The organism is Vibrio sp. THAF190c (genome assembly GCF_009363355.1).
Classification (GTDB): domain Bacteria; phylum Pseudomonadota; class Gammaproteobacteria; order Enterobacterales; family Vibrionaceae; genus Vibrio; species Vibrio fortis_A.
The window spans coordinates 57672-115342 of record NZ_CP045339.1; the positions used below are offsets into that span (position 1 = coordinate 57672).

Below are 57671 nucleotides of genomic sequence, written 5' to 3' on the forward strand. Positions count from 1 at the left end.
CAGACATTTCCGGCCCTAAAGTCTGAGAAGAAAGGACTAGATTGGTTAAGCCTTGGCCCGGAACAACAAAGTTCACAGTATTGAAAGCAAACTTAGGATGATTTTGACTGAACTCACTTACCATCACCGACATGATCCCGCCTAGAGAGTGCCCAACTAAATGGATTTGGTCTTTCTTGACCCATGGAGCGTCGTTCAGTGCGTATCGCAAACCTAAGAAATCAGAAACTGATTGCTGCAAGTTGGAGCGCAACGCCAATGGCGAATCGATATTGATGAAGAAAGACTTGTTTGCGCGTGCACTGATCTCAATGTCATCTTGGTTGTCAGAATCGACGTCGTTAGCGTAGCGCATGCGCTCACCGTGATATGGCATGTCGATAGCAACCACCGCATAACCTTTCTCTGTATAATCTCGAGCCATCAAAGAAGCGGCTGACTTATCCGCGGTTACACCATGAATGAAAACAACCGTTGGTAATTGACTAGCACCATCCCAATTTGCTGGTGTGTAGATATCAGTCGTGATTGTCTGAGTTTCCACAACTTCTGGTAGAGGATCAGATTGTGTCGGAAATCCACCCGAACTGGTTTTCATCCACTCGTACAGTGGTGGACATGACTCAATTGGATCAAATTCGCTAAGCGTACACTCAACTTCGCGAGATTCTGTAAAGGGTAAATAAAACGGAATGTTTAATTTACTCTTATAGAGATCGTACTTCGTTCGATTGTCTTCAATGTTTTGTAATTCGGAAATTAATTCAGTGTTTTGACGAGCATGATTACTTCGCATCGCATCTAGCGTTGAATATGCACTTTGAGTTTTAAACTGAGCAGCATATACAGGGTTGCCTTTCCCTTTATATAAAGAGATAGCTGTTAATATCTGTTCCTGTAGTTCTTGATTCTGGTTTGAATTTAGTGGAGCTAAACCATAAAGAATATCTGTAAAACTGTCGTCAGCTTGAAGCGGTTCACCAAATTCGGTTTTAACAGCATCAGTCACGACAACATAATATAGTTGGTTAGGCTTTAGGCTAGCCTCACACTCTATTTTTATGTTGCTTCCGTCTGCCGATATTTGTGTATTAATTTCTTGACCAGAATCATCCATTAATACCACGTTGCCTTGCAAGCTATTCGCATCTAATGGGAACCGCTTATCAGAATTAATACTCTGTAAAGGAATTAAAATCGGCTCTGCACACAAGCCCCAACCATCTAAAGCAGAATATGAATTTTTGTAGTCTTGATAATACTCTTCGCCATTCAAAGCCAAAAGAGCTTGTCTCTCTCCGCTACCTGTAATCGTGCCATCGTTGTCATAGCCGTAACCATCATTTGGTTTCGGCAACTCTTGAACATTATATGGAACAAAAACAGACACAGGTTCTTGTGTAGTGCTCTCGTCAGATTGACATCCAACTAGCGCCATTGCGATTAACCCACATAGATGTGATTTTTTGAATTCAAACAAAGCATCTCCTCATTTGAGCATCTCCGTGCTCGGTGCCGATACGTCGGTTCATGGTTGAATTTGGAGCTGAGCTCAGCTCTCCTATTTGTGGTCAGCAATAAATGGTGAGTTGAGTCGATAACTAAAGATGGTTGCGTATTTGCACTGCCAACCGATAACAACCAGAACGTCTTCACCATTTAACTTGCGACGCCGAAGAAACTACGTAAGAGCCTTGAACACTCAATCACACCCACTAAATCAGCTTCACATCCAAATGATCCAACATGCCTTCTTTTTAGGCACCTTAAACAACCTCAAACAAGTTCAAAAATGTTTATCAGAGAACATCAATCACACAAAATATTACGTGATATCGGTAACTTGGAGGTTTAGAAGTGTCAAATGAGGTTTGTTTATAAATGTGCTGTCTTTTGTTATATTTCAGTAAAGGCATTTATTAAATGAGATAGAGTATGTCCGCTGAATTCACTATCAACGATGAAATACAAGTTGATCTAAAAGAGTACGAAATTCACCACCCCAAGACTGGGCGAACCTTTACCTTAGGCTCAAATGAGGTTGAGCTACTCAAGTTTTTCTTCAAGAATCCCAACCAAGTGATCACTCGCCAGGCCCTCATTGAGCAAGTTTGGGAATCAAAAGGCATCTATGTAGAAGATGGCAGTCTGATGCAAACCATCTCTCTTTGCCGAAAAGCATTAGAAGATAAAGCGGGGCTGTTGATTGTTACTGAGCGCGGTAAAGGCTATCGATTTTCTGGCCGGGTTGTTGAAGGGAAAGTTGAAGTCAAACTGGATGAAACTCCAGAAGTCGTTCAAGTTGAAGAGCAGGAAGAACAACCTAAAGCAACGCCAATAAAGTTAATTCCAATCACGTTGGTTTTAATCATGAGCACTGTCCTATCCTATTTAGGTTTCACCTACTTCGAAAAAGTCTCTGTTTCTAAACTCGTGACTACATCGCATTACCTGACCTGTAGAATTACGAGTGACCATATAAAATATAAAGAGCTTTATAACGTCACCATGTATGAGTATGAAGATAGAAACATCATTATTGACCATACGGGCAAATCGCTTAGCTTTCCAAACGAATTTACAGGAGTAGAGTGTGAGTAAAAATAACGCGCTAATTGTATTCGTCGCAATTTTAGGTATTGCTCTGGGCTGGCTTGCGACAATATTCACTAGTTCTAAACTAGAAGGTCATTATTTGGCTAACCCAGTTAATGTTATTATGCCGCCTAATGACATCATTTATAACGCCTCTTCAATCAATATTGAATTTAAGCAAAACAACAGCTATGACCTTCTTTATGTCACCGATAAAGAAGTTGGATTTACATCATCAGGCAGTTACAGCATTACTGGTAAGCATATTTCGTTGGACGAAGAGCAACATCAGCAAATTATTCCTAACCGTGAACTCGATTTTTACGAAAAGGTGATGATTAGTGAAGGCTCTGTTTTATCGTCAGACTTCATGCCTTATATTCCAATTGGAAAAGATGAAGTTTTATTGGTGACACCGAACTCTATGCTGCACCTGTGTAAATCGGTCGCATGTAAGGATCTTCCCCACTATGAAAATGAAGTGCCAAAACTCGTAGAACCAGAAGAATAGCGTAGCTAGTTCAAAGTTCAAACAACCAACACTTATCTAGGGGCTATTGCCCCTTTTTTGTTCATTTAACCATCAGAACAAACTGCAACCCCTACAAACAGCATACTTTCACTCCCGCACGTTACAACTCCAACCTATAAGTAACATCTCCAATACAAGGTGATCCGACCGATGTTCTATCTCGCCGCTGATTTCTTTTATTAACATCTAAACAACACAATTTAATCACTATTAATCGCTGAAATTAACATCAAAAAAATTTTTTGTTTTAGATCATGCGAACTTCAACTTGACCTCGTGCCACAGAACAGTTTTCTGTACATTCAATGACATATTCTGAAACAGTTTCTTATATTTTTTAAAACTTAGTGGAGATTTCTATGTTAGAACTCTTAATTGGATTAGTGGTAACCATTGCCGTTGGCTATTTTATTGTTAAAGGCTACAAGGCTGCGGGCGTACTACTTACAGCGGGTATCGCGTTACTTCTTATTACGGGGTTGATTGGTCATACTGTTCTACCTGCAAAAGTTGCGTCTACAGGTAACATGGTTACCGATGCACTTGAATTTGTTAAATACATGCTTCAGTACCGTGGTGGCGGTTTAGGTATGCAAATCATGCTTCTATGTGGTTTCGCATCTTATATGACCCATATTGGCGCAAACAATGTCGTTGTAAAACAGTTCTCTAAGCCACTATCGGTTATCAAATCTCCTTATGCGCTTTTAGTTGCGGCTTACATCGTAGCGTGTCTGATGTCTCTTGCGGTTAGCTCAGCAACAGGCCTTGGCGTACTATTGATGGCTACCCTATTCCCAATGATGACTGCTATGGGTATCTCTCGCCCTGCTGCTGTAGCAGTGTGTGCGTCTCCTGCTGCAATCATTCTTTCTCCTACATCAGGTGACGTTGTCATTGCTGCAGAGAAATCAGGCTTAGCGCTAGACGTGTTTGCGGTTCAAACGGTTCTGCCTGTTTCTATCTGTGCAATCATCGTGATGGCTGCAGCGGCTTTCTTCTGGAATAAGTACCTAGACCAGAAAGAAAACACGCCAATGGAAAAGATTGATGTGTCAGAGATCGAAGCGAACGCTCCAGCTTTCTATGCTGCTCTACCGTTCTTACCAATTATCGGTGTTTTCCTATTCAACGGTCGTACTATTCCTGGCTTACAGCTTGATATCTACACCATTGTTGTAGGGTCTATTTTTGTAGGCGCGCTGGTCGATTACGTAGTTAAGAAATTCGATGGTGAGAAAACACTGGAAGACTTGGACTCTTGTTACCAAGGTATGGCAGAAGCGTTTAAAGGCGTAGTAATGCTCTTGGTTGCGGCTGGTGTGTTCGCGCAAGGCCTGATGTCTATTGGTGCTATCGACAACCTAATTGGACTCGCAGAGGCTGCTGGTGCTGGCGGTATCGCTCTAATGCTTATCCTAACAGGTCTGACAGTAGCAGCTGCAATCGCGACAGGTTCTGGTAATGCACCTTTCTACGCATTCGTTGAACTTGCACCTTCACTGGCTGCGAAGATGGGTCTGAACCCTGCGTTCCTTATCATTCCAATGCTTCAAGCATCTAACCTAGGCCGTACAATTTCTCCAGTATCTGGTGTAGTTGTAGCGACTTCAGGTATGGGTAAAATCAGCCCATTTGAAGTAGTAAAACGTACTTCTGTACCAGTGATTTGTGGTCTGATTACGGTGATCTTCGGTACATTGGTATTGGTACCAATGGCTGCATAATGAATCGCTAACTTAGTTAACACCAATAAAAACGCCAAACTCACTGAGTTTGGCGTTTTTGTTTATTCTCTTGGAGATAAGAAGCGCTTAACGAGAAACGAAATTACTTCATCTCACCGTAGCGCTCTAGGTACAGAACCGTTGCAGCTGTTCTTGACGCAACCTGTAGCTTCTTAAGCAAGCTCTTCATATGTACCTTAACGGTCGATTCAGAGATGAAAAGATGATCAGCGATTTGTTTGTTACGGTAACCTTTCGCGACCTCTTGGAGGATCTGCATTTCGCGTTCAGTCAGTTGGTCAAAAATGTCTTCGCGACTTTCAGCATCGCTAAGGTAACGGGCAACCACGCTGCTGTAAGCTTTATCTCCACTGTGCGCCTTTTTCAAAAGCTCAATCAGCTCATCAGGCTCAGTATCTTTTAGAAGGTAGCCATCAGCGCCAGCTTTTACGATCGCTTCAATGTCTGCTGGGCTATCAGAGACGGTAAGAATCACAATATTTGCGCTAGAGCCGTCAGTACGTAGTGCCTTCAAGGTATCTAACCCTGACATGCCCTTCATGTTCAGATCCAATAGGATCAGATCCGGATCTTCTTCATGAGCCATTGCAACTGCATCTGTGCCATTGCTTGCTTCTCCGACTACTTCAAACTCGTCTTCAAAGCTGAGTAGCTGACTAATACCACGGCGCATCAACGGGTGGTCATCGACCAACATTACTTTACAAATCGTCAAGATTAACTTCCTTCAAACTTTTATACTTTAGAATGACTGTACAGCCCTTACCTTTCGCTGTTTCAATCGTTAGTTCGCCGTTCAGCCTTGCCGCGCGCTCCTGCATTATACTCATGCCATAGTGATTTACCTTAGCGGCACTATGGTCAAAACCATCTCCGTTATCCTTTATCACGACTAATACTTCGCCATTTTCATCGTTACAACATACATCGATTAAATCGGCATTGGCGTGTTTTATTGCATTTACGGTTGCTTCACGGATCAATTGAAGCAGATGAACTTGGCTATGTGCATCAAGTTCAATCGACGACAGATTATTGGTTAGATTAATCGTGCCATCTGTTCTTTCACTGAGTTGCTCAAGCATGGTGCTTAAAGCATCTCCGAAATTTCCCTCTTTGATTGATAACCTAAAGGTCGTCAACAGCTCTCTTAGTTGAGTATAAGCCTCTGCGAGCCCATTCCCCAACTCTAGAGCAATTTGTTCTGATTGTTCTCTGTGTTTATGCTCAGGGAGTTTTCCTATCACTCGCTTTAAGAGAGTAACTTGAATTTTCAAATAAGACAGTGACTGAGCTAGCGAGTCATGAAGCTCACGTGCAATCGTCGCACGCTCTTCCATGATGATCAGCTGCTCTGCTTGTTTCTGTGCGATGTTATAGTATACCGCACGTGAAAGTAGTCGAATAAAGTTATCAATTAACGCTTTTGTTGAATGCCCATGGTGGTAGCAGCAATACAAATAGCCAAGCGTGATTTCACTATCATCCAGCTTCATTTCAAATTTTTCGTATTGCGAATTCTCGTCATATCCTTCATCAAGTACAAAAGAACGACCTGAGGGGTCTAAGATCTCTAGTCTTAGTGACTCAATGTCTTCCAAACTCACTAAATGTTGAAGAATAGCTCTGAAGTTTTCTGGCGAGACTCGCGTTACACGCAGTTCTTGAGACGAGTTATAAAGCGCCTGCAGAGATTGGTTCGCACTCTGGAGTTCTTTGGTTTTTGCATCAACAACGTCTTCTAGGTTTCGATAAAGTGCGCCTAAATCTCGCGTCATCGAGTTGAAGGTCTTAGTTAAGATCCCAAGCTCATTGTTGTTTGTGACTTCCAAGTGGACTTCAAAGTCGCTGTTTTTGATTCTATGGCTCGCCGCGACTAGCGCATGCAGTGGTTTAACAACTTGTTTACGGACAAAATGAACAACAAAAAGAGATATGACTAGAATCCCACCCAGTCCAATACCACCAGCCCACGCCAATTTGATGAGCTTGTTTTCGGAAAATTCTTGGAGCTTAAATACGAAGCCATCGATTTCAGAAACGAAGTTTTCTACGAGTACTAAGTAGTGTTGTCTGTCTGAACTATTCAGTACCTGTTTCAATTCATGCCATCGACCAATGATCAAATAGTAGTCTTCTGTGATATGCGTCGGAACTTCCCAACCTACTAGGTCAGCCATCGATTCGGAGTACAGAGATGCTTCGAACTCTCGTATATGCTCGTCGTAATCGACTGATTGTACTTGAATATCATGAGCCAGACGGTAGCTCTGCATTCGCATTGAGCCGGCAACGTTGACCGCCTCTGCGTCATTCAGGCTCGACGCTAAGGTAAAAATTGCAAACCCCGTTGTCGCTACCGATAAAAGCAAGATAAAAAGCAGCGACTTAGCGATGGTGCTCGTAAGAGATGAAACAGGTTTAATAAGCAAAAGAAATTCCCAATCGTTCGAAGTAGCTTAACGGCGATTATTGTCACATATCGAAATTCATAGCTCCAACCAATATGTGACCGATCGCCGCGTAATTTATTGATCTAAGACAATATACAACCCCAATTAGCCCTTAGGGGGTATTTATGCAAATGTTTCTAAAACTACACTGTATGTGAGGATAAATTACAAGATGTTAATGAACAAACAGTCTACAATTACAACATCTTAGCAACATTTAAGGTGAGCATGTGCTAGATTTATCAAAACGGCGTCTGTTTTCTCGTAAAAAAGTGGATTTAAGCCTAATCCGGTTACCTTGGATTAAAGAGCTAAACAATTTTACTGATGACTGTACTCGCTGTGGAAAGTGCATCGATAAATGTGAAACGAGCATCATTGTGTTGGGCGACGGAGGATTCCCTACTGTCGATTTCTCAATTGATGAATGCACCTTTTGTTACCAATGTGCCGATGTTTGTCCTGAACCTATTTTTAAAAGTGAACAAGAAACACCTTGGCAAGCTAAAGCATCTATCTCAGACAAATGCTTAGCCCAAAACAATGTTGAGTGCCGCAGCTGCGGTGATATGTGTGAGCCAATGGCGATACAGTTTCAACTCAGAGCCGGTGGTGTGGCCCTACCAAAAATCGATTTAGATGAGTGTAGCGGATGTGGTGCTTGCGTAGCAGTTTGCCCGACTTCAGCTATCCTTGTGAGTAATGCATAAATAAAAATAACGAGAGCAGTTTATGTCGCTAAACGAAGTACATATTTCAAGTTTAGTCGTGCATGTGAGCCCAGAGCACCTCTCCGAAATCAAAGCTGAAATCGAAAAATTCGACAATGCTGAGATTTATGGTGATAGCCCTGAAGGCAAGATCATCGTCGTGCTGGAAACAGAAAACCAAGGTTTTGTAACCGACACGATAGAAGCAATTAATAATATACAGAACGTTCTAGGAACCGCTTTGGTTTACCACCAAGTTGAAACAGATCTAGACGAATCAAAATTAGACACTGGAAGCAATAATTCTCAAATCGAGGGTGAAGTATGAAAATGACAAGACGTGCGTTTGTGAAAGCAAACGCGGCTGCATCAGCAGCAGCCGTTGCAGGTGTAACTCTACCAGCAACAGCAGCTAACCTGATCGCCAGCTCAGATGAAACAAAAATCACGTGGGATAAAGCGCCTTGTCGTTTTTGTGGTACGGGTTGTTCAGTACTGGTAGGTACTCAAAATGGTAAAGTGGTAGCGACTCAAGGCGACCCAGAAGCACCAGTAAACAAAGGCCTTAACTGTATCAAAGGCTACTTCCTTTCAAAAATCATGTACGGTAAGGATCGTCTAGATACGCCGCTACTTCGTATGAAAGATGGCAAATTCCACAAAGATGGTGATTTTGCACCAGTATCTTGGGATCAAGCTTTCGACGTAATGGCTGAAAAGTGGAAAGAAGCACTGGCTAAGAAAGGTCCAACATCTGTTGGTATGTTCGGCTCTGGCCAATGGACAGTAATGGAAGGTTACGCTGCTGCAAAAATGATGAAAGCAGGTTTCCGTTCTAACAACATCGATCCAAACGCTCGTCACTGTATGGCTTCTGCTGTAGTTGGCTTCATGCGTACTTTCGGTATCGATGAGCCTATGGGTTGTTACGATGACTTCGAGCACGCAGACTCTTTCGTTCTGTGGGGTTCGAACATGGCAGAGATGCACCCTATCCTATGGACTCGTATTACTGACCGTCGCTTAAGCCACCCACATGTTAAAGTAAACGTACTGTCTACTTACTACCACCGTTCTTTTGAGCTAGCAGACCAAGGTTATATCTTTAACCCACAATCTGACCTTGCGATTGCAAACTTCATCGCTAACTACATCATCGAAAACGATGCAGTTAACTGGGACTTTGTGAACAAGCACACGAACTTCAAGCAAGCGGATACTGATATCGGTTACGGTCTACGTGATGAAGATCCACTACAGCAAGCTGCTGCGAATCCAAACTCTGGCAAAATGACATCTATCTCTTTCGAAGAGTACAAGAAGTCTGTTGCGCCATACACAGTAGAAAAAGCTTCTGAAATTTCAGGTGTTGAACCAGAGAAGCTAATCGAACTAGCGAAGCAATACGCAGATCCAAACACGAAAGTAATGTCTCTATGGACTATGGGTATGAACCAACATACTCGTGGCGTATGGATGAACAGCCTTGTGTACAACATCCACCTATTGGTTGGTAAGATCGCAACTCCTGGTAACAGCCCATTCTCACTAACAGGTCAACCATCTGCATGTGGTACTGCTCGTGAAGTAGGTACATTTGCACACCGTCTACCAGCAGACATGGTGGTAATGAATCCTAAGCACCGTGAGTACGCAGAGAAAATTTGGGACATCCCTACTGGCGTTATCCCACCAAAACCAGGTTACCACGCGGTTCTTCAAGACCGTATGCTTAACGACGGCAAGCTAAACGCTTACTGGGTAATGTGTAATAACAACATGCAAGCTGGTCCAAACATCAACAACGAACGTCTACCGGGCTACCGTAACCCAGAGAACTTCATTGTATGTTCTGACCCATACCCAACAGCAACAGCTCAAGCAGCCGACCTGATTCTTCCTACAGCAATGTGGATCGAAAAAGAAGGTGCTTACGGTAACGCAGAGCGTCGTACACAAGCTTGGTACCAACAAGTTCCTGCAGTTGAAGGCGCGAAGTCGGATCTATGGCAAATCATGGAGTTCACTAAGCGCTTCAAGATGGAAGAGATCTGGACTGAAGAGCAACTGGCTCTAGCTCCGCAATGGCGTGGCAAGTCAATGTACGACATGCTTTTCCAAAACGGCAAAGTGAACAAATACCCTCTATCTGAAGCTCAAGAGCTGAACGATGATGCAAAAGCGGCTGGTTTCTACATCCAGAAAGGTCTTTTCGAAGAGTACGCAGCGTTTGGTCGTGACCACGGACACGATTTAGCACCATACGATGTTTACCACACTGTACGTGGTCTACGTTGGCCTGTTGTTGACGGCAAAGAGACACTTTGGCGTTACAAAGAAGGTTCAGATCCATATGCGAAAGAAGGCTCAGGTTGGGACTTCTACGGTAAGCCAGACGGTAAAGCATTGATCATCTCTGCACCGTACGAAGCGCCACCAGAAGCACCAGATTCTGAGTTCGACATGTGGCTATGTACTGGCCGTGTTCTTGAGCACTGGCACACAGGTACTATGACTCGTCGTGTTCCTGAGCTTTACAAAGCAGTTCCAGATGCAGTGTGTTACATGCACCCTGCTGATGCGAAAGCTCGTGGCGTTCGTCGTGGTGAAGAAGTTCTTATTTCTAACAAGCGCGGTGAAGTACGAGTTCGTGTTGAAACTCGCGGCCGTAACCGTCCACCACAAGGCTTGGTATTCGTACCATTCTTTGATGCGCGCATTCTAATCAACAAGCTGATTCTAGATGCAACTGACCCACTATCGAAGCAAACAGACTTCAAGAAGTGTCCAGTTAAAATCACAAAAGTCGCTTAATTAGTTAAGAATGTCAGGGCTGCAGCCTTTGTGCAGCCCGCTATAAGAATTTAGCCATTCGGCGGAGAATAAATAATGAAAAAATTACTCATCACACTGTTATCTGTTGGTGCAATGATCGCTGGTGTTGCTCAAGCTGAGCTTGAAAACCCAGGTGGTATCGGTGGTGTAGAATCACTACGTGGTGCTAGCGAACTAGAATCAACTCGTCCTGCAGATGATTTTAAAAAGTTCCCTCGTGAACAAGTACTGGAAAGCGACTTCGTTTACCAGCCACCGTTGATCCCACACTCAACTCGTAGCTACGAAGTGTCTCTTAACGCGAACAAATGTCTGTCATGCCACAGCTGGAAAAACGCGAAAGAGATGGGTGCAACTAAGATCAGTGTTACTCACTACATGAACCGTGAAGATGCTGTACTTGCAGACGTATCACCTCGTCGTTACTTCTGTCTTCAGTGCCACGTACCTCAAGCAAATGCAAAACCATTGATTGAGAATGAATACCAGCGCGTAGAATCTCTTCGCTAATCCGTACCTGAGAAGAGGCGAATTTATGAAACTATTAAAAACGTTTTGGAAAAGGCTATCGACGCCAAGTAAAGCGGCAGCAGGTGTACTACTGTTCATGGGCTTTGCAGGTGGTCTACTTTTCTGGGGTGCATTTAACACGGGGATGGAAGCAACCAACACAGAAGAATTCTGTTCTGGCTGTCACGCTCCTATCGTTGAAGAGATCCAAGAGACGATTCACTACTCAAACCGGTCAGGTGTTCGTGCAATCTGTTCAGACTGTCACGTACCACATGAATGGACTGATAAGATCGTTCGTAAAGTTCAAGCATCAAAAGAGCTATACGCACACTTCATTGCTAAGACAATCGACACGCCTGAGAAATTCAAAGAGCGTCGTCATCACTTAGCAGAGCGTGAGTGGGCTCGTTTGAAGAAGAACGACTCTCTCGAGTGTCGTAACTGTCACCAATTTGAGTTCATGGACTTCTCAGAGCAGAGTTCACGAAGTGCTAAACAGCACTCAACAGCACTGGCTTCAGGCGAAAAAACATGTGTAGATTGCCACAAAGGTATCGCACACAAACTGCCTGACATGCACGGTGTTGAAGGCTGGCAATAAGAGGATAAGCAATGAGTACTTTAGAATCAGTAATTTGGCATATCCTTGGTTACAGCGCGATGCCATTCATCATTCTTTCAGGCTTCGCAGTAGTTGCTGCTATCTCTATCTGGATTCTTTCATTCGGTAAAGATAAAGAAGTCGACTAATTAACATCAACTTTTTTGCCTATTTAGTTGATACTAAAAAGCCACTGACTACAGTGGCTTTTTTATTATTTACGTGTGTCAGAAACAGACAATGAAAAGCGAGTTAGTTTTCAGTATCCACGATTGGCAATACTTGTTTCACATAGTCACCCGGCGCAGTTCCAATCACAGGGTTTAACTCAGACCCTCGGTTAAACGGCGCTCTTGGCTCATCACTTTCAAATCCACCTAGCCACTTATTCCAGTGAACCCACCAAGACCCTTCGTTGTGTTTCGCATTCGCTAGCCACTCTTGAGCAGAATCATCGAGATTGTCATTCAGCCAGTAGCCATACTTATTCTTGCTTGGGTGATTGACGATTCCCGCAATATGACCAGATTCACCAAGTACGAAGGTTTTGTTGCCACCAGTGTTGAGTGCACCTCGATAAGTGCCCTGCCATAACGCAATATGATCATCTTTGGTCGAGATAAAGTAGCTCGGGATTTTAATCTTATTAAGGTCAATCCAAACCCCACCGATTTTCACGCCCTTTTCCTGAACGAGTTTGTTCTCTAAATAGAGTTCTCTCAACAGAAAGTTATGACACTTAGCAGCAACATTGGTGCTGTCACTATTCCAGTAGAGCAAATCGAACTCCATTGGGCTACTACCCTTCAAATAGTTGTCGATGTAGTAATTCCAGTAGAGGCTGTTCTCTCTGAGCAGGCTGAACGTAACGCTCAATGAACGACCGTCCATGAAGCCTTTCATATCGTTCTGCTTCTCAATGGCACTGATAATGGTGTCGTTGATGTAGGCACCCACCTCGCCCGGCTGAGAGAAATCAAGCAATGTTGTGAAGAAGGTTGCTGTCTTAATTCGTTTCTTCATACGCTTAGCCGCATAGTAGGCGACCGTTGAAGCCAACACAGTACCACCAATGCAGTAGCCCGCCGCGTTGAGTTGCTCTCTACCTGTAATGTCTTCAATGGCAGCGACAGCTTTGACAACGCCTTCAGTCACATAGTCACCAAACTCAACGTCTTTTTGTGCTTCGCTAGGGTTGCGCCAAGACATCATAAACACACTATGTCCTTGCTCTAGCAACCAGCGAACCATTGAGTTCTTTTCTCGAAGATCAAGAATGTAGTATTTGTTGATAAACGGCGGAACAATCAACATTGGCGTCGCATTCACTTGCTCTGTTTTCGGATGATATTGAATCAACTCAAACAGTTCATTTTTGAACACCACGTCCCCTTCCGTATTCGCAACATCTTGCCCTAACCTAAAGGCATTGTTGTTAGTCATACGAATTTTGAGAATATCGGCGCTGGACTCAATATCCGCACGCAATTGTTCTAAGCCATCGACAAGATTTTCACCGTTACGCTCTAAGGTGATCTTCATTAACTCAGGGTTCGTCGCAATGAAGTTTGTTGGCGAGAGTGCATTGATCGCCTGACGCGAGAAGAAAGCAACACGCTCTCTTGTCTTCTCATCAATGCCTTCCATCGATTCAATTGTCTCTAGATAGCTTTTACTGAACAGCAAATAGGACTGCTTAATGAAGTTATAGAAAGGGTCATTCTTCCATGCGTCATCGATAAAGCGCTTATCGTCGCGCTCTTCAGATACGATGCTATTGGTACTACCCATTAAGACGGTATTTTGCCAGATTTGCAGTTGCTGCTCCCACCATTGTGTTTGTAGCTTCAACATATCTGCAGGTTGGTTAATGGCTTGCTCAAAGATCTTGGATGCATCTTCAAAGTTGATCTCTTGCATCGCTTTATTGAGGGGTGATTGTGCGGCTTCCTTGCTTTGTTCAAAGTTCTCCCACCATTGCTGGTTTGTCTGCTGAAGTTTTACAAGGTAGTCCGAAAAGAAGTGTTGGAACATAATCTAACTCCAATGATCGGAAAATCGCCACTGACTTCATACAGAGATAATCCCAAAGACTACACGTATGACCCAGTGGCGACTTAATTTAGGCAGATGTTGTGTTTAGGTTTTCCGTCGTCAACGATTCCACATCTTCTTTAAACTCTTTCGCCGCAGCTTGGAACTTGTTGCTGTCGCTCATCATTTGCTGTGACAGTTGGCTAAGTACAGCAAGTTGTTGGCTATTGAATGCAGCAAGACCGTTTACGTCTTTGATGTCTGTTACTGCTTTCATTTGCGCTAGACCCATATCTGTATAAGTCTTCATCGCGTTCATTTGCAGTTCAGTCATAACTTCTACATTCTTAGCAATCAACTTGTTGAACTTGAAGTAAGGTTCAAATTGCTTTTCTGTTTGGTCTGTCATTGATTTAAAAATATCCGTGTACATACATAACTCCTAAAGATTTCAAAGATTGAATTACAATTCGTATTGTTCGTTTCTAGAGGTTGACCAACAGTGGCGAATCCATTTCCACCCGCCACTGCTGAAGTTACTCGTTGACGTTTTTCAACAAAACAGCCGTACCCATACCACCACCGACACATAGCGAAGCCACGCCAGACTTGGCGTCAGTTGATAGCATTTCATGAACTAAAGAGACAATAATGCGATTGCCCGAAGCGCCAAGTGGATGACCTAATGCAATCGCACCACCATTGACGTTCACCTTATGCTTAAATGCCTCTAGCGGTAGGTCATGCTCTTCAGCTAACTGATACATAACTCCCAGAGCTTGAGCAGCAAACGCTTCATTAAGCTCAAACAACTCAATGTCTTTCAGTTGAGCGTCAGCTTTCGCCAAGGCTTTAGTTACTGCCTCTACTGGCCCTAATCCCATTACTTTCGGGTCCAACCCCGACTGTGCATAGCTTTCGAGCTCCACAAGTGGCGTAAGCCCTAGTCTTTTCACAGCGCTTTCTGAAGCGACAATGACTGCGCTTGCGCCATCGTTAATGCCTGAAGCGTTTCCGGCAGTCACGCTGCCTTCACGATCGAATGCAGGTCTTAACTTCTGTAAACCTTCGAAGGTCGCATCTGACTTAGGGTATTCATCGGTATCGAAAACGACGGTTTGACGACGCTGTTTCACCTCTACCGGAACGATTTGGTTAACAAACTTCCCAGCCTCAATCGCCGCAACCGCTTTTTGCTGACTCTCTAATGCGTAGTTGTCTTGCGCTAAACGAGAAATGTTCAGTTCTTTTGCGATGTTCTCTGCCGTGACACCCATGTGGTACTGATTGAACGCATCCGTTAATCCATCACCAATTAAGAGATCGGTCATCGAGATGTTGCCCATCTTGTGCCCATTGCGTACTGATGAAGGCACAATGAAAGGTATTTGCGACATTACTTCTACCCCTGCCGCAACAACAACGTCTGCATCTTGCGCTTTAATGTGAGCAGCAGCGTCCATCACCGACTTCATTCCGCTACCACAAATCATGTTTACACCGTAAGCAGGGACTTCTTGCGGAACTCCTGCAAACAAAGAAGCTTGTCGAGCAACGCCCATTCCTTGTCCTGCAGAGATCACGTTACCCACGATGACCTCATCAACATTGGAAGGGTCTAGTTGCGCAGCTTCCAAAGCACCTTTTATCGCCACGCCAGCCAGCTCACCAGCAGATGTATCTTTTAAAGCGCCGGTGAAAGAACCAATAGGCGTTCGTTTCGCAGCAACAATGAATATTTTTTCCATGGTTTATTCCTTACGAGTCCTTAGTTCATGTACAAGCCGCCATTTACAGACAATGTTTCGCCTGTAATGTACGCACCCGATTCACCTGCAAGGAAGCCAACCGCATCTGCGATTTCAGTTGGCGTTGCCAAACGTTTCATTGGGATTTGCCCCTTAATGGACTCAAGTACTTCTGATCTCATCTGCTCGACCATAGGCGTGGCGGTATATCCTGGTGCGATAACATTCACGGTTACGCCACTACGCGCTCCCTCTGCCGCTAGAGCTTTAGAGAAGCCAATCATGCCAGCCTTTGCAGCCGAATAATTTGCTTGACCAAATTGACCTTTAAGTCCGTTCACTGACGAAATATTAATGACTCGACAGTTTCCCTTCTCACACATTGGAGCGAAAAGAGGTTGGGTAACGTTGAACAAGCTGTTCAAGTTCGTATCGATAACGTCTCTCCACGCTGCTGCATCCATTTTCTTGAAGACACTGTCTCGTGTAATACCCGCATTGTTTACCAACACATCAATCGTGCCTTCTTCTTTCAATAACTTGCTTAAACGCTGAGCACATTCTTCCGTGTTGGTCACATCAAGCTCGAACAATCTGACTTGCTCTGAAGTGAACTGTTTTTCATTAAACCAATCTATTGCACACTGGTGATTACCAGTAAAGTAAGTCGCAATAACACGATAGCCTTGTTCGACTAACTTAGAAGAAATTGCTGAACCTATCCCACCTTTCGAACCTGTAATTAAAGCAAGTTTTTTCATTGATAACTCCATCCGATACAAGCAAATAACAATACTATTAAGAAAAATGCTTAGCGCGTCTTATTAATTCCATGACTACCGCTTTAATTAAACCCTACATGCTCGAACTAAAAACTTTTATTACAAACTAAACCAATTTCATATTTAATGACCAAAATTTGACCTAGATCCCAACCCCAATGAAATGTTATCAGATTGTAAATTGATGCAAAGTGTTGATTTCAAGCAAGTTTATTGTTGGTAATTTTATCAGCATCAGATGTAAGTATTTGAATCAGTGGATATTGTTATTATTTTTTCACGCATTACAAAATAAGTGCAAAGTCTGATTTTTATCATATTCACTGTAATAATTACTGGTTATCCAACTTTAACCGCATTGATTAATTTCCCAAAAGCAACCTACAGGAAAGTTATTAAACAAGGTAATAACTAAATGTACATAAATAAAAAAGCTCATCACAACTGATGAGCTTTTTGTTATTAACTACTAAACTAACGTCTAATTGACTATATTGATTTCAAATATATTTCATTTAAATTAATATTTTAAAGTGAAAATATTTCACCGGTATCCACATCTAAGTAAATCTTGTTTTCCAGTTTTAAACCGCCACAATAAATGAAGTAGACATTACGATTCGAGTACTTAACTGACTTGACCCAACCACCAAGCTCTTCAAAATCGCCTGGTTCACAGGTGCCATTCTCGATCAAACTGTCAACGGCGAGTCTAAAAGGTTTACGGTAGGTTTTTAAATCGTCAGACTTGACCAAATATGAATCTAGGATCTCTACATGTTCATCGGCAGATATAATGACCTCGTCTTCGCTTAACTTAGACATTTCAATCCACTCTGCCATTTCTGGTGCGCCTTCTCTCAAAACGATGTAGTCGGTAATGCGCCCCCAGCCATTCGACTTTTCAAGGACTTCGATGTGGTCTCCCTTGTAGAGATAATCCTTTATCAAAGCATCGACATTCGGCTCATCGTAAACCGCGATCTTTCGTTCAGAAACGTAATAGTCGGTTTGTTCGGGCAAAGCAGATAAGTCCAGTATTGGTTTGAGCTCTTCTTTCGGTTCCTCTGACATCTGTTCAACAGGAGCCTTTTCCTCTTCTGCGGGAGTCACATCGTCTTTTTTCATTACTAAAAAGTAATAGGCGGCTCCTCCTCCACCAAGAAGACACAATATCACCAACGCTATGATTACTTTTTTCATGACAAATGTTACTCACTCTCCATAGATAAACTCAGTGTACAACAACTCTTTCTGATGCTCATCTATACTCTATTCAATATGTTAGCCATTTCGAGGTGGGTATGAGGAGATTCGCGTATGGGATTGCAGTGATTGCTATATTCATCAACGACCCCGCGTTTTCAAAGTGCACCAAGAAAAACTGGAATGGTCTACTCAATCTTCAAATGCGCACGGAGCACCACTACAACCAATACTCAGCTGAGTTTAATCAGATTCTTTCCACGTATGACTCACAGTTACTATTTTCAAAACGGTATACAACACATCAGTTAGTGGAGTTGTGGGCTAAAGACGACCCTAACTTTACACAAAGGCTCAAACGCCACATGGCCAGTGCATATCAAGCTTCAAGTCTTTTATTAAAACAGGCACATTTATCAAAGATGGAGCTAGTATCAGCAAGAGAATTAACTGAGTCTTGGCAGTCGATGTATGATTCCTGCAAAAAACAAAATCGACCAAAGCAATCACACAACGCACAGTTGCATTTCAATAGCTCCAAATCGCTTACGCTTGATTTTGAAAACCTAGTTGATAAGACCCGAAAACTGGCCGAGAAGTACCATTCTGAAGCTGAGACACTAAACAACACACGTAAACAAGCCGCTCCATATTAAAATCATCTCCTGATGAATATTTAATCAAATCTATAAAGTTTTACACTATCAACAACTTGTAACGTTAGTTCTATCCATTTCAACAACATCGGTTAAAACAACATCGAAACCGAAATTTATCTGCGACACTCATCACAAAAAACATTTACAAACTCTCAAAAATTGCTATGATGGCCATTCATATAACTTAATAACAAGTAATATATTGGCTAGGTAATATGCAAAAATCGATGGCTTTAAACTGCTTGAGTAACACGGAATGGACTGCGGAGATAAGAGCTAAGCTTTTATCAGTAGTAAAACACATGGAAGAGTTCGGTTCAGTAAGTGAGCTAGAGCTATGCAAGATATTTGGCGAGACAATTTGGAATGACGGCGTTGATTACCATTCACATGCTTTCTCATTCAGAATTGACACGAAAACTGGAGATTGTTCAATTTCCAATTTCAAATATCACTAAAATTAGCGACTGATTTTGGATTCGGAGTACATTTATGTGCTCCGTTTTTCGTTTCTGGCCCCACACCTTTTCCACCAGCTCACACCTTTCGCTAACTGGTTTCAAACTTACCCCTTATAAATAGGTAACGGTGTATTGCCTTTAACCTGCCTAATTGCTAAGTGCGTATGGATATCTTTTACGTTTTCTAAACGCTGTAGTTTCCTAGTGAACGACTCGTACGCGTTTAGGTTTTCACTAACCACTTCCAATAAATAGTCATACGCTCCAGACACAACATGGCAACTGATCACCTCTTCCATCTCAACAATGGCATGTTCAAATTCATTGATCGATTTCTCTTGGTGATTGCTTAGGCTCACCTCCACAAACACACTCATTGCAATGCCAACATGACTTCGGGACAGGCTCACTCGATAGCTATCAATAATGCCATTCTGCTCTAGGCGCTTGATTCTTCTGGCACAAGGAGACGGAGACAACCCGACGAGATCCGCTAGCTCTGCAATGGTTAAGCGACCATCTCGCTGCAATAGTTCTAACAAGTGTTTATCGACACGATCCATCGCATTAACCCCCATATTGGTGTAAATCGTCAAATAATTACTAATAATTAACGATATCAGTTAAGTAATCATTAATTCAAAGTAAATATTGCCAATTTTCACCTTTCCACGTGCTTCATAATATGTCTATCAACCAAGGATAGGAAAATACAATGTTGCTCGGGTACACCTCAATTGCCGTCACTTTAATGATTTGGGCTAGTTTCTTTTTATCTTTAAAGGGAGGAGCCAACTCGGTATTAGCTCCCTCAGATATCGCATTGACTCGATTTCTCATCCCGTCACTCGTTCTTTTTCCTCTGGTATACAAAGCTCGCCACGCGATTGCATCAGTACCAAAAATCTACTTAATAGGTATGTTCATCGGTTGCGGACTGCCCTACTTACTGGTTACGAGTTCAGCGATGCAGTATGTGCCTGTTGCTCAAGGCAGTGCGCTCGTACCAGGGACGTTGCCACTGTTCGTTACCATGATCGCCGTGTTCTTTTTTAAGCAACCACTCAGCCATCATCGTATTATCGGCTTCGCGCTTGTGATCACTGGCATTGTTATCTTTTTGTTCACTGGCTTATCTATGCATGAAAAACACACCAGTGACTCATTAATTGGCTCTGAGACATTGGGCCAATTGCTATTTCTGTTTGCCAGTTTGATGTGGGCGATATTTACAATTTCAGCGCGAGTTGCGAATCTGAATGCCCTTGTCGTTGCGGGCTTGGTCAGTTTGATGTCGAGTATCCTATTAATAGCTTTAATCGTCGCAGGAGTGCTTCCTAGCTACCTATATCAACAATCGATGCCCCAATGGCCAGTCAACGAATTACTTACGCACAGTGCGATTCAGGGGGTGGGAGCTGGGATTATTGCGGCAGCTACTTACTTATATGCGGTACAGACACTTGGCGCTGAACGCTCTGCCGCTTTTGGTAGTTCAACGCCTGTTATCGCCACTCTATTGGCTATACCAATCTTCCACGAAGTACCAAGTGTAAGCAGTTGGGTCTCGCTAGCATTCATCTGCAGTGGCAGCCTACTCGCAAGTAACATCTTTCTTAAAAAGGATGCGTCACTCGATTACGAGCCACCAAAGCGCCACGCATAAAAGAAGATACAGTGATAATTCACTTTTTATCGTGCTGTTTCTCATTTACACTGGCGCACCTTTTTCTAAAGAGAGATTGTCATGCAACGCGATTACACACTTAACTGCCTGCTCACCATGCCACGTCATGAGCTTGAAGAGTTCAGTCTAAGAATGATCCATCGTCTGGTTCCAGAAGATGCGATGAATGAACTGTTTACTTTTGAGCAAGAAGAGGTGACCAGCGAAGAGCGCATGCAGTCAGCTAAATTTGACGCGATGCTGCGAATGACGGCGATCGCGTTAGGTGAAGTCAATTTGGCATTTTCTGAATCAGAGAACGCTCAGCAGAATATTGATCGTATGACTCGTCTTCTGCTTTGGCACTTCTATTCGATCTCATTCAATTTGGAAGAAGCGATCGCGATTGAGGTTCACTGTGAAAAAGTAGAATCTATTTTGAAAAATGCACCGAAAGATGCATTCGGTTGGGTGAAAGAGCTCACCGAACTTCTTCACTTCTACGCAAAAGTGAACGAGCAGAACGGCGAACAATAACACCTTGTTGGAGTGAGCCTGGCTCCCCTCTCTAAGACCCAAGGACGTTTGCAGAAGGCAGATAAAAACTTTGTTTAAAGGTATTATCTGCCTTTGTTGTTTCTAGAACACTGTGATGAAGCATTAAAATCGATTGTACAATGCGCGTCCCTATACCTAGCGAGCCTTTAGCAGCGAGGCTGTCGACCTCATTTTGAATGGTTACTCTTGTTCGCTTATCTTGCGTACCTTGCTCGACAACAATGCTTAACTCACCATCGTGTGGAGCGTGACGAATTGCATTCTCCATCAAATTAAACATCAATCGCTCGATCAATTTCTGTTCCCCGACGATCGATACAGCACTATCGATTCTCACATTGAGCTTAATATGTTTGGCATCGAGCTGATTCTTAAATGTTTCCTCACACAGTGTCAGTAAACGATTGAAATCAATCGTCCGGTATTCATAGGTCGGCAGCTCTTTCTCTTGTTTCGCCGTGTCTAGCAGCGAGTTAAGTTGCTCGAACAATTTGTTGCTATTTCGATACGCAACATCAATCAGTGGATCAGATTGTGGATTCTGTAGCTGCCACGTTTCTAAGTAACCTAACACGCTAGACAGTGGTGTTTTTAGATCATGACTTAATTGGATCAATGTTTGGCGACGTTGTGAGGATTGATATTCAAGGTGCAGAAACTGCTGCTGTATATGTTTGGCCATCAATTCGTAAGACCTCGCCACAGGCACTAATTCAGGCACCTGCTTGGTGAAATCAGGCTCTAACCTAAAGTCATGCTCAGCTTGCTGCTGCAATTTGTCTGTCACTTCCTCAATCGGGTTAAGCAAGCTTCGTTTTACCAGCATGTAAGCGCCGACCGAAAAACCTAAAATCGATATCAATACCAAAGCTGCGAGTGCAATGTACGAGGAATCGACTTGGGCATCAGCAATCACAGCGTGGCGATTACTACCAATCAACACATATAGATAGCCCACCGTTGAGCCTAACTCTTGAATAGCTGCAACGGAGAACACTTTAGGGTCTGTCGGCGTACGAGGGTCTTCCCCTAAGATTGGATATGCTTCGTTGGCGAGAAAACGTTGGATGGGTTCTAAATCAACATACTCCATCATCTCTGTGCCTTCAGGAGCCGCATGAGTGGTGATCTTGCCTTGAGCATCGAGAAAGTAGATCTCAAAGTCTGGGCCAATCAACATTAAGGTATGGAAAATGCTCTTAAGCGCGACAGGGTTATAGTCAGTCCCGACCATAAGAGGATTGTCATCACGCATATGGCGCGCCAAGTCCTTGTGCAAGCTCTGCTTGGTTCTCTGCTCGATCGTCTGTTTTTGCCAATGATATGTAAAACCAATTGCCACACTCGCCAGCAAAAACCAAATACTAGTGAATGCCATCAATCGAGACTTGAAGCTCATAACTCAACCTCCATCTGCCCTATCCAATTTTCGCTTAAATGAATCAATGCTTAGCATGAAACTTATATCCAACACCCCACACCGTCTGGATATAGTTTTGTTCTCCGTCTTGAGTAACCAACTTACTGCGCAGACGATTTACGGTGCTACACACAGTGTGATGGTATCCGGCATGGTGAGTGTTCCAAACATGGTCTAGAAGCTGATCTTTGCTATACACGCGTCCAGGCTTGGTTGCTAAAAATGACAACAAGGAGAACTCCATAGCCGTCAAAGAGACCTCTCTTCCATCTAACACGACTTGGTGAAGCTCAGTATCAATAACCAGTGGGCCAAAAGACATCGTATGTTCTTGCTGAGAGGTTGGTTGAGCTGGAAGGTCTTCGTGACTGATTCTTCGGAGCACATTGCGTACTCGAGCTTGAAACTCTAGGACACTAAACGGCTTAGTAATATAGTCATCTAATCCGGCTTCTAACCCTGAGACTTTGTCCATCTCACTATCACGAGCGGTCAGCATCAGCATTGGCGTCCAATCTTTCTCTTTTCTCACAGAGCGACAAAACTCCACGCCATCTCCATCGGGTAGACCGCGATCAAGCACGACTAGATCAAAATCGTTTTCGTGATAGGCGGACATCGCCTCTCCAATACTGGCGACTCTGCACACTTCTTGCCCCTGAAAGCGCAAGTGCATGGTCACTAATTCGGCGAGATCGTTATCATCTTCAACTAGTAGTATCTGCGCTGTCATTTTGTTTGCTGTCGATTCCATAATTCAACCATGTTCCAGTAGCGTCCATTTCTATTCGACCGGAACATGGAAAGAATTATTTCATTCAATTGGCTAATATCTACTCTATTCGAGTAATAGACAGACGAGCACCGGGGTTCAAGAAACGATGCGATGCGCTCAACGTCGATGCTGTTAAACCATCATCTTGGCTTATCACACCAGAGTGAAATGAAACTGCATCTGTATCATCGCGAGCAGCATTAAACCCTTCACCGCCACCTGCTGGTCCAGGAATTGTCGCTGCGGTTTCGCTGTTTGCCTCAGTACCTGAATCCCACACATCCATATTCATGGTAAAGGTCTCACCGACAGACAAGGTTTTGATATTGATACCAGATTCACCGATAAACGCGTCATTGGTATTCACTAGCATAGAGGCTAATGAGAGATACTTAGCTTGTTTATAGTTAAGGGTCAATGTGACGGTGTCACCCTCCCCCGGTAGAATCAAGCCATTACCTGACACACCTTGGTAAACATTACTATCACTGTTCATCAGATCAATTAGCTGAGAGTTACTTCCGCCTTCCGCTAAATATTCGAGTTCAGTTGACGCGCTTGACCCAATAGCAAACAGCTCAAAGTTACCATTGTGGCTTAATACAGCTAGCGGCGACATTGGTTGACTTGGCGTCAAATTCGTTACTGTCACGTTGTAGCGATAATAGTGATCATTGTCATCGCTTGGACAACCTGCGAGCACCCCCACAGAAGCAGCAATGGCTAAAATACGTAATTTCATAACTGCCCCCTATTTCACTTCAATTGTGATCGTCGCAACCGGGTTTAACCAACGATGGCTGCTGTTATCGAGATCACTTATCCCACCAGTCGCGTTGTCATCACCAATGTTACCTGGATGAATATGGACTTTATTGTTTGACACCGCAGTCTCTACACCCGTACCGCCACTACCGAATGTAATGAATGGAGGGTTTGGCATGCTTCCGGCAAGTTCATCATTCGCTTCTGTACCAGCATCATAGCCATTGAGTGAAACTTTGTAAGTACCAGCTTGCTCTGGAATTTTCCAACTATCTAAACCAACAAAGCCATCGTTGGTTGGTAGGAGCATTGCACTTAAAGATAGATACTTCAGATCACCAGTATCAATAGTTAGTGACGTTGTTACTCCCGGGTTTAGGATACCGCTAGCTGGGTTTTCCGATACAACACCACCAGCGTTGGTAATAACACTCGACAGGCCTGAAATATCGCCACCTTCAGCCATAGCTTCCAATTCAGCACTGGCCGTTTCACCAGTTCTAAACATGAATAAACTTGAGTCATGAGCAGCGACTAGAATCGGTGTGAAGTAGATACCTTTCGTCGCATTGGTAATAGAGATATCCAACTCAGCCGCGTTAAGTGTTGAAACCGACATAGACAATGCCAGCGCAGAAAATGTGAGTCCGAAAACTTTTTGCTTGTTCATAATGATTCCATCCTAGTTTCACTCATTGAGCGAGTTATGCCTTTATCAAAAATGGTCGTCGACCAAGGTGTTGATAAATAGGATGGCAATGAGATCTATCAGCGACTTCATTCAATTCTCATAAAAGTCTCACAAGTTTCTTGGTTTTCTCTCACTAAGGATTTAACGTCTGAACAAAAATCCAAAAAAAGGCCCAGTGGGTGAACACTGGGCCTTGATTGTTCTGATTTGCTGAGGGCGTGTTGATCTTTCGAGCTGGTTTTTGCAGCGAGTTGCTGGGTATTTATACAAGGCAGAGGCTTTGATGTGTAGCTAGCCTACATGAGAAGCCGATAACGCAGTAGAAATGACCAGCAAACGCTGCCCGAAGGGTTCGGCTAAAAGCGTTTTACTCTTTGTTGAGGGAGATTTGCTTAGAATGACTAGGCTACTTCTCCCTCGCCGCGATTATAACGCTTTTATCTCGAACAAAATTCAACCACGAAAGGTCAACACGCCCTTGACATTCTACTGAATGTTTAAAGCAGTATGAGGTTATAGGTAGTTCGCATCTACTAGTTCGCTCACTTCAACTTTGCTCACCTCTGCACGAGCTTCAAGCCATTGTGCTACTTGCAACTGCTCTGCTTCTGTTACTGAACGGTAGCGCTCCGTTGCGCACACAAAACCTTCAAACAGCTCAAGGCCACCGCCACCAAAGCACAAACCGATACCATCGATAAAATCAATGAACTCATCGATGAATACATCGTACTGGTCAAAATCAGTAATCGATGTTGTGCAGCTCACTTCAAAACCCAAAATGGCGAATTCACCTAGGTATAGCTTTTTACGTAGACGACGGTTCTTGTTTTCGATTTTATCTAATTTCATAGCGTTCTCTCTTAATTGTGTCGCCCATTTCTCATGGGGATATAAGCATTTATACACAGTTGCCCATCAATTCCAAAGAGATTTATAAGGCATTGAGCCCAAAAGCGTAAGAATCGTGCTACAGCAACAAAACCTTAATATAATTTATAAAAATATGTCACTTACTTCCATCAGGATTAGCCTCGTATTGAAACTATTACTCTAATAACCATCTCAACCTCAATAGGAAGTAAGTTCATGAGCAAGGAAACATTCGATAGCCGTCGCTTTAATAATAGTGATAACAAACCCTTTGAAGAAGTGCTAGAAGCGAACCTATCTCGTCGCAGCATTCTTAAAGGTGGTTTAGGTATCAGTGCAATGACGGCATTTGGTGCTTTCGGCTTAGCAGGTCATAGTGCACCGGCTGCAGCGGCATCTCACGCATCATCAGCAAAGAGCAGCGCACAGCTTGCTTTTGAATCTATAAAAGGGTCTCTGACCGACAGTGTCGTTGTACCTAAAGGTTACGTTGCACAGGTGCTTGTACCATGGGGAACACCATTAAACGCGCAAGGTAATGCATGGCGTGAAGATGGTAAAAACACTGGCGACGACCAAGCAAACGCACTCGGCATGCACCACGATGGCATGCACTTCTTCCCGCTAGACGGCAACAACAATGATGGCCTACTGGTTATCAACCACGAATACATCGACCAGAAAGCACTGCACCCTAATGGCCCAACATACCAAGATGGCGCTCGCACCAGCATTGATGAAGTGCGTAAAGAGATCAACGCACATGGTGTGAGTGTCGTTCGCGTTAAGCTAGATGGCAATCAGTGGGTTATGGTCGACAACGATCCACTAAACCGCCGCTACACAGGTGCGACAACAATGGATCTTTCTGGTCCTGTTGCTCACACAGAGTTGGTAAAGACCAAATACTCCCCTGACGGCAGCCAAGCTCGAGGAACACTAAATAACTGTGGTAATGGCTACACTCCTTGGGGCACATATCTAACATGTGAGGAAAACTGGCCAGGCTACTTTGTTAACAAAGGCAAGTCGACCACAGCGCAAGAGCGTATCGGTATTGCAACAGATAAAACACGTTACGGCTGGGATACACTAGCTGGCAGTGCTGAAGAGCGACTAGACGAGTTCGCACGCTTTGATGTAACTCCTAATGGCAAGTCAGCAAAAGATGACTATCGTAATGAGGCACATGGGCACGGCTACATTGTTGAAATCGACCCATATACTGCTAATTCACGTGCGAAGAAGCGTACTGCACTAGGTTGTTTCCGTCACGAAGGCTGTACGTTTGGCAAAATGACCGAAGGTCAGCCAGTTGTATTCTACTCTGGTCATGATTCTCGCTTCGAATATCTTTACAAGTTCGTTTCTGACGCGAAGTGGGATCCAAAAGATGCGAAGCCAGAAAACCGGCTAGTTGCTGGCGACAAATACATGGACAAAGGCACACTCTATGTGGCTCGATTCAATGAAGATGGCACTGGCTCTTGGCTTCCACTAACACTAGACAGCATGGCTGCAAAAGGTGGCAAACTGTCTGACACATTCAACTCTCAAGCTGAGCTGATTGTAAATACTGCTGGCGCTGCTGACCTTGTTGGTGCAACTCCGATGGATCGCCCTGAATGGTGTGCAGTTGACCCAATGACTGGCACGGCTTACCTAACGCTAACCAACAACACTAAGCGTAAAGAAGCGAACTCAGCAAACCCACGCATTAACAACAAGTTTGGCCATGTGATCCGTTGGGATGAAGGCAAAACAGCTGATGCGTTCCAATGGGACATTTTTGTGTTCGGTTCACCAGCTGTTTCGGATCCAAAGATCAACCGCTCTGGTCTCAACGATATCAACCAATTCGCTAGCCCAGATGGCTTAGCTTTTGATGGCCGTGGCATTCTTTGGATTCAAACGGATAACGGTGCCGATGAAGTGACTCAGTACACCAACGATCAAATGTTGGCTGTCGTTCCGTCTCAGCTAACAGATGACAATGGTGACCATGCTGTTATCAGTGCGGAAAACCAAAACCAGTTGAAGCGTTTCTTTGTTGGTCCAAATGGCTGTGAAGTAACAGGCTTTACCATTAGCCCTGATTACAAGTCACTGTTTGTGAACATTCAGCACCCGGCAAACTGGCCAATGTCCGATGATGCAACCGCTGAGACAAAAGGCAAGGTTCGCCCAAGAGCTGCAACTGTGGTTATCCGTCGTGAAGATGGTGGTGAAATCGCGGTTTAGATACATGATAAAGGCGAAGATCAGTAACCTTAGTGTTGTCTAGCTAACGAAAACCAAAAGAGCGATAAGGCCAAATACCCTATCGCTCTTTTTATATTCTATTCAATCTAAGGTTTAAGTAAGAGTCCGAGCTTTCACATTACTATTGCTCGTCATCCTCGAGAAGGAGGAACGACTGAGTCGGGGATCTCTACCCGTTCTCGTCAATCAAAATTAACTCACAAACAACCATACACCAACACCCATCATCAAGGTGCCAGCAATACGGTTCATCAAACGAACATTGTCTGCTTGTCCTAATAAGTGCTTCAGACTCTTACCTCCCGTCGCATATAACGTCATACACACAAACTCCGATACCAAGATAATAGAAACTAAGATAGAGAGCTGAGGCACTAACGCCTTAGAGCTATTGATAAACGGTGGCAACAGAGAAATCATGAACGCCCAACCTTTGGGATTCGCGATGGCCGTAACGAAGCCCTGAACCACCAGGTCCCAATCGTTACCAGTTGCTTGGTTTTGATTATCAGTGCTGATCGCCAGTTTACCCTTCGAACGCCACATTTGAACGCCAAGGTAAAACAGATACGCTGCCCCAACGAACTTAAAGCCAGTAAACAACCAAGGGTAATTAAGCATGATCGAAGCAATACCCAGTACCGCTGCCACCGATACAACTCCCACGCCAACCAGTTCGCCAGCCATCATCCATAGAGTACGACGATAACCAATACTCATACCGAGCGTAAGCGCTAAGGTCATACACATCCCGGGAGTAATTGAGACAAAGAAAAATGTGGGGATGAAAGCCAAAAGTAGCGCGCTATCCATATTGTTACCTTATTGCTTTATTGTTGTGTAAAACTGACTGTTCTCGATTTAAAAACAGCATGTTGAAAGTGGTGGCTATTGAGTGCATCGGAGCGGCATAAGCTGAGTAAGCGTTTATATACGCTGGGCTCATTTATAAATGAAGCCACTATTGAAACGTAAAAGAGCCACATCACTGTGGCTCTTTTCTATCACTAACTCTAGCTTACTTGCGACGGTTCTTGATGCGCTTCATCATTGCTAGACGACGCTCAGCATTCGCTTGGTCTGGCTTTTCTTCGTTCGCATTGTTCTTGCGACCTTGGCGGTTCTTATAAGCCGATTTGGTGTTTAGCTTCTCAATATAAGCATCGCGCTTTTTAGGCTCGTAACCAGGTTGCTCTACGCGACGAATGCGTTGTTGAATCAATTTCTCTACTTGTACAACCGTCAGCTCTTCTTCACGGTTAACAAAAGAAACAGCGTGACCTTGTTTGCCTGCACGACCCGTACGACCAATTCGGTGAACATAGTCTTCTGCAAGGAATGGCATGTCGTAATTGATTACGTGTGGTAAGTCTTCGATATCCAGACCACGAGCCGCAACGTCTGTTGCTACCATCACACGAGCTTTGCCTTCTTTGAACTCATCCAGCGCACGACGACGAGCACTCTGCGCTTTATCACCGTGACACAACACAGCTTTGATACCGTCAAGCTTAAGCTCTTTAACGACTTCGTTTGCTGTCTCTTTGTAGTTCACAAACACAAGCACTTGGCGCCAGTTTTTACGGCCAATCAGCTCAGAAAGCAATTCCGTTTTACGCTCTTGGTCTACAGGGTAAACCACGTGACCAACTGTTGCTGCCGTTGAGTTTTCACGTTCTACGCTAATGCGCTTTGGCTTACGCAGAATATCAACTGAAAGCTGGTTTAACTGAGTTGATGTTGTCGCTGAGAACATCATGATTTGAGGTGATGTTTCAACATCCATCATGATCTTACGTACCGCATTGATGAAGCCCATATCGAGAATACGGTCTGCCTCATCAAAAACTAGGAACTCAAGATTAGAGATAGAGACATTACCCTCTTCTAGGTGCTCTTCTAGACGACCCGGAGTTGCTACAAGAATGTCCACACCCAGATCTAACTGGCGAACCTGTGATGACATCTTGTTACCGCCATAAACCGCCGCTACGCTCAGCTCTGTGTACTTAACGTAATCTTTGATGTTCTGTGCGATTTGAGCAACCAGTTCACGTGTTGGCGCAAGGATCAAAGCGCGAGCTGTACCGCGTGATGCTTTGTTGCCGCTGTTCAACAAATGCTGAATGACAGGTAATGAAAACGCAGCTGTTTTGCCCGTACCCGTTTGTGCCGTAGCAAAAATATCATGGCCTTTACGCGCCATTGGGATCGCTTTTTGTTGAATAGGTGTGAGTTTTTCATAACCACACTCAGTCAGCGCTTTTACGAGTTCAGGAGCAAAACCTTGAGAGGAAAATGACATTGTTACGAGTTCCTTAAGCAGACAGCCTACATTTTTATATCAGCCGAGCACTATAAAGTAATTAGAGTGATTTATCTCACATTTATCGTGATATAACGCAAATTTTATCACTCTAATTGACACTTATTGGGCTTGAAGTCCAACAAGTGCCATCTTTTACTACTTCAGGCCACAAAGTTTGAGCAATACCTGTTCAAGGTCTGCCCACGGCATGAGTTGCGAATCAATCACTTCAAGGCGAGATTCAAAGCCATCTAAGCTGATTTCATTAACCGACACCACTTGGTTAGCCACGTTAAATGCGAAACAGCCTTGATCTGTATTGACTACCGCTTTTACCCTTTCAGCTTGCAGTGCCGAAAGCATAGAAAACAGCTGGTCGAAATCAAATTTGTGCTCAGCACCAAACAACCAACCGCAGCTAAAGTAGCCCTGCCCTTTGTTCTCTTTGCGAATGAAATCTTCACCCGGTGGAAGTTCAAACTGAGGCTCTTGTTCAGCATGTTCATGATGATGTGCTTCAATTCCAAACGATGCACCACCTCGAACACGCTCAATGTCTAACACTTCAAGCGGCACTTCGCCATCATGGATCAGTTTATGGAATACCTTAGCCGGAGATTGATTCGTTACCCAGTCATTGAAGGTATCGATATCTTCAGAGTGAACAAGATCCACCTTAGTACCAATAATCACATCTGCACTATCCAACTGGTCGTTAAAGTTTTGATTTGATGTGTACTTTTCATCTGAAAGATAGCGCGGGTCAACCAAACCTAATGTCGCCTTGAGATCAACATAAGGTGTGTATTGCTCAGAGGTTAATGTAGCAATAACTTGTTTAGGGTGCCCTAGGCCAGTAGGCTCAATTAGGAGACGATCTGGCTTTTGACGAAGTAATGCATTAATTCCAACAGACATAGGAACACCTGCCGTACAACACATACATCCACCAGGGACCTCTTTGATCAACGCACCCTGATCAGTCATCAGTGCGCCATCGATACCGATTTCGCCAAATTCGTTAACCAATACCGCCCAGTTTTCGTTCTTTGGTTTGTTCTTCAGCAAGTTTAAAATCGCGGTCGTTTTACCCACCCCGAGAAAGCCAGTAATAATATTGGTAGGAACTCTGTTCGTCATAGTCCATTCTCCTTTTTTTAGGAGTATATACCGAATATCAAAGGTTTGTCCGCATCGGATTTATGACGACTGGAAAGGAATAAAAGTAGATTTAGGGCAGCGTATTGCAAGAATTTCAAATCTGGATGAAATGAAGTTGGTTGGAGGTCAAAATTTATGCTATCCCAAACAGACTAAAGGCGCACTTTGGTAGCGCGCCTTACCCTCGTTACTCAATCGTGAGTTCGCGAATCAGGAAGTCTTGTCATCGACCTGAACATTTAACGAGGAACTAGAAAATTTCTTTTTTTGAATCCATCCAAATTGTGTGTAAAACCTCACTTCTCCTTGCGGTTCGTTATGTTGCTTTACAATTTAACTATGGTTCATTTTTGCAGTAATTCAAGTTGCCACTATAGATTCGACCAAAATTGTGACGACGATTCCACAGTATTGGCTATAGTTCTTATTTATGTCGCACGCTACTTTCATAAATGGAATTCAACTTTGCATCTTTGTTGCTATTGGATAAGTAACGGAGGCGTATAATTTACGACAATCCCACCGCACCAACTCAGGAACCCAGTTTCAATGACCAACAGAGAGAAAATAAAGCAATCCTTTTTAGCAAAAATGCCAAGGGATGCTATCAACCAATTTCTCTCCAGAGACAAAACCCCGGTATCTGTTTTAATCCTCTCTTGTATCGTCGGTATCCTTGCAGGTTTCGTTGGTACCTATTTTGAAGTTGCGGTTCATTTCATCACAGAAACTCGTACCGACTGGCTAAAAGATGAAATTGGCAGCTATCTACCGCTTTGGCTAGCCGCATTTCTTATTAGTGCAGCCTTTGCATTCATCGGCTATTTTCTTGTCCACCGTTTTGCACCCGAAGCCGCAGGATCAGGTATTCCTGAAATTGAAGGTGCGATGGACGGCATGCGTCCTGTTCGTTGGTGGCGAGTGCTTCCAGTCAAGTTCTTCGGTGGTATGGGCGCTCTCGGTTCAGGCATGGTGTTAGGTCGTGAAGGACCAACGGTACAAATGGGTGGCAGCATCGGTCGCATGGTCACTGATATCTTTCGTGTAAAAGATGACGACAGTCGCCACTCTTTGCTCGCTTCTGGTGCCGCCGGCGGATTAGCCGCTGCATTCAATGCACCTTTAGCTGGGATCATGTTCGTTGTTGAAGAGATGCGACCGCAGTTTCGTTACTCACTCATTTCTATCAAGGCCGTGATCATTTCTGCGGTTTCAGCCAACATCGTGTTTCGCTCTATCAACGGTCAGTCGGCTGTTATTACCATGCCCCAATATCAACCACCTGAGCTAAATGCGTTGTGGCTATTCCTTTTACTAGGCGTGCTGTTCGGGATTTTTGGCGTAATTTTCAATAAGCTGATCACCCTTTCACAAGACATGTTTGTCGCAATACACAAAAACGACCGCAGACGTTACTTAATGACGGGTACTCTGCTTGGCGGTTGCTTTGGCTTATTGCTTCTCTATATTCCAGAGCTAACTGGCGGTGGTATTGGTATTATCCCTAATGTCACCCATGGTGATTACAGTACCAACGTGCTGTTACTTATCTTCTTGGGACGTGTGCTTACCACCCTACTCTGTTTCGGCTCTGGTGCACCGGGCGGTATCTTTGCCCCGATGCTTGCACTTGGCACACTCTTTGGTTACGCATTTGGACTTATCGCTTCGGCCCTCTTTCCTGAACTCAACATCGATCCGGGCATGTTTGCGATTGCAGGTATGGGGGCACTATTTGCAGCAACTGTACGCGCCCCGATAACAGGGATTTTATTGGTTATCGAAATGACCAATAACTACTATCTGATATTACCGTTGATCATCACTTGCCTAGGCGCCGTAATCATTGCTCAGGTGTTGGGCGGCCAGCCAATTTACAGCCAACTACTGAACCGCACATTAAAAAATGAAAAATTAAGACAACAAGATCTTCCGCAACAAGAGGAAGTACGTTAGTAACAAAAGACTCATGAAACAAAAGCACACATTCAACGTGCTTAGTGTCCCGATTTCGCATCAAAATCAAAAAAGCAAACGTTAATCTTGATATCATCCACTCAAAATTAGTTGAGCACCCTTAACATCTATTGAGAGCACAACTACACGCTCTAACTAGAGCAATAAGTCTAATGTTTAATATGTAACTTAAGGTGGAACAAGTCGTTGAACTGGAGAAGATTAACCCAAGTAAAAAATGTGCCGCCGTCTCAGGCGTCGTTAGCACTTGGCGTTATTGGGCTAGGACAAGCATGGGCTCTATATATTCCGGGGATTGGTGAAATCGTTCGTCCCTACCTCGCTTCAGTTGGCGCACTACTGTTAGTCCCTGTTTTACTTCGTTATCTCACAAGTTTTAATACCTTCATCAACGACATTCGCCACCCGTTAAGTGGGAGCTTGATGGCCCCTATGAGCATGGCGCTGTTGATCTTGTGTGACTACTTAGCCGAGATATCACCGATCATCGCCTACCCTATCTGGTTCTGTGCCCTGTTGCTTCACTTTACGATGATGGTGCTGTTTTTTAGTTTCCAGATCATCAACTTTAAAATGTCGAACATTGTTCCCAGCTGGTTCTTATATCCAGTAGGTTTGATCAGTAGCTCATTAGCGGGTACACAATTTGGGCACACAGTATTTTCAGAAACACTCGCAGCGACCTGTATCGGTATCTACTTCTTCTTACTTCCAGTAGTGCTGTATCGTTTGGTGTTTGAGGGGAACTTGCCTCGTAGAGCAAGACCTACACTGGCAATCATGGCAGCGCCGGTGAACTTGTCACTAGCGGCTTACCTAGTTAATTTCGACCACCCAGATCCAATTCTTACAGGCGCTTTAGCGGGTATCGCCATTACCATGACGCTGCTAATCTACCTGTGTTACATCCGCTTGATGAGATTGAAGTTTCAGCCTTCCATCGCGGCGGTAACCTTTCCATCTGTGATCAGTGCGATAGCGATGCATCGATTAACAACCTTTTTCGGAGCCGAATATCCACAGTGGTACTGGTTACATAAATTTGGTTTCTTCGAACTCACCATTGCAACCATTTTAGTCATTTGGGTTGCAGGGGGTTACGTAAAAATGTACTGGCCAGAATTGTTCAATCCCAGGCAACTCATGAAAAAAGCGAAATAAGCCATTGTATTGCGGGATAATCACGTCTCGAACTTACGACCATCGTTTTTTAAGTAACTAATAAGAAAAGACTAGAAGCGCTAAGAGAGAAGAGAGTGGCACATCCATGTGCCTAAGTGTATGTGTTGTGTTTGTTGTTCAAATGATAATTGATTCTAATCGACAGCTAGCATTTCAGGTGGATGCTAGTAAATGCGTTGGTTTTTATCGTTTTTTCAATTTTTGCTTTGTGATTAACCGTGCGCTGAAATGGGTGCTTACGTGGAAAAGATAAGTAGTACCCTTGATACAAATTGGAGCCGTATGCCTTCGCCAATTCCAGCTGCTCAATACACTCAATGCCCTCATAAATCAGCATCGTATTTTTTAATCCGCAAATCACTTTCAGCTCTTCTAATTCTTCCGTTAACCCAACCTGGCTCGCCACCAGCAGTTCTCGGCTTACTTTGATATAATCCGGACTGATCGCTGCAACCCTTGAGAAACCGGACCACCCCGTACCAAAGTCATCAACCGCAAGTGACACACCCTGAGAGCGGATTTTGTTAATACCATCGTAAAAGTTAGTGATCTCATCGATTGGGCAATAATCCTCAACTATCTCAACTACGATCTGCTCTAGTTTGATACCTGTTGTCAGAATATGCTTAACGCAATCATTGATTAAACTGTCTTGTTTAGACAAAGCTCTAAAGAAACATGGGCTAAAGTTTAGAAACAATTTGGTTTCTTCGTTGTAAATCTCTGACTCTATGAAGCCTCGAATGTGCATTACATTGATTGCAAATTTAACTTTAAACTCGAGGTCGTCATCCAACTTCTCTAGAAAATTAAACAACTTTTTAGGACTGACACCCTCACCATTTTTCGTTGCTCGACAAAGAGCTTCGTAGCCGTGAATTACCCCCTCTTCGGTTTTAATTTCTTGGTAAACGCTCTGTATTTTGTATCCCAGTATCTGTATTTCAAGAACCTGTTCATCTTGGTTATAAGTGATCATTTTCTGTCTCATTTTTACTTATTTGCAAGCAAATTTACTAATTTTAATTCGAACCACTTATTGAGTTGTTTTGAATGAATATGTGTCCAATATTCATTTTATGTGGCAAAAACAGTATACGGCAGCCAAAAAGGTGCAACTAGTGACACATAGGGAGGATTGGATTAGCGTCACAAAGGATACATCTCTTACATAAACTTACGCAGATCAATTGATTTACCGAATTGATTAGCTAATCAGGCAAACCTGTATTTACTAAAACTTTATTTGAAGAAATAAAAAATAGAAAAGGACACAACTTACGCAAAATTAGAGTTAAAACTCTATAAATTGCGCAATATATCGGCAGTTACATGCGCTTACATATAGAGTATTGTAAAGCACACCAATAGAAGAGTTGATCTTTTGAGGCTTTACTTAGACCGCACCCTCAAATTAACAATATGATATATAAGGGTATTTTTGACCAAAATATGATTGCTTTGCTCTTCTGATCGATATCATTATATGGAATAGAGCTCACCTGAAACTCAAACAAGTCCGCTTTATGAAGTTCGCTTGATGTACTGTTATCGTTCTAATGGCTGAATTCACAATAGATCTACAGTAGCGACTGCCTAATCCGCCACTTCACGACCAAAAAAGGCCCCACAAACGTGAGGCCTCGTAACGATAAGTTAGGATTCAATCTAAAACTGAGAGTGAGGTCCAAACACTTCGTAGTGTACTCGAGAGCGATCGATGTTCAGCGCATCCAGCTGTTCAACGATATTCTTCATAAAGCCAACTGGGCCACAGATGTAAAAATCGCTGTCTTCGAAGCCTGCAGCTTCGCTCACTTGAGATAAGTTCATCTGGCCTTCCAACACGTTTTCGCAGTCCGTTGAAGGCTTGTTCATGTACCACGTTTTTGCTGACCAACCTTTATCAGCAACAATGTCAGACACACGTTGGGTAAATGAATGCTGCTCTACTTTTTCACATGCGTGAAGGTACAGAACTGGCTCGTTTTTCTGCTGCTTGCTTAAGTACTCCAGCATAGATTGCATTGGAGTAACACCCACACCTGCAGAGATCAATGTTACTGGCTTTTGACGCTCTTGATAAAAGAAGTCGCCCGCTGGTGCGTAAAGCTTCACTTCATCGCCCACCTCTACAGAGTTATGTAGGTGATTTGAAACGAGACCTGAGAACTGACCGCCCTCACCTTCACGTTTAACCGAAATACGGTAAGTTTCACCGTTTGGTGTATCTGAAAGCGAGTACTGACGAATTTCATTATTCGACGCACCTTCAGGTTTCACTTCAATACCGATGTATTGACCCGGAACATAATCCAATACTGGACCATTGTCTTTAGGCTTGAATACAAAGCTCTTAACCAGATCAGATTCTACAATCTTTTGCTCTACCACAAAGGTTCTCGCGGCTTCCCAACCACCAACAGCCTGTTTACGCTGTAGGTAAAGCTCACCTTCACGATCAATGAAAATTTGAGCAAGGAAAAGGTACGCAGCCGTCCACGCCTCTTCAACTTCTGGTGTAAATGCTTCAGTAGCTAACTCACGTAATGTTTCAATGAGATGGTGGCCAACAATTTGGTAATGTTCTGGTTGGATATTAAAGCTGGTGTGTTTTTGAGCGATGCGTTCAACAGCACCTTGAAGCGCCGCTAAATTTTCAATGTTCTTTGCGTAAGCAGCAATAGCCTCAAACAGAGCAACACCTTGGCGTCCAGTTTGTTGATGAGTCATATTGAAAATGTCTTTCAACTCTGGATTGTAAGAAAACATACGTTGATAAAAGTGTGTTGTTAACGCTGGGCCAGCACTCTCAAGTAGTGGGATCGTAGACTTGATCATATCGATATGTACATTGTTAAGCATGAATTTACTCCGAACACTGAGCCTTGTGACATGTGTGTCACTTTGACTACCTTTAAAAAATAAGAATGACTGTTCGACTTTCTGAGATCTAAGTTATTTTGACTTGTTTTTATTTCAAAAAATCACAAAAACCAATTAATAAACATCGATTGATTGAGATCAAAAATACATCAATAAATCATTGGTATAATTAGTCTTCGATGTCTCTTTTGCACATTCAGTGCCAACTTTCCCAGCTCCCGTCATCACTAGCTTTCGAGCAAAAACACACTTTATAAAAATGTCAAAAAGACCTTTTATTTGAGTCATTAAGACTCTATCATGTACATAAACCCACGCAGTTAGAGTGAATCATGCAAGATATCTCCGCATCAACCCTTATGGAAATGACCATCGGCCTTGCCAGTGGTGTTAACGACCAAGACCGCTTCAATCGCCTTATTGACGCGATTCGTAAGACGATTACCTGTGACTGTGTGGCGTTATTGAGTCTCCAAGGTGACACGCTGGTACCTATTGCTATGCAAGGTCTCAGTCGAGACACATTCGGACGCCGCTTCATCATTTCAGAGCATCCACGCTTCGATGCAATTTGTGCTTCTAAGACTCCTGTTCGCTTCGATTCTGATAGCACGCTGCCTGACCCTTTCGACGGTCTGCTGATCGACCATGACGGCGACCTTCCAATGCACGCTTGTATGGGGCTGCCACTGCTCTTTGGCGACAAACTGCTTGGCGTTCTAACCTTAGATAGTCTTACGCCAGATGTTTTCGCTAACATTCCCGCTCGCAACTTAGAGGTGTTGGCAGCCATCGCCGCTTCAACCATGCAGATGGCCCTCACCTTCTCTCAACTAGAGAGCCAAGCTAAACAGTCAAAGCAACTGTTAGAAGAGCTTAATGAAGAAGCTTGGGAACGCGAAGGCGGAGAGCTCATTGGTAAAAGCGATACCATGATGGCTCTGAAAAACGACATCGCTGTCGTTGCTCCTTCTGAGTTTAATATCCTCATCCATGGTGAAACTGGTGTTGGTAAAGAACTGGTTGCTCGAACGTTACATCATCAGTCTGCACGTAAACGCAAACCCTTGGTCTACGTAAACTGCGCAGCTATACCTGAAAATTTAGTTGAAAGTGAACTGTTCGGCCATGTACGTGGCGCATTTACTGGTGCTGACAAAAACCGCTCTGGTAAATTTGCTCTGGCAGATGGCGGCACACTGTTCTTAGATGAGATTGGCGAACTGCCTCTAGCCGCGCAAAGTAAACTGTTGCGTGCGCTACAAAACAATGAGATTCAACCTGTCGGCCAAGACAACATTCAAACCATTGATGTTCGTGTACTTGCTGCAACTAACCGTGATTTAAAACAAGAAGTCGAAGATGGCAACTTTAGAGCGGACTTGTATCACCGACTGAGTGTTTACCCTATCGCTGTGCCAGCGCTTCGTGAACGCGGGGATGACACCAGCCTGCTAGCGGGATTCTTCTTAGAGCAAGCTCGACGCAAATTGGGTATTAATCAGATCAAATTCCGCTCTGATGTGTTGGTATTCCTGAATCGTTATAACTGGCCAGGTAACGTGCGTGAGCTTGAACACGTAATCAGCCGTTCGGCACTCAAAGCATTAGCAAGAAGCACCAACAAACGTTTAGTAACCATCACTAAAGAAGATTGTGGGCCGCTGGATCAAGAGCTCGCGCTCAATTCACCCGCTTCCAATACACAAGGTCAAGGCTCAATGGCAGCGCCTGAAATTGACCTATCGGAAGGTTTGCGCGGTGCAACAGAAGATTTCCAAAGAACCATCATTACTGATGTTCTCGAACAAGCGAACTTCAACTGGGCTCAGGCCGGTAGAACATTAAAAACCGACAGGGCTAACTTAACTCGCCTTGCTAAGCGATTAGGTCTTAATGTCGCCAAGTCGCACAGTATTGAACGGACGAAATAGAGTTTCACAATTGTTACGAGCATCTTTCTAGACTTGTGTATATAATGCTGCGAATTGTAATCCTAATTGTGAAAATATAGAGATAATTATGAAGTTTATCCGTTGGTTCCTAGGCCGCATCATTCTGCTACTTAACTTTGTATTTACGCCGCGTGGCGTTAAGCGCTCAGCTGAAGATCAATCTAAAGTTGATGAACAAGCAAAGAGCTATGCTCTGTATCAATTCGAAGCTTGTCCGTTCTGTGTAAAAGTGCGTCGAGCAATGAAGCGTCAATCTGTAAAAATTGAGCTGCGTGATGCGAAAAACAACGATCAACATCGCGCTGAACTTGAAGCTGGTGGTGGTCGAGTGAAAGTACCATGCCTTCGCATTGAGAAAGACGGCAAAACGGAATGGATGTACGAGTCTTCAGACATCGTTGCATACCTAGAAAAGAACTTCGCTTAACTCTTTCTCCGCGTAGCAGTCGTTCTCTAAGTCACATGTGCTCTCCAGGTAACAGCTGCTCTTGAAAGCCCGAATCAAAAAATCCCTCGTCGCTGAGGGATTTTTTATATCTGTGTGTAGGTGGTGGTAGCTGGGCTATTTAGCAACGATCAGCATCAACTCTACTCGGCGATTACACGCTTTGCCCTGAGAAGACGTGTTGGTACATGCTGGAACATATTCACCGAAGCCACGCGTATAGATAGATTGACTCGATACGTAATTGCGCTCCAATCTCGCTTTCACCTCTTTCGCTCGCTGCTCTGAGAGAGGATCGTTAATTTGGTCGTTACCCGTGTTATCGGTATGCCCTTCAATGACGATATCGATGTCCGAACGCTGTGAAAGGTAGCTACCTAACGTATCTAACCAGTGATCATTCACAGGAGCCGGAATTGCCGAACCGGTTTTAAAGTTCACGTGATGGTTCAATTTCACCATTACGTGATTACCCGGTAGCACTTCGTAATCAATGCGATTTTGTCTGAGGAAGACTTCAAGCGGGTCATCGGTAGAAATGCCTACGCCGTAATTGGTGGTGATGGTTTTCTGTGAAGAGTTTTGTGCTTGACGGTAATTGGTCACAACACGTGTCTCTTGTACAACGCCCCACTCTGGGTACATCACATCGTAGTCAGTTTGTGGTGCGGTCTCCAACATGTTACCGCCCAACATTGCCATTGAGTCGGTTGCTTCACATCCTACCAACGCCAAACTGCAAATCAGTGCTAAATACTTCATTAATTCATCCACCACGTAAACGTATTACTTCTACCAAACACTATATCGGCGGCTTTGCTATAACTTTAGCCCAAACTTACGATCCATTTGAACAAGACGTAAGTAAGCCACTGGAGTAATACGCGTTCACCGCCATGTGTAGTGCTCCAAGCAAAAAGTGTTATAGATCACAGTTAACAGTGAATTGGCTGCTCACTGCTCAACACATCGACCTGTTTGCATTTAATTACTTTATAATTGTTTTCCTATTCCCACTAAATCGTTAGAATTCACCGACTTTTTAACGCTAGAGTAAATTATATGTTCAAGCCATTTACCCAATTATTTGTTGCTCTTATCGCCGCAGTAACCCTAGCTGGTTGTAGTGAAAGCAATGAGCCGCAAGCCGGCGTTCAATACGAAGCGCTTCCTGTTGCGCTAACTGAATACGACCTATCTCCAGTGACAGAAATCTTTTCGCTTAACTGTGGCCACTGCCGCACAATGGAGAGCGCGATTCCTGAGATCGAATCATTGACTAATCAGAAGATTGGTAAGGTACATGTTACCTTTAATGAAAGCGCTCAAATCAGCGCAATGATCTTTTACACTGCTGTAATGCAGTTGAATGACACGCCAGACCATGCCTTCATGGAAGACCTATTTGCCGCTGTACAGATGGGTGGCGACGCAACACCAGAAGCTCGCCAGCAAGCTCTGGAAACGGCGTTTACTTCTCGCGGTTTAGTAAGCCCATACCAACTAGAAAAAGAGCAACAAGTTGCGCTGTTTGAGTACGTGCAAAAAGCCGAAGAGATCTCTGTGAAGGGTCAGATCAACTCAGTACCGACCTTCATCGTTAACGGTAAATACCAAGTACTGACTGCAGGTCATCAAGATCTGGAAGGTATCGGCAAAACCATCAACTTCCTTTTGACTCAGCCTTAATGGTTGATTTTCAACAACAGAATATTTTTATAAATAGGTTTCAATATGTCTAAATTTGTCATTCCAATTATTGTATTCATCATGGCTGGTTTCATGATTTACCGTACTTGGACTAACCACAAAGCTGGTTCTGAAAACTTCGAACAAGGCCAACAATTCCTTATCGAAAATGGTAAAAAAGCGGGCGTTGTGACGACAGAGAGCGGCCTGCAGTACCTAGTACTTGAAGAAGGCACTGGTACAGAACACCCAACGAAAAACAGCCAAGTTACTGTTCATTACCACGGCACCCTGATCGACGGTACGGTTTTCGATAGTTCAGTAGAACGTGGTGAGCCGATTACATTTGCACTTAAGCAGGTGATCAAGGGCTGGCAGGAAGGTCTGACCTACATGGTTGAGGGCCAAAAAGTGCGCCTTTTTATTCCTAGCACACTTGGCTACGGTAAAGGCGGTACAGGTCCAATCCCACCTTCAGCAACTCTGATCTTCGACGTAGAGCTACTGTCAATCAAGTAACCTACCAACGAAACAGTGACAGCCCTGCCAGATGACGCAGGGCTTTTTTATGCCAGTCAGTAACCAACCTTCATTCTGATTTTTGTTGTCAGTCTCTAATCCAATCATAGATAGGGTCAACGAAAACAACCAACTAGACGACTGGTCTAATTTTATTTATAGTATCGCCATGAATCAAAAAACAAACGACACACGCCTACATATTTTAGATGTCGGCTACGAGCTTATCGTCAATCAGGGTTTTACGGCTGTGGGGTTATCTCAACTGCTTAAGGCTGCTGATGTACCAAAAGGCTCCTTTTATCACTACTTCAAATCAAAAGAAGCTTTTGGTGAGGCCTTGATTGAGCACTACTTTGATAGTTACTTAACAAGAATTGAGTCTATCTTGGTACACGGGCAAGGTGATCATGCAAAGCGCCTGCTAGATTACCTCTCTCGCTGGCGTGAGACTCAAAACGGTGTCTGCAACGCTCACAAATGTTTGGTTGTGAAGCTATCTGCAGAGGTATCTGATCTTTCTGATTCAATGCGACTCGCTTTGCAAAAAGGTGCTGACAGTGTGGTTCAGCAAATGGCAACGTGTTTAGAAAATGGGGTTAAAGAAGGCTCTATCGCTTCATTAGACCACCAACAAGTTGCAAAGAATCTATACTCGCTCTGGTTAGGCGCGAGCCTTTTAAGCAAGTTGAGTCAAAGTCCAGACACGTTAGACAGCGCTTTTGACGAGACAAAACGTATCATCGCACTAGCATAGTCACTCAAATGACACGAACATAACAACGACTTTCCCGCCTACGTATTTTATCGTCTAAGTATAAAGAGGCGGGATTTTTAGAAATCAAAACTAGACGACTGGTCTAATACATAACAGCGATCATTAAGGATATCCAATGACTGATAACAACAGAAGAATCGTGCTCGCCTCTCGCCCTGTTGGCGCACCTACGCAAGACAACTTTCGACTAGAAACCGTAGCAGTACCGAGCATTAAAGAAGGCGAGGTTCTACTGCGTTCTATCTACTTATCACTCGATCCGTACATGCGTGGTCGAATGAATGACGCAAAATCCTATGCAGAACCGGTAGCGATTGATGAAGTGATGGTTGGCGCAACAGTCTGCCAAGTAGAACAGTCACAGCATTCAGATTATCAAGTTGGCGAATGGGTATTGGCATATACCGGTTGGCAAGATTACGGCGTTTCGAACGGTGAAGGCTTAGTAAAGCTGGGCATGGAACCGAGCCATCCTTCTTTCGCCCTCGGCATCATGGGTATGCCAGGTTTCACCGCTTACATGGGCTTGCTCGATATCGGTCAGCCAAAAGAAGGCGACACTCTTGTGGTAGCGGCGGCTACAGGGCCTGTAGGTGCAACCGTGGGTCAGATTGGTAAGCTTAAAGGCTGCCGAGTGATTGGTGTTGCTGGTGGGGAAGAAAAGTGTCGCCATGCTAAAGAAGTACTTGGTTTTGATGAATGTATCGACCACAAAGCAGAAGACTTTGCAGAACAGCTAGCCGCAACGTGCGACAAAGGCATTGATGTCTATTTCGAAAATGTGGGCGGAAAAGTCTTCGATGCGGTTATGCCATTGCTAAACACAGGTGCGCGCATACCTGTTTGTGGCCTGATCTCTCAATACAATGCTACATCACTTCCAGACGGTCCTGATCGCATGTCGGCACTGATGGGAATGCTGTTAGTGAAGCGCATTAAGATGCAAGGTTTCATTATTTTTGATGACTACGCACATCATTACAACGAGTTCGCAACTCAAATGGCAGAATGGCTAGCACAAGGCAAAATTCAATATAAAGAACAAGTGGTTGAAGGATTTGAGAATACGCCTCAAGCCTTTATGGGACTTCTAAAAGGTGAGAACTTCGGCAAACTCGTCATCAAAACTAATCAAGCAAAGTAGGCAATAACTATGATCACTCTACACCACCTAAATAAATCTCGCTCAAAGCGAATCATCTGGTTACTTGAAGAGCTGGGCGTTGATTACCAGATCAAGCCATACTTGCGTGACTCCGTGTCGTTTCTAGCGCCACCTGAATTAAAATCTGTTCACCCTCTCGGCAAATCGCCTGTAATCGAAGATCAAGGTATGATCATTACAGAGTCGGGCGCAATTACGGATTACCTCATTGAAACATATGGTAATGGTCGTTTTGCACCACAAAGAGGGACTAAAGAGCACCTCGAATACAATCAGTGGCTTCACTTTGCAGAAAGCTCAGGCATTCTGCCGCTTCTACTTAAGATCTTTGTGGCCAAAGACGGCTGTGAAACCAACTTCTTGGCGCAATATGCTGAAGACGAAAACAGTAAGATCATGGCTTACTTAGAGCAATCGCTTGAAGGAAAAAGCTACCTTGTGGGAGAGACTCTGACCGGTGCAGACTTTATGATGTCATTTATTGTCGAAGCGATGGATAACTTTGGTGCGTCACACACCTACCCTAACCTTGTCGCTTACACCGAGCGTCTTAAGTCTCATCCAAGTTTCCAAAAAGCAGATGAGATCGAGCAAAAACACGGCTAGTTAACCACGACCTCGAAGCCAAAGTACGTTTTAGCGCTGCTTTGGCTTCTCATTTGATTTCATTTCGTCAACAATACCGGACTCTATCGTTCGTCAAAGAGTTCATCCCATGCCACAGCGTCTTTTGCACTTCACGCCACTGCCTACAGTTCCGGCTGACCATCACACACTACCAGACCGTTTTACGTTCCCGTATTACTACACGCCTCATAAAACGTGTGAGCTGGCGATGCTCGATTTGCAATCACGCCTACAAAAAGCAGGTATTGACGGAGGCTCTTTTGGTCAGCTCTATGCAGTATTGCTTACACAAGACACAGCTACAGGTGAACTTGGCTATTTGGCGGCTCATGGAGGGTTAGCGCTTGATGAAAGCCTTGTTGCCTCGCTATCTTCAATTGAATTTGTGCCTTCTGCTTTTGAGAAAACCCAATACGAACTAGAGTGCCGTAGTTTAATCGACCAAGTTACAGAGCAAGCTAAACAGATCGAGACTTTCGAACAACGCCATAATCTTGCTGAGCTAAATGCCAAACTCGAATCATCTAAAGAACAAGCTGCAGCGGAAATTGCCAACTTCCAAAAACAAATGGCAGCAAACAAAGCACAACGCGATGCTCTTCGTGCTAATTATGAAGCGTCTAAACAGTCAAGCTCAGACAACTCTGAGAACACTGTTGAAAACAGCGGCCTTCTCAAGCAGTTAGGTGCGGCAAGTAGCCAAGAGAAGCGTGATCTCAAGGCTTTGAGAATTCAATGGAAACAAGCGATCGCTGAGCTGCAATCAAACATAAATACAATAGACACCACCCTTCGCGATCAACGCCAGCAATATTCTGAACTTTCAGCGCAACTAGAAGAGCAGCGCTTGTCGCATTATCACTTTCTCAATGCGAATAATCAGACCAAATCACTGTTGGAACTTTTGAACGGTAAAGAGGCCATAGAGGGGGCTGGTGATTGCTGCATACCAAAACTTCTGAATTTCGCGTTTAAACACAGCCTAAAACCACTTGCTCTTGCCGAGTTCTGGTGGGGGCGTCCACCGCGTCAAGAAATACGTCAGCATGGCAATTTATACCCAGTTTGTCAGAGCCGAAGTTTCGAAATTCTGGAGCATCAACTTGAAGGCATCGAGTTAGAAGATAACCCTCTAATCGTGAACCCTGCAGTTGGTAAGCATTTCGATATTGTTTATGAAGACAAAGAGATTGTTGTGGTGAATAAGCCTGCAGAATTCCTGTCTGTTCCAGGGAAGTTTATCGAGGACTCCGTCTACTCTCGGATTAAAGCGCGATACCCAGACGCAACGGGACCACTCATCATACATCGCCTAGATATGTCGACTTCAGGTTTATTGATACTTGCGCTCACAGCGGAATCAAACCGCCATATCCAAAAGCAATTTATTGAGCGGACTGTCGAGAAGCGCTACACCGCCTTACTTGATGGGGAAATCAAAGGTGAAGGGGGGGATATCAGCCTGCCATTACGAGGCGACATCACCGACCGCCCAAGACAGTTGGTTTGTCATCAATACGGGAAAAAAGCGGAGACCCATTGGCACGTGGTACGTCGAAGTGACGGCAAGACCAAGGTTCACCTCTATCCTAAAACAGGACGAACGCATCAACTTCGTGTTCATTGTGCTCACCCTGATGGTCTAGGTACTCCAATTACGGGCGATGACCTGTACGGCTATAAACGCAACCGCCTCCATTTACATGCGGGCTACTTGAAACTGGTGCATCCAACAACTGGGGAGTGGATCGAATTTGAAGTACCCAGCGAGTTCTAACAAGCTAAGAGGCTTGTCTTATTGACTCTGCTCCTAATGAAGCAGCGCAATCAATGGATAAGCAACATAACTTGATAATGAAAGCGTCACCATGGCAGGTATCCCAGCCTGCCATGAGTCAAAGCGTAAATGAAAGAATATCGCGCCGATTGACACTACAGCCAATAATAACGCCCCCAAAGACACAACTAACTCAGGTACCCATCCAACCAAGCCCAATAACAGAGACATCGCGCCAGTAAGCTCTAAACACCCTACTACAAACATGATTTGTCTGTTTAACCCATAGTTCTTAAAAAACTTCAAATACCTTTTTCTGCCACCCTAACGTCTTAATTGAACTCGCCAACATAAAAAACACGATCAATACAATACTCACTACGTTCATGATACTACCCACCTTGTTCATTTCTGTTTTCTAAAACACTGACGACATTTGAGCATTCTTAACCAACTAGTTAAATGCTAGTATTTAGATAGTTAAGATTCCCAAATGGAATGCAAAATGGATAAAATTGACTGTATTAAGGCGTTTGTGGTTACCGCTCGACTCAACAGCTTTACATTGGCATCCGAAGAGCTCGACACCACGCAAAGTGCTGTGAGCAAAAAAATTGCGTGGCTAGAGAACAACTTAAAGCTCACCCTTTTTCAGCGCAACAGCCGAAAGATCTCATTAACCCCGGCAGGAAGAGACTATCAACAATACTGTTTGCGACTATTAGACGAGATGAGCAGTTTCGAAGCTAAGTTGACTCGGGAGGCTCAATCCGTTGAGGGAGAAATCAAAATCTCAGCCCCCTCGGCCTTCTCAAACCAAGTCCTCACTCACGCACTCAAGGCGTTTATGGTTCAACACCCAAAGATCAGGATTAATCTGTGTGTCAGCGATAGCTTCGTTAATTTAAATGATCACACGATTGATCTTGCGATTAGAGCCTCTCAGCTCAGTGACTCAAACTTAAAAGCAAAGCTGTTATTTAAAAATCATGTTCATTATTACGCTTCGCCAGATTATGTGGAGCGCCTTGGTTTGCCTGAGACACCAGCGGATTTAATTAACCATCAATGCCTTACATATTCGCTGATGAAGCCATCCAGCGACTGGAGCTTCAAAGACTCGAAAGGAACCGAAACAAAAGTTCGAGTTAATGAAAGCTTCTCGACTGACAGTCCAGAAACGTTACTAAATATGAGTAGGCTTGGCCTGGGCATCTGTGCCTTGCCAAGTTGGATGGGAAAAGAGTGGGTACAGCAGGGTCAATTGATCGAAGTGTTACAGCCTTGGGGCCATCAAAAGCTCCCTATGTATCTGCTCTATCACCCTAGTGACTACCTTCCTGTTCGCTTGCGCGCCTTGATCGACTTCCTTGCAGACTACTTCGCAGAATATGCTATCGACTAAGAGTTGATGCAGTAAAAAATGGACCTTTTACACTCTGATGTAGAGTACAAAAGGTCCATTCGTAATCAAGTATTCGCTAACTGTGCAGACTCGCATAGCAGCTCATGCAGGATAATGCGAAGCCAAAGCTTAGAACAAGTTAGTAAAGAACAGCTTGATATGGTCAAGAATTCGCTTGAAGAAGCTCCCCTCTTGTACAGACTCTAACGCGACCAATGGTTGAGTCTTAATATCTTCACCATCAACGGTGTAGTGAACCACACCCAAGGTTTGACCTTTTTCGATTGGTGCTTTCAGATCAGAAGTCAGTTCAACCGACGCTGATAGTTTTTTGCCGTCTGCTTTTGGTAGCGTAATGTAAGTATCTTGGTCGACACCGAGCTTAAGTGTGTCTTGCTCACCAAACCATAGCCTCTCTTCTGAGATCAAGTCTCCACTCTGATGTGGATTCAGTGTATCAAAGAATCTAAAGCCGTAGCTCAGCAACTGTTTGCTATCCGATTCACGGCCTTTAATGCTGCTTGATCCCATGACTACCGCAATCAAACGCATCTCACCCTGTGTTGCAGAACTCGCCAAACTGTAGCCCGCGCCAGAGGTGTAGCCCGTTTTCATACCATCAACATTCATGCTTCTATCACGCAGCAAACCATTACGGTTATGCTGAGTGATACCGTTATAGCTGAACGAGCGCTCACTGTATAAACCGTAAACATCTGGTAGATCGCGAATAATTGCACGACCTAACAACGCAATATCGTAAGGCGTTGAATAAAGATCATCGGCATCTAGTCCATGAGCATTTGCAAAGTGCGTGTTTTCTAGGTTAAGAGACGCCGCCCATGAGTTCATTAGGTCCACAAAGGCACCTTCAGAGCCAGCCACATGTTCAGCAATAGCCACACTGGCATCGTTGCCCGATTGGATGATCAAACCTCGGTAAAGGTCCATCATATCGACATTGGTATTAACTTCGATGAACATCTTGGAGGAGTCTGGGAAGTTCTTGGCCCACGCGTTTTCGCTGATTCTAACTTTATCGTCCGCTGAGATGTTACCACGCTTCATCTCTTGGCCAGCGACGTAACTGGTCATCAACTTGGTTAAGCTCGCAGGATTCAATTTCGTATGCGCATTATTTTCAACTAGGACTTCACCTGAGTTGAAATCCATTAAGACATAGCCTTTTGCGCCTAGGCTAGGAGGAGAAGGAACAATCGTTGGTGCTGCCATTACAGCATTACTCGCAGCCAATAAACCAACAAGGGAAAGTGAATATTTAGCGAACAATTTCATTAGATCAAACCTGAGTTAACGTTTTGTTCAGTATAGCTAAATACTGAGAAAAGACGCCGAAACTTTACGTTGCTTTACTCAAATGAACCTTTAGTTACAAATTTCAATTGATAGCTTGAATTATGTTCAAATATTGAGTCAATATTATTGACCCAACTAATGACTCTATCGGTTAGGTATATCTCTGAATAACCTATTAACAAAACTCGATATACGTTGGTCGAGCTGCGAATGAGTTAGCCCACCTTGAATACCAGATTGTGCCAGTGCTTGCCACTGTATAACTGCGCTATTTGGAAGCAAAAATACGATATATAGCGACCCTTTTTCTGCTTTTTTACCCTTTTCGTTATAAAAAGGTACGCCAGTCGAAAGATTCAATCGATTCAAGATAGCCTGGTCACTCAGCTCTGACTCTTGCGCTAGGCCAAAGCCGATGACAACGTCACCTTGAGTTCCACTATTAGCTAATCGATAGCCCTTTTGCGTCAAATGGTCTTCAATTGCAGAGCGAACGATATCGGTGACTTCTGTCTTGTCGTAGTTTTTGGAAAGGTAAGCTTGTTCTGAACTTGGGTGCCATGAATACGTCTGTACACCCTGATTCATAAACGTAAAGTCACCACTGGTTACCACACCGAAATCATGCTTCACCGGCATAGGCTCTGTTGTGCATCCCATCATGCTAACCGCCAAGGTAACGCTCGCTAAAAAGCCGCCTAGACATTTATTTCTCATTCGTCGCTTCCTTTTCGTTATATGTTCTACAATTGGATTCAACACCAACACATTCAGTAATTATATTATCTAAAAACCTTTTAAACGTTTGCGTAATCGCTAACCTTCACTTTCACTCGTTTTGGGGCTTTTATCACAAAAAAAGGCTTGCTATAGTCAGCACCAGTTAAACAAAACCAGACCATTCGAGGCACGGAGCTTCCTCAATAATCTCATGAAGAGAAGGATTGGTACCGACACTGTATCGGCAAAACTAAGAGGGTCCAACAATGGAATTTAATATGGTTGAAATTTTAGGTTACGCAGCATCTATCATGGTTGCGATTTCATTAACTATGAAAGACATCGTTCGCTTACGTGTTCTTAACTTTATTGGTTGTGCTCTCTTCACTGCTTACGGTGTAATGATTGATGCATGGCCAGTAGTAGCGACCAATGGTTTCATCGCAATCGTAAACGTTTATTTCCTTGCTAAAATGCAAAAGGAAAAAAAAACGGAAGCGTTAAAAGCTGCTAAAGCTTAGCATTCGAATCTGATAAAAAGCCCGAACAATTAATCTTGTTCGGGCTTTTTTCATATGCAGTGTTTAATATGAGGCAAACACTCACAATTAGGACTTGAGTAACACTGGGTGTTGTTCCTACCGGCCTCCTTTGCTCGATAGAGCGCAGCATCAGCCTTCTCTATGACCTTTTCGACGCCTTGATTCACTGGTGCATAACAACAACCCGCACTGATTGTGATCTGTCGGCACAACCCCTGAGTCTTCTCCACATCCAAACGTATTGTCTCTGCCAACTCCATTAATTCAGCTTGTTCACAATCGAATGTCACAACGACAAACTCTTCTCCTCCATAGCGTGCTATCAAACGATTTTCTGTCTCATACTCCTTCAACTTAACAGCAACAGCCTGAATCACTTTGTCTCCTTGTGTATGGCCAAAATCGTCGTTAACACGTTTGAAATGATCGATATCGAGCAGAACAACCCCTATGTGTGAAACAGATGCCTGATGCTTTTGTACTCTGGCTTTAAACTGTTCCATAAAGCTTCTGCGACTGTTGATCCCTGTTAGATAGTCAAGACTCGCCAGTTCTAACATTTTGTGGTGTCGATTCTTGAGATAGAGGACTAACACTGAAATGATCGCTATTAAGCTGGCAAAGAGCGCCATCAGGCTAACAAACAGTAAACTATGATTCTTATTTAGCTCTTGTTCAGAGATACCTGCAACAATTACCCAGTTCAGGTAAGGATAAAACTTGTAGAAGATGTTTTTAGTCGCCACTCCAGACTCATTTTCTAAATCAAACTTAACGTGCCCTTCTCGATTATTAAGAACCTGTCGGATGAAACTCTGAGAGGTTGACTCAACCACGGATTCAAAGGCTCTATTATCAAACGGGTTCTGTAGAATCCGCTTCCCATCAAGATCAACGATATAGATGTAGCCGCTCTCACCATAGGCATACTTACTGAGCTTTTCCTTCAACTGAACCTGATCCACCAAGAACATCAACTCATCTTTATAAGTCGTTGCTACCAAGGTATTGCCGCTCGGCAACTTTCTCGAATACGCAACTTTTGGCCTCATCCCTGTCTCATGAGGGTTGGCGTGATAATACTGCGATACACCTTCTTCCAGCTCCAGTTGCCGCTGAATATGCCCCACGCTTGATCTGTCCTGACCTTGCAAAAATGGGTGATATAAATGAACGCCGTCAGGGGAAAGCAAATAGAGATAACCGGATTGCCCTACTTTTAGTGTATTTGCGAGATCCGCCAGTTGTTGAGCTTCTGGTAGCTGTTTATGGCTCTCTACATAAGAGTGAGCGGTATCAATAACTCCCTTTAGATACGTTTTAATCGCTTCATTAACCGTCGTATCCACAATGTCATAGCTCGCATTTACGATGGTATTAAAAAACACTTGGTTGGATTCCAATAACGCTTCTTTGGTGCGATTAAATTGGACGGCAGACAGCACCATAGAAACCGTGGCCAGTGCTATCGAGAAGTTAAGAATATATTTACGTTTAAATTTCAAAGTTACCCCATGCGCCCTCACTACAACAGTGTCCGGTTTTTGCCCTCAATAAGCAGCGAGTTTTATATCACAAACGGTAGGGTGTATGAATTAAGGTATTGCCTTTAAAAACGTTTGATTCATTGATATGTGACCAATACCAAAAACGCCACATTGATAATATCAATGTGGCGAATTTATAATTTTATAAATACTTGTTTTATAAATATTTTTCTCAGTATTGAGAATTCATGGTCACCATTTTACTGACAAACAACAGTCCAACTACCATCACTACCTGGCTCTGAACTTGTCCACCAGTTAGCTTGGTAAATGCTGCCATTGTGAACCACTTGGTCACCCGTATTAGCATGGCTTGGATTGCCGGCCCAGTCTTTCTGAGGCAGATCCGGGTACACTGTTAGGCCTGCAGTATCACAAGTACCAGGGTTTGTGCCACCGTCGCCAGGGTTACCGCCACCAGAACTGATATCACCTAGAGGTAAATCTGGTTGCTCAAAGCTAAACGCATAATCGACACCACCCACGTTAACGGCATAGTTTGCAGGACCTGAAATTGGTAAGTAATACACCATGTCCAGCTCATACTCACCACCAGCAGGCAGTTCTTTCCATGCAGGTAATGTAAAGGCTACGCGGTGCATAGTACCGTCTAAGCCACCAATGTTATCCGCACGAGTATGACCCGACGCAATCACAGTCAAACCACCACCAGATTGATCTTTCGCGTTATCTGGTGCAGATACAGGAATATCAAACTGGAACTCTGTACCGCCAGGTAGTGCCTGCCCCGTATTGTTGGTAAACGTGATCTTAGGATTAATTGGGTAGTTTTGGTCACCAACTTTGAAGCCACCAACCGATACTGCGATGTCTAGTGCTTCAGTAGGAATTGCGCCAGTTGCGACTTTGTTTCCATATGGCGTTGCCGACTTAAACTTATCGTAGATAGCCTTAGTCATTGTGTTACCCATGTGGAACTCACCGTTACCGCTGTTACACGCTTGCTCTGTGGTATCAACCGTTGTGCGGTTGCCACTTGCATCAAGTACGTAACAGTTGTAGTCGCCAGCCAGTTCCCAGAACATGATGCCGCCGATTTCTTTATCGATAACGTAGTCAGCTTTCACATTGATAGATTCTTTATCTTCCGTAGAAAGGAACACGCCTTTTTCAGCATTCCATAGCCAAGGTGCAACCGCCACGCTGTCGTAGTTACGCGTGTAAGTCCCTCTTAGCACATCCGTTGGATCGTTTACAGGATCAAGCTTGTAAGCATCCGCATAAGATCCCCAAATGCCTTTCTCTAGGTTCTTCGCATGCCACATTGGGTTCGAACCTGCGCCCATTTCGTTTCCTTTAGGGTCAGTATCGTGCCACATGTTATCGATACCAATCGCGCCGTGACCACAGTTGTTCTTCTCGCCTTCACCTGTACCAGCGGCACATTCAGATTGATTAGGCAGTGCAGCTCGGCCCCAAAGACCATTTTCACCACCGGTTACGCCCTGCCAACCACGCGTGTAGTACGGCACACCGATGTTAATACGACCAGCTGGCATTGAGCCGCGGAAGTAATGGTAAGCCCAATCCGTGTTCAGGTAGCCAATACCGCCATAAGCCGCCGTGTCGTATACGTTCCACTGTGCTAGCTCTGAATCTTTACCTGTATCAAACAAAGCAGCGTTATGACCAACGTGATCGTTCCACGCACCGTGAAGGTCGTAAGACATGATGTTCACGTAATCAAGATATTGAGTGACATCGAATGTTTCCATACCGCGTAATAGGTAGCCAGATGAAGGTGCTGCGATAGTTAACATGTAGTGTGTTCCATCTTCAGCAGACGCCACATCAAGCTTCTCACGCAATACTTTCATCAATACTCGGTATGAAGCCCATAGGTACTGTCGACGTGGTTCCATGAAGTCTTTGTCGTATGGGTTGCCCGCACCTGCCATTGAGGTTGGGTACTCATAATCGATATCTAGACCATCGAATTGATACTTACGCAGCATTTCAACGGCTGACGTCGCGAATGTTTCGATACCTTGATGGTTGATTGAACCATCAGCATTGGTCGTCATGGTGTAGAAGCCACCATCAGCAACACGGCTGCCGTCTGTGGTAAAGTGACCGCCAGTCTCAGCCCACCCACCAATTGAGATTAACGTTTTAACACCGTGTTTTTTCTTGGCTGTTGCGAGCGCACCAAAGTGACCTTTAAAGCCTAAAGCAGGGTCAACTTCTACGCCCGGCCACTCTTTACCAACAGCAGCATTATTTGGATCATTTACATCACCAACATTCACTTTGCCATCTGAACCGATGCTCACGAACGCGTAGTTAATGTGTGTGAGTTGTTCCCAAGGAATGTCATTCACTAAGTAAGCCGCTTGTGGGTCGTCCCCTGCACGCCAACTAGTGAAGTAACCAATCACACGACGAGGGTGATCCGCGCCCATCTTCTCACGGCCTTCATCATCGTAAATGGTACAGTAGGGAACATCGACACCTTGAGTTTGATACAAGCCATCAGGACGACATGTACTCACCGTTGGAGCACCATTCACCTTTAAAGAAGCCAAGGTTGAATCCGTTGTTGCGCCTTTGTCGTCGGTCGCTTTGGCGTAAACAGACAAAGTACCGGCTTGAGTGGTTGTGTAGTCAAGCGCATACGGGCTTGTTGCAGCCGTTCCAACTAAAGAACCTGCCACATAAAAATCGACTTTATCAACCGTACCATCACTGTCTGCAGCCGTTGCCGTGAGTGTTACCACGCCACCTACATCAACAGAAGCGGCTGAAAGTGCAACTGATACCGTTGGCGCTTCATTGCCAGGTTGCAGTGAATCGACAGAAACAGATACCGCGCTTGCTACACTCGCTGCACCTTCATTGTCTGTTGCAACAACAGATACCTGATGGTTGCCCGATGTTGCAGCCCAAGCCGCTTCGAATGGTGCTGCTGTTACTACTGCGACGGAAGTATCATCGACAAAGAATTCTACTGAAGCAACGCTACCATCAGCATCAAGTGCCGTAGCACTTAAGACGACATTATCGCCCTCAACGATCACATCTGACGCGGTAGGTGCTGTTAACGAAGCGGTTGGCGCTTCATTTGGCGTGCCACCGCCCCCGCCGCCACTACACACATCAATCTTTTTCCATTGTGCATAGTCACCTTCAAATTGGCTCGGGGTGTTGTTTTGATTCCAGTAATTCGCTGAGTACGCGCTGCCGTCATGTGAAACCTGATCACCGCCAGTATAAACGGTCGCAGAGTCCCATGTTTCTAATGTTGAACAATCAACAGCTGCATAACTGTTGAACGCCATTAAGCATGACGCGGTGAGTGTGCTGAGTGTGAAAACCTTCTTGGCCACTCTTCCTTGGTTTAGGTGCATGTGTGCTATCCCTTAAGTTGTTGTTTCAAGATGTTTAATTTCGGTCGTATTCGTACGACCACTTAAATCTCTTCGCAAAACAACTGTAGGTAACAAAGCCAATTTCGCACTTAGAATATTCACTATTTATAAAATGACTCGCAAATAATTGCTTACACTCTGCAATGACTCGACACTTATTTTGCACCGACAACTAATATTAAATTTATTTCGGAAAGCTAAAAAATAATCGCTATTCATCGTCAAAGCCCCTATCTACAACATGGACAAGATGAGCTTAAAGTAACCAAAAAGGACAGATTTATAGGAGGAATGGATTTCTTTTTGCAATTCGCCGACTTTCTGGTGATAGATATGTTAGTATCTGCGACTTTTTTGACGAACCTCACATTTTCAAAGGGAGATGTGCGGGAAATACACAGGCTTCACGGCCAAATATAGCGAACAAATAATGTCTAACTTGACGCAAGTCGCCAACGAAAACATCAACGCAGAATCTACTTCTATCAACTTCACTAAAGCCCAGTCTCTGGGTGAAAAGCTCGAACTTGGAAACCCAGTGTTCTGGCTCAGCGGCAGTTTTTTAACGCTCTTTGTCGTTCTCGCTTTTGCCAACACTTCAGCTTTGTCTGAACTGGTCAACATCGGTTTTAGCTACTCTACTCAATGGTTCGGTGCTTATTGGCAAGTGCTATTGTTGCTCAACTTTATTCTCGGTTTAGTGTTAGCACTGGGCCGCACAGGTCAAGTTCGTTTAGGAACACTTGCCCTACCAGAAATGTCCACTTTCAAATGGATGTCGATTGTTCTCTGTACTCTACTCGCCGGTGGTGGCGTGTTCTGGGCGGCGGCGGAACCAATCGCTCACTTCGTCTCTGCACCGCCTTTGTATGGTGAAGCGGATCCACAAGCAATGGCGTTCAACGCACTTTCTCAGTCTTTCATGCACTGGGGCTTTCTTGCTTGGGCAATCTTAGGCGGTTTATCTTCTATCGTGTTGATGCACCTACATTACGACAAAGGTCTGCCTCTAAAACCTCGTATTCTGCTTTATCCAGTTCTGGGTGATAAAGCCACTAATGGTTGGATTGGTAACGTGGTTGACGCATGTAGCATCGTTGCTGTCGCTGCGGGCACTATTGGTCCTATTGGTTTCTTAGGTCTTCAAATTAGTTATGCAATAAGTGAACTGTTTGGTATCTCAGACAGCTTTGCGACTCAGAGCATCGTCATTCTATTCGCCATCGCCATGTACACCCTATCTGCATTGAGCGGCGTGAACAAAGGCATCCAACTGGTTAGCCGTTACAACATCATCTTGTCTGTGTGCCTTATCGGCTACATGCTTCTTGTAGGCCCAACAAGCTTCATCGTTGATGGCTACTTGCAAGGCATGGGGGAGATGATCGATAACTTCATCCCTATGGCGCTTTATCGCCAAGATACAGCGTGGCTTGGTGGCTGGACGGTATTCTTCTGGGGCTGGTTCTTAGGTTATGGCCCAATGATGGCGATCTTTATTGCGCGCATCTCACGCGGTCGCACCATTCGCCAAATGATCGTTTCTATCAGTATCGTTGCTCCACTGGTAACCTGTTTCTGGTTTAGCATTGTTGGTGGCAGTGGCTTAGCATTTGAGTTAGAAAACCCAGGCGTGATTTCTAGTGCGTTCGAAGGCTTCAACCTTCCGGCAGTGCTGTTAGCTATTACCGCGCAACTGCCATTTCCGACTCTGATTGCGATACTGTTCCTTATCCTGACCACCACGTTCATCGTAACGACAGGTGACTCAATGACCTACACCATCAGCGTGGTTATGACAGGTACCACCGAGCCAAACGCAGCGGTACGCACCTTCTGGGGCATCATCATGGGTGCAGTGGCTATTGCGCTAATTTCTATGGGCTCTGGCGGCATCTCTGCTCTGCAGTCATTCATTGTAATCACCGCAGTTCCTGTCTCATTCATCTTATTGCCGTGTCTATGGCACGCACCTAAGATCGCGACGCAAATGGCAAAAGAACAAGGTATCGCCTAATACCAAAGCCGACAAACTTCGGCTCAGTATTAAAACAAAAAGCCACTCCAGGGTTCACCAGAGTGGCTTTATTTTATCTGTTCCATTGTTTAAGCGTCAGAAACTCGTACTAAGCATACTTAATGAAGGCTTGAGTTAACTGCTGAAAAAGTGAGTCTACGCCAGGCAGAGGCTTCACATGCTCAGACAACAGAGTATGAACATGTGGGTCTACTACGGTTGGATTACCGCAGATTTGATTATAAAAATTAACGGGCGCAACACTGCTCTCTAAGTCGACATCTAACAAAATACAGGCTTGCGAAAGGACTATTTGACCGCCCCCGCGTTTAAGCAAAACACGCTGAGCCGTACCTACTATTTTCTGTTTGTTGATAT

52 protein-coding genes and 1 pseudogene (2 of these 53 cut by a window edge) are annotated in these 57671 nt (G+C 44.1%); 27 read left to right on the forward strand and 26 right to left on the reverse strand.

Features of this window, described 5'->3' with window-relative positions; all coding sequences use genetic code 11:
• Window positions 1-1438 carry the 5' portion of an alpha/beta fold hydrolase gene (locus FIV04_RS15310; protein ID WP_152470641.1) on the reverse strand. The gene continues 695 nt to the left of window position 1, outside the view, so the window shows 1438 of its 2133 coding nt (coding positions 1-1438); it begins with the start codon at window positions 1436-1438; its stop codon lies beyond the left edge, outside the window.
• A 497-nt stretch (window positions 1439-1935) separates the two neighbouring features.
• Here FIV04_RS15310 and FIV04_RS15315 point away from each other — a divergent pair, with 497 nt between their 5' ends.
• The 3 genes from FIV04_RS15315 (at window position 1936) to dcuC (ending at window position 4854) form a co-directional block, all read left to right on the forward strand.
• Window positions 1936-2601: a winged helix-turn-helix domain-containing protein gene (locus tag FIV04_RS15315; protein ID WP_150869669.1), complete on the forward strand. Its 666-nt coding sequence runs from the start codon at window positions 1936-1938 to the stop codon at window positions 2599-2601.
• On the forward strand, window positions 2594-3106 hold the full coding sequence (locus FIV04_RS15320) for a hypothetical protein (RefSeq protein ID WP_152469607.1): 513 nt from the start codon (window positions 2594-2596) through the stop codon (window positions 3104-3106). Before FIV04_RS15315 ends, FIV04_RS15320 begins: the two co-directional genes overlap by 8 nt.
• Window positions 3107-3486: 380 nt before the next feature.
• Complete coding sequence (gene dcuC, locus FIV04_RS15325) at window positions 3487-4854, forward strand: anaerobic C4-dicarboxylate transporter DcuC (RefSeq protein ID WP_032552655.1); 1368 nt, start codon at window positions 3487-3489, stop codon at window positions 4852-4854.
• Between the two features lie 103 nt (window positions 4855-4957).
• Here the strand turns inward: dcuC and FIV04_RS15330 are convergent, their stop codons facing one another.
• Entirely contained in the window at window positions 4958-5590 is a 633-nt protein-coding gene (locus FIV04_RS15330; RefSeq protein WP_032552656.1) for a response regulator, read from the reverse strand.
• Window positions 5577-7307 (reverse strand): nitrate/nitrite two-component system sensor histidine kinase NarQ, encoded by a 1731-nt coding sequence (narQ, locus tag FIV04_RS15335; RefSeq protein WP_152469608.1) that lies wholly within the window; start codon window positions 7305-7307, stop codon window positions 5577-5579. Before narQ ends, FIV04_RS15330 begins: the two co-directional genes overlap by 14 nt.
• Before the next feature lie 251 nt (window positions 7308-7558).
• Here narQ and napF point away from each other — a divergent pair, with 251 nt between their 5' ends.
• The 6 genes from napF to FIV04_RS15365 all read left to right on the forward strand — a co-directional run bounded on the left by napF (window position 7559) and on the right by FIV04_RS15365 (window position 12136).
• On the forward strand, window positions 7559-8038 hold the full coding sequence (napF, locus tag FIV04_RS15340; protein WP_152469609.1) for a ferredoxin-type protein NapF: 480 nt from the start codon (window positions 7559-7561) through the stop codon (window positions 8036-8038).
• A gap of 22 nt (window positions 8039-8060) precedes the next feature.
• Window positions 8061-8366, forward strand: coding sequence for a chaperone NapD (locus FIV04_RS15345; RefSeq protein WP_152469610.1), 306 nt, complete (start codon window positions 8061-8063; stop codon window positions 8364-8366).
• On the forward strand, window positions 8363-10852 hold the full coding sequence (gene napA / locus FIV04_RS15350) for a periplasmic nitrate reductase subunit alpha (protein ID WP_032552660.1): 2490 nt from the start codon (window positions 8363-8365) through the stop codon (window positions 10850-10852). The genes FIV04_RS15345 and napA overlap by 4 nt, the downstream gene beginning before the upstream one ends.
• 75 nt (window positions 10853-10927) lie before the next feature.
• Entirely contained in the window at window positions 10928-11383 is a 456-nt protein-coding gene (locus FIV04_RS15355; protein WP_032552661.1) for a nitrate reductase cytochrome c-type subunit, read from the forward strand.
• A 25-nt stretch (window positions 11384-11408) separates the two neighbouring features.
• The gene (locus FIV04_RS15360; RefSeq protein ID WP_150869674.1) at window positions 11409-11987 is read left to right on the forward strand and encodes a NapC/NirT family cytochrome c; all 579 of its coding nucleotides are present in this window, start codon (window positions 11409-11411) and stop codon (window positions 11985-11987) included.
• 11 nt (window positions 11988-11998) lie between these two features.
• Window positions 11999-12136 carry a TIGR02808 family protein gene (locus tag FIV04_RS15365; protein WP_084181907.1) on the forward strand — a complete coding sequence of 46 codons (138 nt, stop codon included), beginning with the start codon at window positions 11999-12001 and terminating at the stop codon, window positions 12134-12136.
• Between the two features lie 103 nt (window positions 12137-12239).
• On the opposite strand, the gene phaC is transcribed toward FIV04_RS15365, so the two are convergent.
• The 5 genes from phaC to FIV04_RS15390 all read right to left on the reverse strand — a co-directional run bounded on the left by phaC (window position 12240) and on the right by FIV04_RS15390 (window position 17754).
• Window positions 12240-14021: a class I poly(R)-hydroxyalkanoic acid synthase gene (gene phaC / locus FIV04_RS15370; RefSeq protein WP_152469611.1), complete on the reverse strand. Its 1782-nt coding sequence runs from the start codon at window positions 14019-14021 to the stop codon at window positions 12240-12242.
• Window positions 14022-14109: 88 nt separating this feature from the next.
• Window positions 14110-14454, reverse strand: a complete 345-nt coding sequence (locus FIV04_RS15375; protein ID WP_032552664.1) for a phasin family protein — start codon at window positions 14452-14454, stop codon at window positions 14110-14112.
• Window positions 14455-14557: 103 nt separating this feature from the next.
• Window positions 14558-15769, reverse strand: a complete 1212-nt coding sequence (locus FIV04_RS15380; protein ID WP_152469612.1) for an acetyl-CoA C-acetyltransferase — start codon at window positions 15767-15769, stop codon at window positions 14558-14560.
• Window positions 15770-15789: 20 nt separating this feature from the next.
• On the reverse strand, window positions 15790-16530 hold the full coding sequence (locus tag FIV04_RS15385; protein WP_152469613.1) for an SDR family oxidoreductase: 741 nt from the start codon (window positions 16528-16530) through the stop codon (window positions 15790-15792).
• Between the two features lie 549 nt (window positions 16531-17079).
• Complete coding sequence (locus FIV04_RS15390; protein ID WP_152469614.1) at window positions 17080-17754, reverse strand: hypothetical protein; 675 nt, start codon at window positions 17752-17754, stop codon at window positions 17080-17082.
• Between the two features lie 128 nt (window positions 17755-17882).
• Here FIV04_RS15390 and FIV04_RS15395 point away from each other — a divergent pair, with 128 nt between their 5' ends.
• Together FIV04_RS15395 and FIV04_RS15400 are read left to right on the forward strand one after the other, a co-directional pair.
• The gene (locus tag FIV04_RS15395) at window positions 17883-18413 is read left to right on the forward strand and encodes a hypothetical protein (RefSeq protein ID WP_152469615.1); all 531 of its coding nucleotides are present in this window, start codon (window positions 17883-17885) and stop codon (window positions 18411-18413) included.
• A 218-nt stretch (window positions 18414-18631) separates the two neighbouring features.
• Window positions 18632-18874 carry a hypothetical protein gene (locus FIV04_RS15400; protein WP_084181908.1) on the forward strand — a complete coding sequence of 81 codons (243 nt, stop codon included), beginning with the start codon at window positions 18632-18634 and terminating at the stop codon, window positions 18872-18874.
• A gap of 107 nt (window positions 18875-18981) precedes the next feature.
• Here the strand turns inward: FIV04_RS15400 and FIV04_RS15405 are convergent, their stop codons facing one another.
• A complete protein-coding gene (locus FIV04_RS15405) occupies window positions 18982-19440 on the reverse strand; it encodes an Lrp/AsnC family transcriptional regulator (RefSeq protein ID WP_152469616.1) in 459 nt (152 codons plus the stop codon).
• Between the two features lie 152 nt (window positions 19441-19592).
• Here FIV04_RS15405 and FIV04_RS15410 point away from each other — a divergent pair, with 152 nt between their 5' ends.
• Both FIV04_RS15410 and FIV04_RS15415 read left to right on the forward strand, forming a co-directional pair.
• Entirely contained in the window at window positions 19593-20543 is a 951-nt protein-coding gene (locus FIV04_RS15410) for a DMT family transporter (RefSeq protein WP_152469617.1), read from the forward strand.
• A gap of 81 nt (window positions 20544-20624) precedes the next feature.
• The gene (locus tag FIV04_RS15415; protein WP_152469618.1) at window positions 20625-21080 is read left to right on the forward strand and encodes an exoribonuclease R; all 456 of its coding nucleotides are present in this window, start codon (window positions 20625-20627) and stop codon (window positions 21078-21080) included.
• Window positions 21081-21111: 31 nt separating this feature from the next.
• Here FIV04_RS15415 and FIV04_RS15420 read toward each other — a convergent pair whose 3' ends face one another.
• The 5 genes from FIV04_RS15420 to FIV04_RS15445 form a co-directional block, all read right to left on the reverse strand.
• Window positions 21112-22500: a HAMP domain-containing sensor histidine kinase gene (locus tag FIV04_RS15420; RefSeq protein ID WP_152469619.1), complete on the reverse strand. Its 1389-nt coding sequence runs from the start codon at window positions 22498-22500 to the stop codon at window positions 21112-21114.
• 43 nt (window positions 22501-22543) lie between these two features.
• Window positions 22544-23275, reverse strand: coding sequence for a response regulator transcription factor (locus tag FIV04_RS15425; protein ID WP_152469620.1), 732 nt, complete (start codon window positions 23273-23275; stop codon window positions 22544-22546).
• Window positions 23276-23354: 79 nt separating this feature from the next.
• Window positions 23355-24038: a spondin domain-containing protein gene (locus FIV04_RS15430; RefSeq protein ID WP_150869683.1), complete on the reverse strand. Its 684-nt coding sequence runs from the start codon at window positions 24036-24038 to the stop codon at window positions 23355-23357.
• A 9-nt stretch (window positions 24039-24047) separates the two neighbouring features.
• Window positions 24048-24680 (reverse strand): spondin domain-containing protein, encoded by a 633-nt coding sequence (locus tag FIV04_RS15435; protein WP_253895565.1) that lies wholly within the window; start codon window positions 24678-24680, stop codon window positions 24048-24050.
• Between the two features lie 585 nt (window positions 24681-25265).
• Entirely contained in the window at window positions 25266-25604 is a 339-nt protein-coding gene (locus FIV04_RS15445) for a YggL family protein (RefSeq protein ID WP_032552676.1), read from the reverse strand.
• A gap of 237 nt (window positions 25605-25841) precedes the next feature.
• Here FIV04_RS15445 and FIV04_RS15450 point away from each other — a divergent pair, with 237 nt between their 5' ends.
• Window positions 25842-27866 carry a PhoX family phosphatase gene (locus FIV04_RS15450; RefSeq protein ID WP_152469622.1) on the forward strand — a complete coding sequence of 675 codons (2025 nt, stop codon included), beginning with the start codon at window positions 25842-25844 and terminating at the stop codon, window positions 27864-27866.
• Between the two features lie 213 nt (window positions 27867-28079).
• Here FIV04_RS15450 and FIV04_RS15455 read toward each other — a convergent pair whose 3' ends face one another.
• From FIV04_RS15455 to FIV04_RS15465, 3 genes are all read right to left on the reverse strand, one after another.
• Window positions 28080-28700 (reverse strand): LysE family translocator, encoded by a 621-nt coding sequence (locus tag FIV04_RS15455; protein WP_150869687.1) that lies wholly within the window; start codon window positions 28698-28700, stop codon window positions 28080-28082.
• 205 nt (window positions 28701-28905) lie between these two features.
• A complete protein-coding gene (locus FIV04_RS15460) occupies window positions 28906-30192 on the reverse strand; it encodes a DEAD/DEAH box helicase (protein ID WP_150869688.1) in 1287 nt (428 codons plus the stop codon).
• Window positions 30193-30351: 159 nt separating this feature from the next.
• Window positions 30352-31335 (reverse strand): GTP-binding protein, encoded by a 984-nt coding sequence (locus tag FIV04_RS15465; protein WP_152469623.1) that lies wholly within the window; start codon window positions 31333-31335, stop codon window positions 30352-30354.
• Between the two features lie 570 nt (window positions 31336-31905).
• Here FIV04_RS15465 and clcA point away from each other — a divergent pair.
• Complete coding sequence (clcA, locus tag FIV04_RS15470) at window positions 31906-33312, forward strand: H(+)/Cl(-) exchange transporter ClcA (RefSeq protein ID WP_152469624.1); 1407 nt, start codon at window positions 31906-31908, stop codon at window positions 33310-33312.
• Between the two features lie 240 nt (window positions 33313-33552).
• On the forward strand, window positions 33553-34494 hold the full coding sequence (locus FIV04_RS15475) for a TDT family transporter (protein ID WP_152469625.1): 942 nt from the start codon (window positions 33553-33555) through the stop codon (window positions 34492-34494).
• A 166-nt stretch (window positions 34495-34660) separates the two neighbouring features.
• On the opposite strand, the gene FIV04_RS15480 is transcribed toward FIV04_RS15475, so the two are convergent.
• Together FIV04_RS15480 and hmpA are read right to left on the reverse strand one after the other, a co-directional pair.
• Window positions 34661-35494 carry an EAL domain-containing protein gene (locus FIV04_RS15480; protein ID WP_152469626.1) on the reverse strand — a complete coding sequence of 278 codons (834 nt, stop codon included), beginning with the start codon at window positions 35492-35494 and terminating at the stop codon, window positions 34661-34663.
• A 689-nt stretch (window positions 35495-36183) separates the two neighbouring features.
• Complete coding sequence (gene hmpA, locus FIV04_RS15485) at window positions 36184-37380, reverse strand: NO-inducible flavohemoprotein (protein ID WP_152469627.1); 1197 nt, start codon at window positions 37378-37380, stop codon at window positions 36184-36186.
• A 353-nt stretch (window positions 37381-37733) separates the two neighbouring features.
• Here hmpA and norR point away from each other — a divergent pair, with 353 nt between their 5' ends.
• On the forward strand, window positions 37734-39335 hold the full coding sequence (gene norR, locus FIV04_RS15490) for a nitric oxide reductase transcriptional regulator NorR (RefSeq protein WP_032552685.1): 1602 nt from the start codon (window positions 37734-37736) through the stop codon (window positions 39333-39335).
• Between the two features lie 88 nt (window positions 39336-39423).
• Complete coding sequence (locus FIV04_RS15495; protein WP_032552686.1) at window positions 39424-39783, forward strand: glutaredoxin; 360 nt, start codon at window positions 39424-39426, stop codon at window positions 39781-39783.
• A gap of 135 nt (window positions 39784-39918) precedes the next feature.
• On the opposite strand, the gene FIV04_RS15500 is transcribed toward FIV04_RS15495, so the two are convergent.
• Window positions 39919-40563 carry an OmpA family protein gene (locus FIV04_RS15500; protein ID WP_150869692.1) on the reverse strand — a complete coding sequence of 215 codons (645 nt, stop codon included), beginning with the start codon at window positions 40561-40563 and terminating at the stop codon, window positions 39919-39921.
• A gap of 300 nt (window positions 40564-40863) precedes the next feature.
• Between FIV04_RS15500 and FIV04_RS15505 the strand changes: the two genes are divergently transcribed.
• The 6 genes from FIV04_RS15505 (at window position 40864) to FIV04_RS15530 (ending at window position 46356) form a co-directional block, all read left to right on the forward strand.
• Window positions 40864-41490: a thiol:disulfide interchange protein DsbA/DsbL gene (locus FIV04_RS15505; RefSeq protein ID WP_150869693.1), complete on the forward strand. Its 627-nt coding sequence runs from the start codon at window positions 40864-40866 to the stop codon at window positions 41488-41490.
• A gap of 45 nt (window positions 41491-41535) precedes the next feature.
• Complete coding sequence (locus FIV04_RS15510; protein ID WP_032552689.1) at window positions 41536-42009, forward strand: FKBP-type peptidyl-prolyl cis-trans isomerase; 474 nt, start codon at window positions 41536-41538, stop codon at window positions 42007-42009.
• A 169-nt stretch (window positions 42010-42178) separates the two neighbouring features.
• On the forward strand, window positions 42179-42766 hold the full coding sequence (locus tag FIV04_RS15515; protein ID WP_150869694.1) for a TetR/AcrR family transcriptional regulator: 588 nt from the start codon (window positions 42179-42181) through the stop codon (window positions 42764-42766).
• Between the two features lie 136 nt (window positions 42767-42902).
• Window positions 42903-43931 carry an NADP-dependent oxidoreductase gene (locus FIV04_RS15520; RefSeq protein ID WP_152469628.1) on the forward strand — a complete coding sequence of 343 codons (1029 nt, stop codon included), beginning with the start codon at window positions 42903-42905 and terminating at the stop codon, window positions 43929-43931.
• Between the two features lie 9 nt (window positions 43932-43940).
• Window positions 43941-44558 (forward strand): glutathione S-transferase family protein, encoded by a 618-nt coding sequence (locus FIV04_RS15525; RefSeq protein WP_152469629.1) that lies wholly within the window; start codon window positions 43941-43943, stop codon window positions 44556-44558.
• A 109-nt stretch (window positions 44559-44667) separates the two neighbouring features.
• Window positions 44668-46356 (forward strand): RluA family pseudouridine synthase, encoded by a 1689-nt coding sequence (locus FIV04_RS15530; protein WP_152469630.1) that lies wholly within the window; start codon window positions 44668-44670, stop codon window positions 46354-46356.
• Between the two features lie 33 nt (window positions 46357-46389).
• On the opposite strand, the pseudogene FIV04_RS15535 reads toward FIV04_RS15530, so the two are convergent.
• Window positions 46390-46744 (reverse strand): annotated as a pseudogene (locus tag FIV04_RS15535) (DoxX family protein).
• A gap of 117 nt (window positions 46745-46861) precedes the next feature.
• Here FIV04_RS15535 and FIV04_RS15540 point away from each other — a divergent pair.
• Window positions 46862-47761, forward strand: a complete 900-nt coding sequence (locus FIV04_RS15540; RefSeq protein ID WP_152469631.1) for a LysR family transcriptional regulator — start codon at window positions 46862-46864, stop codon at window positions 47759-47761.
• Between the two features lie 129 nt (window positions 47762-47890).
• On the opposite strand, the gene FIV04_RS15545 is transcribed toward FIV04_RS15540, so the two are convergent.
• On the reverse strand, window positions 47891-49057 hold the full coding sequence (locus FIV04_RS15545; RefSeq protein ID WP_152469632.1) for a D-alanyl-D-alanine carboxypeptidase family protein: 1167 nt from the start codon (window positions 49055-49057) through the stop codon (window positions 47891-47893).
• 165 nt (window positions 49058-49222) lie between these two features.
• Window positions 49223-49795 carry a DUF4136 domain-containing protein gene (locus tag FIV04_RS15550; protein WP_152469633.1) on the reverse strand — a complete coding sequence of 191 codons (573 nt, stop codon included), beginning with the start codon at window positions 49793-49795 and terminating at the stop codon, window positions 49223-49225.
• A gap of 269 nt (window positions 49796-50064) precedes the next feature.
• On the opposite strand from FIV04_RS15550, the gene FIV04_RS15555 reads away from it, so the two are divergent.
• Complete coding sequence (locus FIV04_RS15555; protein WP_032552699.1) at window positions 50065-50319, forward strand: YgjV family protein; 255 nt, start codon at window positions 50065-50067, stop codon at window positions 50317-50319.
• 50 nt (window positions 50320-50369) lie between these two features.
• On the opposite strand, the gene FIV04_RS15560 is transcribed toward FIV04_RS15555, so the two are convergent.
• Window positions 50370-51845: a sensor domain-containing diguanylate cyclase gene (locus FIV04_RS15560; protein ID WP_152469634.1), complete on the reverse strand. Its 1476-nt coding sequence runs from the start codon at window positions 51843-51845 to the stop codon at window positions 50370-50372.
• Between the two features lie 242 nt (window positions 51846-52087).
• Window positions 52088-55255, reverse strand: coding sequence for a glycosyl hydrolase family 18 protein (locus FIV04_RS15565; RefSeq protein ID WP_152469635.1), 3168 nt, complete (start codon window positions 55253-55255; stop codon window positions 52088-52090).
• A gap of 451 nt (window positions 55256-55706) precedes the next feature.
• Between FIV04_RS15565 and FIV04_RS15575 the strand changes: the two genes are divergently transcribed.
• The gene (locus tag FIV04_RS15575; protein ID WP_152469636.1) at window positions 55707-57293 is read left to right on the forward strand and encodes a BCCT family transporter; all 1587 of its coding nucleotides are present in this window, start codon (window positions 55707-55709) and stop codon (window positions 57291-57293) included.
• Between the two features lie 109 nt (window positions 57294-57402).
• On the opposite strand, the gene FIV04_RS15580 is transcribed toward FIV04_RS15575, so the two are convergent.
• On the reverse strand, window positions 57403-57671 hold the final stretch of the coding sequence (locus tag FIV04_RS15580) for a lipoate--protein ligase (protein WP_152469637.1). It continues 433 nt past the right edge of the window; 269 of the gene's 702 nt are visible here — the last part of the coding sequence; the start codon falls outside the window, past its right edge — the gene reads right to left on this strand; its stop codon occupies window positions 57403-57405.

Coding starts and splice junctions, on each gene's coding strand:
- FIV04_RS15315 (WP_150869669.1), top strand. CDS start 1,936: ATGTCCGCTGAATTCACTATCAACGATGAAATACAAGTTGATCTAAAA.
- dcuC (WP_032552655.1), top strand. CDS start 3,487: ATGTTAGAACTCTTAATTGGATTAGTGGTAACCATTGCCGTTGGCTAT.
- FIV04_RS15345 (WP_152469610.1), top strand. CDS start 8,061: ATGTCGCTAAACGAAGTACATATTTCAAGTTTAGTCGTGCATGTGAGC.
- napA (WP_032552660.1), top strand. CDS start 8,363: ATGAAAATGACAAGACGTGCGTTTGTGAAAGCAAACGCGGCTGCATCA.
- FIV04_RS15355 (WP_032552661.1), top strand. CDS start 10,928: ATGAAAAAATTACTCATCACACTGTTATCTGTTGGTGCAATGATCGCT.
- FIV04_RS15360 (WP_150869674.1), top strand. CDS start 11,409: ATGAAACTATTAAAAACGTTTTGGAAAAGGCTATCGACGCCAAGTAAA.
- FIV04_RS15365 (WP_084181907.1), top strand. CDS start 11,999: ATGAGTACTTTAGAATCAGTAATTTGGCATATCCTTGGTTACAGCGCG.
- phaC (WP_152469611.1), bottom strand. CDS start 14,021: ATGTTCCAACACTTCTTTTCGGACTACCTTGTAAAACTTCAGCAGACA.
- FIV04_RS15375 (WP_032552664.1), bottom strand. CDS start 14,454: ATGTACACGGATATTTTTAAATCAATGACAGACCAAACAGAAAAGCAA.
- FIV04_RS15380 (WP_152469612.1), bottom strand. CDS start 15,769: ATGGAAAAAATATTCATTGTTGCTGCGAAACGAACGCCTATTGGTTCT.
- FIV04_RS15385 (WP_152469613.1), bottom strand. CDS start 16,530: ATGAAAAAACTTGCTTTAATTACAGGTTCGAAAGGTGGGATAGGTTCA.
- FIV04_RS15390 (WP_152469614.1), bottom strand. CDS start 17,754: ATGAAAAAAGTAATCATAGCGTTGGTGATATTGTGTCTTCTTGGTGGA.
- FIV04_RS15400 (WP_084181908.1), top strand. CDS start 18,632: ATGCAAAAATCGATGGCTTTAAACTGCTTGAGTAACACGGAATGGACT.
- FIV04_RS15405 (WP_152469616.1), bottom strand. CDS start 19,440: ATGGATCGTGTCGATAAACACTTGTTAGAACTATTGCAGCGAGATGGT.
- FIV04_RS15410 (WP_152469617.1), top strand. CDS start 19,593: ATGTTGCTCGGGTACACCTCAATTGCCGTCACTTTAATGATTTGGGCT.
- FIV04_RS15415 (WP_152469618.1), top strand. CDS start 20,625: ATGCAACGCGATTACACACTTAACTGCCTGCTCACCATGCCACGTCAT.
- FIV04_RS15420 (WP_152469619.1), bottom strand. CDS start 22,500: ATGAGCTTCAAGTCTCGATTGATGGCATTCACTAGTATTTGGTTTTTG.
- FIV04_RS15425 (WP_152469620.1), bottom strand. CDS start 23,275: ATGGAATCGACAGCAAACAAAATGACAGCGCAGATACTACTAGTTGAA.
- FIV04_RS15430 (WP_150869683.1), bottom strand. CDS start 24,038: ATGAAATTACGTATTTTAGCCATTGCTGCTTCTGTGGGGGTGCTCGCA.
- FIV04_RS15435 (WP_253895565.1), bottom strand. CDS start 24,680: ATGTCGGTTTCAACACTTAACGCGGCTGAGTTGGATATCTCTATTACC.
- FIV04_RS15445 (WP_032552676.1), bottom strand. CDS start 25,604: ATGAAATTAGATAAAATCGAAAACAAGAACCGTCGTCTACGTAAAAAG.
- FIV04_RS15450 (WP_152469622.1), top strand. CDS start 25,842: ATGAGCAAGGAAACATTCGATAGCCGTCGCTTTAATAATAGTGATAAC.
- FIV04_RS15455 (WP_150869687.1), bottom strand. CDS start 28,700: ATGGATAGCGCGCTACTTTTGGCTTTCATCCCCACATTTTTCTTTGTC.
- FIV04_RS15460 (WP_150869688.1), bottom strand. CDS start 30,192: ATGTCATTTTCCTCTCAAGGTTTTGCTCCTGAACTCGTAAAAGCGCTG.
- FIV04_RS15465 (WP_152469623.1), bottom strand. CDS start 31,335: ATGACGAACAGAGTTCCTACCAATATTATTACTGGCTTTCTCGGGGTG.
- clcA (WP_152469624.1), top strand. CDS start 31,906: ATGACCAACAGAGAGAAAATAAAGCAATCCTTTTTAGCAAAAATGCCA.
- FIV04_RS15480 (WP_152469626.1), bottom strand. CDS start 35,494: ATGATCACTTATAACCAAGATGAACAGGTTCTTGAAATACAGATACTG.
- hmpA (WP_152469627.1), bottom strand. CDS start 37,380: ATGCTTAACAATGTACATATCGATATGATCAAGTCTACGATCCCACTA.
- norR (WP_032552685.1), top strand. CDS start 37,734: ATGCAAGATATCTCCGCATCAACCCTTATGGAAATGACCATCGGCCTT.
- FIV04_RS15495 (WP_032552686.1), top strand. CDS start 39,424: ATGAAGTTTATCCGTTGGTTCCTAGGCCGCATCATTCTGCTACTTAAC.
- FIV04_RS15500 (WP_150869692.1), bottom strand. CDS start 40,563: ATGAAGTATTTAGCACTGATTTGCAGTTTGGCGTTGGTAGGATGTGAA.
- FIV04_RS15505 (WP_150869693.1), top strand. CDS start 40,864: ATGTTCAAGCCATTTACCCAATTATTTGTTGCTCTTATCGCCGCAGTA.
- FIV04_RS15510 (WP_032552689.1), top strand. CDS start 41,536: ATGTCTAAATTTGTCATTCCAATTATTGTATTCATCATGGCTGGTTTC.
- FIV04_RS15515 (WP_150869694.1), top strand. CDS start 42,179: ATGAATCAAAAAACAAACGACACACGCCTACATATTTTAGATGTCGGC.
- FIV04_RS15520 (WP_152469628.1), top strand. CDS start 42,903: ATGACTGATAACAACAGAAGAATCGTGCTCGCCTCTCGCCCTGTTGGC.
- FIV04_RS15525 (WP_152469629.1), top strand. CDS start 43,941: ATGATCACTCTACACCACCTAAATAAATCTCGCTCAAAGCGAATCATC.
- FIV04_RS15530 (WP_152469630.1), top strand. CDS start 44,668: ATGCCACAGCGTCTTTTGCACTTCACGCCACTGCCTACAGTTCCGGCT.
- FIV04_RS15540 (WP_152469631.1), top strand. CDS start 46,862: ATGGATAAAATTGACTGTATTAAGGCGTTTGTGGTTACCGCTCGACTC.
- FIV04_RS15545 (WP_152469632.1), bottom strand. CDS start 49,057: ATGAAATTGTTCGCTAAATATTCACTTTCCCTTGTTGGTTTATTGGCT.
- FIV04_RS15550 (WP_152469633.1), bottom strand. CDS start 49,795: ATGAGAAATAAATGTCTAGGCGGCTTTTTAGCGAGCGTTACCTTGGCG.
- FIV04_RS15555 (WP_032552699.1), top strand. CDS start 50,065: ATGGAATTTAATATGGTTGAAATTTTAGGTTACGCAGCATCTATCATG.
- FIV04_RS15565 (WP_152469635.1), bottom strand. CDS start 55,255: ATGCACCTAAACCAAGGAAGAGTGGCCAAGAAGGTTTTCACACTCAGC.
- FIV04_RS15575 (WP_152469636.1), top strand. CDS start 55,707: ATGTCTAACTTGACGCAAGTCGCCAACGAAAACATCAACGCAGAATCT.